Raw genomic sequence first — 57671 nt, forward strand, 5'->3', positions numbered from 1 at the left:
GTGCCGCTAGCAGGTTCAAATTCCCAGACTCCGGCAACTAAATGTAGTTTACCCCAAACATAAGTTTCGCGTCTGCCGTGCGATCGCAATTCAGCATTACACCTAGCTTTGACAAACTCCGGCCCCCAAGCATCCGGGCCAAGCCCAGACATCTTTCTCAAAGCAGGCACAACAAACCGCCAACAGCAGACTAAAGCCGAAACCGGATTTCCCGGCAAACCAAAATAGAGACTATCCGAATTTTTTTCACCTCGTTTAAACTCAGCAACCGTTAAAGGTTTCCCCGGCTTAATAGCCACAGAACTAATGTGAACTTTTCCTCCCAAATCCGCCAAAATTTTCTCGACATAATCGTAGTCTCCTACCGAGACGCCCCCCGTAGAAAGCACCACATCCGCCTTAGCAATAGCCCCGGATATCGCCTTGTTTAATGCATCTTCATTATCAGGAACAATGCCCAATCGAATCGGTTCAAATCCCATTTGTGCCAACAAAACTGTCAAAGCATACTGATTCGAGTCTACCAGTTTCCCCGGTGCCAAAGGTTCGTCAGGCGATACCAATTCGTCACCAGTAGAAAAAATTGCCACCCGCAGCCGCCGATAAACTGGAACTTGAATGCACTGGGCAGTTGCTAACACTGCCATTTCTGGGGCATTGATAACTGTACCGGGAGTTAGCAAAGTTGTTCCTGCTTGATAAAAAGCGCCTTTGTGCCTAACAAATGCTTGCGGTTTTTCAGGAGAAACTAAGATAAAAATGCGATCGCCCTCACGCCTTGTTTCTTCCTGCATTACCACCGTATCAGCACCCGCAGGCATCACGCCACCCGTAAAAATTCGCGCCGCTTGCCCCGATTTTACGGTATTTTGAGGCTGATATCCGGCTGGAATCTCTTCAACTACTTCGAGTACCACTGGTTTTTCGGCGCTACAGTTTTCCACATCAGCAAACCGCACCGCGTACCCATCCATTGCTGAATTATCCCAATAAGGAAAATCAAGGGAACCAGTGACGGCAGCAGCCAAAATGCGCCCCGATGCTGCCAGCAAGTCTACAGTTTCTACATCCCGCTGACTGTCGAGGGGTTGCACCAAATTTAGAACGATCGATTCTGCTTCTTTCACTGACAGCATGACTGTCTCCTTGTTTTGATAACACTCATGATTAAGTTTAGCAAAATATCCAGAGATATTGGTGATATAATTTTTTTTGATTTGGGCAGTAAACCTAATTTTTGGTGTTAATTGCTTATGACTATTTCTCGTTTGGTTGTTAGACTCAATTGTTTATCCTTATTTGTGGTGGCGATACTGATATTTTTCACTCAACTTTCCGGGTTAAAAGTCAGCGATTTATTCTTGCCGCCTTATTCTTATCCCCATCCCAATGTCGCTTTGTTAACTCGGACTTTTCAAGTTTTATGTTCTGTACCCGTCATTATTTGTACTTTCACCTATAAATTAGCTCAAAGTATTCAACCGCGCACTTCAGAAAATCGATTTATTCTGTTTTCGGCTTTGTTAACAGGTGGATTTTTACTAAATGAAATTTACAGAATTCATATATATATGGTAGCAGGGGGAATTCCTAAGCTCGGAGTAAGTCTTTTATACGCCGTGGTTTTGTCCTCCTACGGATGGTTTTTTCGGCGAGAACTACAGTTAACTCCCTACCAAATATTGTTAGCGGGTGTAGGCTTGTTGTTTTTTGCGATCGGCGTCGATGCCCTGCATATAAAAAACAAAATATTCTCCAGTTTACTAGAGGGACTACCTAAACTGTTTAGCGAAATCAACATTGCATTTTATTATTGGTATGTCTGTAAGTGTTTCCTCCAAAAAGCGTTTGATAAAACTATTAATAGCTAGTTATAAGGATGTGATATAATGAGCAAAAGTGCATAAAAAGATATCCATTAAATCCTCTTAACCCTTAATAATATTTACAGCATCTGCATCGCTCGGCATTGAGCCGCATTCATATACATAATCTGGCTTAAAAGTCCCAACGCATCCTGATAAAATACCATGATAGCAGTTACCATTAACTTCAACTCGATCGCCAAAATAACCGACGACCAATTTTATCAACTGTGTCGCGAAAACCCCGATGTCAAATTTGAACGCAACGCCGAAGGAGAAATAATCGTTATGCCACCCACAGGAGGAGAAACCGGAAATTACAATTCAGAAATTAATGCGGATTTTGTGATTTGGAACCGACAAACTAAACTGGGAATTTGTTTCGATTCTTCAACTTGCTTCAAACTGCCAAGCGGTGCCAACCGTTCTCCCGATGTCTCTTGGATTGAAAAATCAAGATGGGATGCACTCACTCCCGAACAAAAACAAAAATTCCCTCCCATTGCCCCGGATTTTGTCTTAGAGTTAATGTCGCCGACAGACAGCCTCAAAGATACTCAAGACAAAATGCAAGAATACATGAATAACCAAGTCAAATTAGGCTGGTTAATCAACCGCAAAACCCGGAGAGTCGAAATCTATCGCCAAGGACAAGAAATAGAAGTTTTGGAATGTCCAACAGAACTTTCAGGAGAAGATGTTTTGCCCGGTTTCGTGCTAAACTTGAAAACACTGTGGCAATAACTAGAGCTCCTGCATCTATCAGCGTTTATTTGCGTTCATCTGCGGTTAAAAAAAAATTAATGGAAACCAATACAGAAACTACTGCAACCACTGGCTTAACAGCCCAACAACACAAACAGAAAATGCAGCGCCGCCAAGAAGTGCAATCACAGCGAATCGCTAACTCTTCCAAAGAAAAAGGTTTAATTATAGTCAATACGGGTAACGGTAAAGGCAAAACTACGGCGGCTTTGGGCATGGTTGTGCGATCGCTCGGTCACGGATACCGCGTCGCCATAGTACAATTTATCAAAGGAGCTTGGGAACCCGCAGAAAAAGCCGTTTTTCAACTCTGGGAAAAACAGCTAGAATTTCACGCAATGGGAGAAGGCTTTACTTGGGACACGCAAGACCGCGATCGAGATATCGAAACAGCTCAAAAAGCCTGGGAAAAATCCCTAACTTTTATCTGCAATCCCGAATTTAAATTAGTTCTTCTAGATGAAGTTAATATAGCATTAAAACTAGGTTATTTGCAAGTAGAGCAAGTGCTTTCTGGGTTAGACCAAAAACCCGAAGAAACCCACATTATTTTAACAGGCAGAGGCGCCCCGCCCGCGCTAATCGAACGGGCCGACTTGGTGACAGAAATGACTTTAGTTAAGCATCCATTCCGAGAACAAGGGATTAAAGCTCAAGCAGGTATTGAGTATTAATGTTGTTGGTCTTCAAAAGTTTAGTCCTAATTAGCTAAAAGCTGATTGGGAGTGGACTGATATTATGTCCGGTCGATTACCCCCAATACGGTAGGGGATCCCCTCACGAAAAATATCTGCCAATAATTGACAATCTCAAAAACCCGCCCTTTTAATCGCGGTAACTCGATCGGACATGATATGAAGCCCTGACTACAAACCGTATTTATGTTGTTTCTAGTCAGGACTTTTTACCAAATCTAAAATCTAAAATCTAAAATCTAAAATCGAGCTATGCTGGCAACATCAGAGTAAAAGTTGACCCCTTGCCAAACTCGCTAGTCACAGTAATTTCTCCCCCCAGCATCTGAGAGTATTTCTGCGCTATTGCCAAACCCAAACCCGTTCCTCCGTACTTGCGGGTAGTCGAAGCATCCGCTTGCGTAAAAGGTTGAAATAACTTTTGTAGCTGTTCAGGAGTAATCCCAATCCCCGTATCAGTACAGTTAAAAATCAACTGTTCCGAATCCCAACTATTCTCGTCATTTTTAATTCTTTCAACGCTGAGTGTAACTGTTCCTTTATGAGTAAACTTAGCTGCATTACTGAGCAAATTAAACAAAATTTGAGTAAACTTAATTTGATCGGAATACAATTTGCCAATATTATTAGGACACTCCACATTCAGGCGATTAGTGTTTCGCAAAAATAGCGGTGCAACAGTTTTGGCTACATCTTGAACTGCCTCCGACACGTCAAAAGTTTCTAATTCAATTTCGGCGTGACCAGCTTCAATCTTCGACAAGTCCAGAATATCATTAATTAAGGAAAGTAAAAGCTGGCCTGAATTGTGAATTCTCTCCAAATCCGACACAAAATTTTCTTCGCCTAAATCAACAGCCTCTTCTTGCAGGATCTCGCTGTAACCGATAATCGCATTCAGAGGAGTTCGCAGTTCGTGGCTCATGTTAGCCAAAAACTGACTTTTAGCCAAATTAGCTGCTTCTGCTGCTTCCTTTGCCTTGTAGAGTTCTGCCTCGGCTTGCAAGCGGTCGGTCACATCGTGAGCCAGCACTAATTCAGCATTTCTGCTATCAAATACCAGAGCATAAGAAGTAATTTCTACATCAATAATTGTTCCGTCTTTTTTCTGGTGCTGCCACACACCTGCAAACTCAATACCGGCATCTACTTGGGATATATTTTCTAGCAATTTCGGCAGATATTGGGGGGGACGAATGTCCGCAACGGTCATGTTGAGAAATTCGTCGCGAGTGTAGCCGTAGTGTTGGATAGCAGCCTGATTGACGGCTATAAATTCCTGAGTTTCTAAATCGTAAACCCACATCGGATGGGGGTTATTTTTAAACAAAAGTCTGTAGCGTTCTTCCGAGGCTCGTAGTTCGGCTTCGGCTTGCTTACGCTCGGTAATGTCACGGACAACCGTGCAAATAATCTCGCGGCCACCGTAGGAAATCACGCTCCCGCTCACTTCTACATCCACGCAGGAACCGTCTCGGCGGCGGTAGAGAACTTCGCCAATTCTGAATTGTTTGTCCGTCAGCAGTAACTCGATATTGTTGTCAATTAGGTCTTTAGAGTAAGCGATGATATCGTAAATAGTTAGTTGCGAAATCGCATCAAGATTGTAATCTAGCAGGTCTCTAAACGCTGTATTGGCTTCCAAAAGGCGTTTGGTTTGAGCGTCCCACAGGAATATACAATCTGTAGCTTGCTCGACTACGGCTCGGTAGCGGGCTTTTTCCTCAAGTTGTTCGCTGTCGGCGATCGCGATCGCACTCAACATTCCGTTGATAGTATGGGCAAGGTCGGACAACTCGTCTTCCCCCGTCACCGGTAGTCGCACCGAGAGGTCTTGACTGCTGCTGACGCGGTTGACTGCTTTCGCTAAACCGCTCAACCGAGACAGCACCAGACGCTCTAGCAGTAGCAGAGTGCAGCCGATCAACCCAATTCCCACTAACGCTACAGACACCAGCAGGTACAGCAAACTAATTTGACCTTGCCGATATATTTCTCTGGGAATATCCACCCGCAATAGCAGCGCAGGTTGGTTGTAAATATCGCGGATCAGGGCGTAACCTGCGATCGAATCTTCGCTTAAAGGACGCACCAAAATCGGTTTTTTTTCCGACAGTTTCTCCCGCACTTGCTCAAAGTCTGCAGGCAACCTAGCCTCATTCACGCTGTGTACGATTAGCGGCAAGCGAGTAATTTTAGAAACCTTCGCAATGCCTGCAGCATCCAAATTGCGCCCGAAGATCAGCGTACCTCGGATCGGGCCGGTGCTTTTAGTCGTGAGAATAGGCCGAGAAGTAATCAGTATTGGCCCTGACGGTAGCAGCATGATACCAGCGAGGCTGCTTTTGGCGTTGGGGTGCTGCAACAGCGGGTCGCTTAGAGAAATACGCTGTTTTAATGCTTCTGGAACAGGAGTTAATTTCAGCTTTTCGCTGTCTAAACCTGTACCGTAAACTATTTTGCCAGAAGTATTGACAAATACGGCTATATTAACTCTTATATTAGCCAGCCCTTCTGGAATTAAATTGGAGTCAATGAATTCTGAGTTGCGGTTTTGGATAAAATCGTAGGTGTCGTCCCACGCAGACCAGTCGGCAAAGCGCGAGTTGAAGTCGTCGGCAGTTTGCCCGAACACGCTGAGCACTCCCTTGACAACCTGTGTGGCTTCTTGTTCCTCTGCTTTGATCAGGCTGCCCAAGAGGATACTTGAGGAGGCGACATACAGAATCCCAGTCAATCCAGCGATGGTAATGCCAATTATCGATAGTGTTTTCCGACGCAGTTTCATTTTGCCATGTGTGTGGTGTCCGTCCGAAGAAATTCTCAACTCAGGAGCAATTTTACTACTGTTTCCTGAAGCCTGACCGAAAGCAATTTGGTCCGGGCGCCCCCGATGTATCAGTGGGGTTGCTTTCTTCAAATCTCAAATCTCAAATCTCAAATCTCAAATCAAGAGCAATTTTACTACTGTTTCCTGAACCCTGACCGAAAGCAACTTGGTTCGGGGGCGCCCGATTTATCAGTGAGGTTGCTTTCTTCAATTCTAAAATCTCAAATCTCAAATCTAAAATCTAAAATCTAAAATCTAAAATCGATTGACTGGTGGCGCAGCGCGTGTTTCCTACTTTTCCCACACCTGCTCTTTGTGAGCTTCCGTGCAAAGACCCAAGATGCGATGATCGTTCTCGCTGATGGTAGAAATTGGGTAATACTGTTCCAGATTTACCGAGTAGGGAGAGCGACTGCCGTCGTAAGTGTCCACTACTGTTAAATTTAACTGAGTTCGATCGCCCGTGCCGTAAAAACAGTAAAAAGCAGACCGAGGTAGGTAAAAAGCGCCGACCACCTTACTCTGTCGCATTTCAAATACAAAATATTCTTGTTTAAGTTCCTCTGGCTTGCTCGACTGACCGTAGAGGTAAATGCCATCTGCTAAACCTGTGCTAGCTGTATCTGGGGGAGGGTTTGGGGGAGATTGCGAGCTTAAAACGCCGGATTTGATCTCCGAGTTGTGCGATCGGCCTGCGGGTAATGCGATGCTCAAGTTACCGGGCAACAGAGCAAGCACGATCGCGATCGCTTCTAAACTTCCTGTCAATATCAAATAAGTCAAAACCACTCCAGACCCCAAAATTTAAAATAACTGGTTCCAAGCGCCTCTTGTACCAGTTTCACCAAGATTGTAGAGAAACCGGGTACTTGGCTTAATGTTGGCTATTAACTTGAATGAACGATCGCCCGCCCGGTTCCTGAACTTAAATCTAAGATTAGTTTGGACAAATTTTGCCTCCGCCCCGATCGGGCGATCGACCCGTCAATCGATTGCGCGATTTTAGATTTTAGATTTTAGATTTTAGAATTGAACCATTGACTTGCGCGAGATAAATACGTTCGGCAAGTTTCTCGGATACAGGTTTTTTATTTCTGGACGGATGAATCACGTGGCGGGTATCCTGGATGCGGGAATTGTCAAATGATACCATTTTAGATTTGAGATTTTATATTAAAGAATTGAATAATTTGGCGTGACCTATTCCATAAGGGTTTGGAGCACCGGCCTACAGTCCATTCTTTTTTAACTGGTATAAAATTATCCTTCCCAGCAGGGCCAACACGAAAAAAAAAGTTGAGATTTTGAGAAATCTCAACTTTTTTAGTGACTAACTAGCCAAGTATTCTCGGACTTGAGATTGGCGGCGGCGCAGGTGGGCAAGGGCTTGATGTTCTAGCTGCCTCACCCGTTCCCGGCTGAGATTTAACCGTTCTCCGACTTTCGCCAGTGACATTTCAGTGCCGTCTTCCAAACCGAAGCGCAGAATTATTACATCTCGCTGCTGGGGGGTAAGTTCTGATATCAAAGTATCGAGGTCTTGCCGCAGCAATTCCGAGGTAATGTAGTTGTCTGGAGATGCAGTTTCGTCTTCTAAGAGTTCTTGCAGTTCGGTATCTTGGTTGTCTCCTACCCGCAAGTCCAAAGAAACTGGATGTCTTGCCATCAGCAGATATTCCCGAATTTGGGAAGGGTGCAGTTCCAAGGCCGCGGCAATTTCCCCAGGGGAGGGAGACCGGCCCAACTGCTGGGTGAGTTCCCGCTGCACTTTTTTGATTTTGTTGAGTTTTTCGGTGATGTGAATTGGCAATCGAATTGTGCGGGCGTGTTGGGCGATCGCGCGAGTAATTGCTTGCCGAATCCACCAGTAGGCGTATGTGGAAAATTTGTATCCCCGCATCGGGTCAAATTTTTCGACTCCTCGTTCTAAACCAAGGGTGCCTTCTTGAATTAAATCCAAGAATTCCATATTGCGTTTCTGGTATTTTTTGGCGATCGCCACTACTAGCCGCAAATTCGCTTCAATCATCTTTTGCTTGGCCCGCCGCCCTATGTGTAAGATGCGGCTAAGTTCAGGTTCGGTCAACTCCATTTCGGCGGCCCACTCTTGATCTGTCAGATCCCGCTGCCATTCTTTAGCAAGTGCTTGTTTTGCTTCGATTAATTTCATCATTTGCTGCACCTGCTTCCCGAAAACAATTTCTTCTTCTCGGGTTAGCAGGGGTACGCGACCGATCTCGTGCAGATAGGTACGAACCGTATCCGTTGAGGAGTATGGCCGGCTGCCCATGCGATCGGCTTTCACTGTTTTGTTTTTGGGGGTTGTGGTGGACATGGGTGAGTATTGCACTCCTTGTAACAACAGATAAAAAGTTGGTGATACCCTGTCCCACTTTTGCAAGTGGGATAAAGACTGCGACAAAGGGGATGTTTCCCCTCTTGTTTATCGGTGACGATCGGTAGAAGCTTTTTGTTTGGGATTGCTTTTGTGCTTGATTTCCAGTAATCGCCGTCGATTTTCGGTAGTTCGCTAGCTTTAACGGCTAGTTCAAGGCGAAGTGGAGCAAGAGTTTAGTTTTCTCAATATTATTCCCAATTTTGAGGATCGTAAAGAGTAAAAACCTCTGTCTTAAGGTCAAGATTCTACATTTTTCCTTAAGGTTTTGAATTCCCTGTTAGTTTTAACTGCAACTCAACTTAACAATACTCATGCAAACAGACTCATGCTATTCGAGGGCTTTGTTTTGCTCTCTGTTCCATCATCGCTTGAAATTTTCTCGCTGCCTAGATGGTGGGATGCGAGATAACCGAACTCGATCGCCGTATTAGATGCCAGTAACTGTTTAAAATATTTATTGACATTTTGATTTAAATATGCTAAGCAAATTCTGCTACGAGTAACGACAAGGTGTATAAAGGCTGGCTGTTGCCCTGTTTGACTTTCATTGTGCCCCTAGGCTCCATCATCTCCATCATGTTTAAGCTTAAGCAAATTTTGGGCCGTTAGGGATGAGGGGTAAGGGGGTGAAAGGGGAAAAGCTTCTGACTCAAAGCTGGGGCCTAATTTTTTGGACGTTCGATCGCAATTTCTAGTTTATAACTGAGGCAAAAATCAGATATTTCTGTCATTGCCAGCGATCGCCAATTGTTCGCAAAGACTAATTTACAGTAACATTTGCCTAAGTTCTGTAAGGAATCTAGCAGTTGTCAATCTAAAATCCTAAATCCATTTTAGCAGATTCTGCCTCGGCAAATACTTGTTCATCGGGCATTTCTTGCCAGTCAATATCCCCAATTTCTCTGTAGAATTGCTCGTCGTAAGGACGAGTTTGCACGACTACGGGCATCGGTACGGCGTGGCCCAAAACTAATGCTTGCTGTTTGGAGTCGAGTTTTGCCAAAACCGATCGCAAACTCTGCCCTCCCGAAACGCCGGTAAAAATAGCATCGATGTCTTTATCATCGTTTAGCAAGGCTGTGATGCGTGTTCCGACTTGCGACATGACTTCCGCGTCGATTCCTGACGGGCGCTGGTCTACAATCAGCAGGGTGACGAAGTATTTTCGCATTTCTCTGGCAATTGTACCGAAAATAGTCGATCGCACGATCGCCGGATCGAGAAAGCGGTGAGCTTCCTCAATGGTAATCACCAAGGGCTGCGGGCGATCGCACGGATTTTTACTCTGCAAAAACTTCTCAGCTTTGCGTACATAAGCTTCGTGAATGCGGCGAGTAATCACATTTGCCGCTAACATATAGGACAGCAAATCCGAGTGCGAACCGAACTCAATTACTACATTCTTCCCACCATCTAAACACTGCAAAACTTCAGTTACATAATTTTTGGGACAGCGTTTCCGAATGTATTTCAAATCGTTTAAACGCTCTAATTTCCGCTGCAAAGCCATAATCGAAGACTTATTTCCCCGCTTTTCTTCGCAAAACCTTGAAATATCTTCATTGCTCATTTCCAGCAACTTGTTGATCCAACCGCTACCCAACTCGTTTCGCAAAATGATCGCATTTTCGATACTAGCTTCCGACAAATTCAACTCTCTCTGTACGAGGGAGATATCTTCCACTTCAATTTGATCGAAACTCAAAAACAACTCTTGAGCGTCGCGGACTCCCCGGCGTTTTGTCGATTCTGGATCGAGGGTATAAATCTGCATTTTATCGGGAAATAACTGCCGCAAACCTTTAACAGTGCTGAACTGTTTCCCTTCCGAAACAGCTTCCCACCCGTACTCCGAGTGCATATCAAAAATTAAATTAACAGCAGCTTGCTTGCGAATAATTCCCGACAATAGCAAGCGCGTCAGAAAAGATTTTCCCGTTCCCGACTTCCCAAAAACGCCGTTGCTGCGTTCCACAAATCGATCTAAATCCAAGCACACAGCAACGTCCATGTCAATCGGTTTGCCGATCGCAAAATTGCGGCGATACGGGTCATCTTCCCAGCCAAAAACTGCCCGAAAATCACTTTCTTTGGCATCAAACACCTGCGAAAAGTGGCTGGGAATAGTTTTGACCGGCAGCAACTCAATATCCGCGCCCGTTTGTGACTCAAAAGAAGCCAAATTTCCTAACGCCAGCTTATTCTCGCGAACTGGGCCGTTTTTCGTCGGGTCGAAAATTGCCTGCTGTTTTTCTCTCTCAGCAGTCAACATCAACATCGGCGACAGTTCGATCGTACCGTAGGTGCTGCTACCTGCTAGCACTGCGAGCAGAAAATCGTCGTCGGGATTGGGAGGATTCGATAAAATGCGGGCGCTAGAAGTTCCCAGAGATACGTCGGTGAGCATACAGAAAAAGTGCGATCGCACCCCCCGCACAACTAGAAATTTCCCCACCCTCATATCTTCCACCGAAACATCGGCGTGCAGTCGCACTTCTAATCCCTTGCTCAGGGAACCTTGAATAACAGAGCCTAACGGTCGATCCATTTTAGATTTTAGATTTTAGATTTTCGATTGTTAATAATCGAGCAATTTTCGCGGGGCGAGTTTTGATTGTAGATTTTTGATTGTTAACAGTCAACTAATTACCATTCCGATTCTAGTGGCAATTCAAAAAAACTCGGACTCAGATCTAGATCTGTCAAATCCGTTTCGCTCAAATAAGCGTCGGTCAAAAATACCCCTTTTAAACTTGCGCCTTTGAGGTTAGTACCTTTCAGGTTAGCACCTCTGAGATTAACTCGGAATAAATGAGCATCGCTCAAGTCGGCCTCAGTTAAATCTGCTCCCTCCAAATTTACTCTCATCAAATCTGCTTTTCGGAGATCGGCTTCGTTTAACTTAGCGCCACTGAGGTCAGCTTTTGTCAAATCTACACCTCTTAAGTCTGCCCCGCTCAAGTTCGCGAACAGCAAAGTAGCTCCGGTGAAATCTGTCTCCCTCAAATCGGCATCCCTTAAATTAGCGCCACTGAGGTCAGCCCTTGTTAAGTCTACACCCCGGAGGTCAGCAGAACTCAAGTTTACTTGGTGTAAAATTGCGCCGCTTAAATCGGCTCCTCTTAAATCAGTTCCCTCCAAGTTTGCACCTTTGAGGTAAGCTTTTTTTAAGCTAGCTCTGCTGAGGTCTACATTTTTGAGATTGACCGAAGTTAAGTTAGAAGCGCTCAAATTAGCTCCGCTTAAATCTGACCCGTTTAAGTCGGCTCCGGTTAAATTTACCCCTTGCAGCGATACATTGGGAGCAATTAAATAAGCTCCGCCCAGACTGGGGTCGATACCTTCTGAAAACAAAGTCTGGTTGCTGTAAACAGCTTTCTCCAAAATCGTGCCGCTCAAACTAGCTTCCCTCAAGTCCGCTCCGCTGAGGTTGGCTCCTGCTAAGTTTGCCCGATCGAGTTTTGCACCAAATAAAATAGCTTTGTATAAGTTTGTCCGCCGCAAATCGGCTCCTTTTAAATCCGCTTCGGTCAAATCTACCATAGCCAGATTTAAGCCAGGGAGCGAAGCATTGGGAGCTAGCAAAAATGCTCCCATTGCACCCGGATCAATATCATCGGGAAAGATAGTCCGGTTGTTGTATACGGCCTTGTCTAAAATGGCGCCGCTCAACTGAGAACCGCGTAAATCCGCCCCACTGAGGTTGGCTCTGGTTAAGTTGGCTTCGTGGAGATTTGCTCCTACTAAATTAGCCTTGATCAAACTTGCTTGTTTGAGGTTGGCGCCCGTGAATTCGGCTCCTACGAGATTAGCTTCTCGGAGGACAGCACCAGTCAAATCAGCTCTAGTGAGGTTAGCTAAATTAAGAAATGATTCAGATAAATCCGCCCCGCTGAGATTAGCGCCTGTGAGATCGGCTTCAATCAGGTCTGCATACCTGAGCATAGCGCCGCTGAGGTTAGTTTCTCGGAGATCCGTGCCTCGGAGGTTGGCTCCCCGGAGTTCCGCACCGCCAAGGTTGGTGCCTTTAAGTGCTTGTCCCCTGAGATCGAGTCGGTGCAAAAAGTCACCAACGTTCATTTCCATGTCAAATTCACCCTCTCTATTCCGATACTTTTTTCCTAACCTTTGAAATTAAGTTAGATATTCTGAAAGTACCTTTGCTGAGTTCTGGTCAAAACCATTGTAATCATCAATAGCCACAACTGGTGCATCTGGCGGATAGTGTTCTGGAATATTGTCAATGGCTACCCAAGGTGAGTTTTGTGCTTGGTTTTCTCGAAGATACTCAAGAACTTCCTGGTGTCGTAAATATTTGTGTTGGTGAATATTTTTGGGGTTGAGAAAAGGGGTGAATCCGATAATACGGATAGCGATATCTGGTGAAAATAATGGAGGTATTACCTCGAAGGGGAATATTTCACGCCCGGATGATGAAATTACTACTCGCGCATGATAGATAGGAACGAAGGACATTCTCAAAGTGATTAAGGCAATCTGAATTGAATTTCATTCTGTCTGTTGGCAAGCTCGATGTTTCATGTCTTCTGTCAGGAATAAGTACACCATTAATGTCTGAAAAATGTAACATTAACTAAAAGTTAAGTTGAATAATTTATTAATTATTAATACTGCTTAATAATATAAATTTCCATCGACGATGCTCTCTCAAGTGCTCGCTGCATCGACTTGTTATATCATGTCCGATCGCTTGACCATAATATCTCGGTCGGGCGGGTTTTTGAGATGGTCAATTATGGGCCGATATTGGCAGGTTTACCCGCCCCTACCTGATTTCTGGTAATCGACCGGACATAATATTAGACGGCAATCAACATTGACCATAATATCTCGGCCGGGCGGGTTTTTGAGATGGTCAATTATGGGCCGATATTGGCAGGTTTACCCGCCCCTACCTGATTTCTGGTAATCGACCGGACATAATATTAGACGGCAATCAACATTGTTATTCACTGTTTTTATTGGTGGCTGCTTTCTGACGAAAGGAAGATGCTGATATCAACAAGTATTGTTCTGAAATTGACAGTTTTTCTTGGCTTCAGCCTTCCCCCCTGCTGGGGTAGGGGCAAGGCTGTTTCGGGGCAACCACGGGGAGTAGGGGTCGGATTGCCCCTACGGAAAATCAGGCTTTTGTAGGGGCGGTGCCAAGAGTGCCCGCCCCACCATAGACGAGCGGGTCGGGGTTTCAGATATCGGGGCAACCACAGGGGGATTGCCCCTACAAGAGAATGAAACTGCCCTGGGTAGGGGGGGGTTGGCTTCTACCTTCTGCCTTCAGGGAAGAGGAGCAAAACTGTAGATTTTTTGAGGTTCGAGCCGATCGCAAATTCCGGTTAATTCCGGCAAAACGAATGTCTCGCGATCGAGCTGGACTTGCAGGGTTTTGAGCGGATCTGCACCGGAGGAAACCATGAATTCTAATGTTTGCAAATTCGGCTCATTGCTGATTTCACCCAGAATTTGGCCGATCGCCTTGACGTAAGGATGGTTTACCTCCGAGTACCAGTCGGGGGCTGCGAGTCCGGCTTGATCGAAGCCCAGGTGAACGATGAGAGAGCCTTCTCCGAACAGGGCTATGCCCACCGGCCGCGCTTCTTCTTGCAGCAGCAAGTGCTGGTTAGCCGCCAAATGCCGCAGTTTTTCGAGGTGTTCGTACCGATTTTGAATGGCAGAATCTTCCTCTTTTCCTTCTGCTTTTTCGTTCCACTGAATCGCCACTGTTACTAAATAAGTTTGCAGTAGCATATGACCGAGTTTTTCGGCTTTTGTTGCCAGATAGATCGAGTTGTAATCTGTGGCTTCAATTAGTAAGGGGACGCGATCGGCTACTTCAATCCCGTAACCTTTCAACCCTGCAATTTTGCGCGGGTTGTTGGTAATCAAGCGAATTTTTTGAACTCCCAAATCGTTGAGCATTTGTGCTCCGACGCCGTAGTTCCGCAAGTCGGCGGGAAATCCTAACCGTTCGTTGGCTTCGACTGTATCGAATCCCAAATCTTGCAGCGAGTAAGCTTTTAGTTTATTTACCAATCCAATGCCCCTACCTTCTTGGCGCAAGTAAACTATGACGCCAGAACCGACATTTTCGATCATTTTCAGTGCCGCTTGCAGTTGCATCCGGCAGTCGCAGCGCAGGGAACCCAAAGCATCGCCGGTCAGGCATTCGGAATGCACCCGCACCATCACGGGTTTGTCTTTAAATTCTGCCGGGTCGCCCTTGACAATAGCAACGTGTTCTGAGTTGTCTTGGGTGTCGCGGTAGGCGTAAATCATAAACTCGCCGAATTGAGTGGGCAATTTGGCGACGGTTTCGCGGCGGACGAATCGATCGTGCTTGAGTCGGTAGCTAATTAAGTCAGCAATACTGATTATTTTAAGGTTGTGGGTTTTGGCGTACTCGATTAATTCGGGCAATCTCGCCATCGAACCGTCGGGGTTTTGAATTTCGCAGATGACGCCGCTGGGATACAAGCCAGCGAGTCTGGCGAGGTCAACCGAGGCCTCGGTGTGACCGGCGCGTTTGAGGACGCCACCGTCGATCGCCCGCAGGGGGAAAATGTGACCGGGACGGCGCAAGTCTTGAGGTTTGGTGTCCGGGTGGATGGCGACTTGGATGGTGCGTGCCCGGTCTTCGGCGGAGATACCGGTACTGACGCCGTTGACTGCATCGATGCTGACGGTGAAGGCAGTTTGGTTGTTGTCAGTGTTTTTGCTGACCATGAGGGGCAGTTCCAGGCGATCGAGCCTTTCGCCGCTCAATGCCAGACAAATCAAACCCCGCGCGTTCACGGCCATAAAATTGATGTTGTCGGGGGTGGCGAATTGGGCGGCACATATCACATCGCCTTCGTTTTCGCGATTTTCGTCATCGACTACTACCAGGGGGCGACCTGCTTTGAGGTCTACGAGGGCGCTGTCAATTGAGTCAAATTGAAAGGATTGAGTTGAGGTGTTGTTATTTGTCACTGAGCAGTTCAATCTATAAACAGTAATGTTATGGAAATAGAATCTATTTGTGATTGTAACCTTTTGTATCCGGCAGGGCGATCGGCCAATCCAGATGAGTTTGACAATATTTCTCAAGTCACTTACTATAATTATTGCATCTTGTCAACAAAATCTCTCCCCAATATTTCATGAGCTTGACTGAGATCGCGAATATTTTAGGTAAACCGTACTTCCAAGCTCCTAATTGCCTAATTTATCTGATTCAAAAAGTTGTCTGGAACTAAGGCGCGGGAGTTGCGGGCTGCAAGTTCTTTTCACCCCGCAATGAAAAGTTTCTCTGGTATGTGAAAAATCAAGACAAGTATACATTTAATTTGGATGAAGTGCGCGACCCAAATGTGAAATATCCGAATCAGAAAAAGAACGGCAAGATTAAAGTAAACTTAAAAGGCAAAAATCCGACGGATGTTTGGCAGTTCCCAAAAGTTACGTCGGGGAAAAACCGAGCTTCAAAAGAACGTACGCCTCACCCCGCTAAATTTCCTGTTGCTGTTGTCGATCGCATCATCAAGTCGGCATCGAATTTAAACGACATTGTTTTAGATCCGTTTATGGGTTCCGAGACTACAGCAATTGTGGATCGGGGTTTGCAGCGACAAGTTATTGGATTTGAAATTAGGGCTGATTACTGTCAGATTGTCGCTAGTAGAATAGATGATTTTTTGATGGACAAGGAACTCAGAGAAGCACAGTTATCTTTATTCTAAAGTTGGTAAATTGCAGCAACTTAATTTAAATAGTCCCAGATCGGGCGATCGGTCTCAAGCGATCGGCGCTTAAGATCGCACAGCCCAGAACGATCGGCGCAATGGGACAATATTGATATCCCGTCAAATTATCCCAACCATGAATAATTGGCCGAAATTCCTCCCCGATCCTAGATCGTGCGCCAGAGGGTTTGCCTTAAGCATTAGCTTTTGGCTGATTGTTTCTTTACTGTGGCCCAATGCTTACTACTATTCCTACGGATTTAGCAGGACGTACTGGTACACCATCAGGAACTCTGACTGGGAATTCCCGATCATACTTGCTTGGTTTTGCCAAATCTGGTTATTTGCTTTCTATCACTGGGGGTTAACCAAGCTTGCAGAGTGGGTGGAAATTCGCCGACACAATCAGCAACCGCCGACTGTATCAGCTTGGCACCACTGGAGGGAAGGTATTATCGCATTTCTGACGCTACCTGCTGCGATTTTGATGGGAATTCCGCCGACTGCCTTTTTTATGCTGCCGATCAGAAGCTTTTCGGGCGCCCTCGTTGCTGTAATTCTAGGAAGTGCGATCGCCTCTGCTTACCTGTATCACTTCCGCTTTGCAAAACTGCTTAAAATTATTCTTAAATTCTTAGGGATTTTCTATGCATACCTTCTAAAGATACTTGAACTTTTTTTAGTTCCAGTATTAACTGGTACTCCGTTTTTTCTGCTAACTGTTGCGACGGCAGAAATCGTGCCAATACAGCTACTGCCGCTGACAACCTTTCTGTTAGTTATTTGCGTACTGCTAAGCGGGATAGTGGGATATGCAGCTTTGCAGTATTGGTCAGCGCATCTAGTTAATTGGGCCGCGACTTGGTGGCCCGCTGACTCTCCTGGTTACAGTCGCCTTCAATCCCGAAAAGCCTGGAAACACAACAAAACAGCAACCAGCCAATCTTTTGTTCGGCACACAACCAGTTGGCACTTAGCAGCTAACGACACTACCAACCTAATTTACCTAAACCTCATAGCGATCGTACTCGGTGCGATCGGTTTTCTGCTGTTTGGAGAGTCGAAAGAATGGTCAGAAACACAAGAAGATATTTTAGGATCTGCCGTGGCGCTAGTGTGGGTGGCGGTGTGGCATTTCTGGGGGTGGCCGCGCGAAGTAGAAATTGCTAGAGGTAAGCCGGAAGCTAAGAAAAAGCGATCGCCCAATTCTAACTCAGCGCCTCCCAATCCGGTAGAACAAGAGCTAAATCAGCTCAAAACCACAACTGGAATGAATCGGATGAAGTCAGTAAGACGATCGACCCAGCCAACTCCTGAAGTTGCTCAATGGTACGTCTTTCGCAGCGGTGAAGCCAAAGGGCCCTATACCAAATTGCAATTATGGGAAGTTCAGGAAATCACAGCCCGAACCAAAGTGCGGCGCGGGGAAGCCGAGTGGCAGCGCGCCGGTGAAATTCCAGAATTAGCGTCGTACCTCACTCAAAAATAAGACAGTACAAGTCACCGCACGTCGATCGGCGCTTAAGACGATCGCACTGCCCAGAAAGTAGCGCTATATCCCTTGATAATCTGGAAATAATCTGATAGTATATTAGCAAGTGGGGGTGGAACTACCTCACTATAAAAAGCCTTTGAAACAAAGGAAAAAGAAGCCTGCGGTCTAAATGTACTCAATTGACCGTCAGGTTTTTTCACTAACCGAATATTCAAGTCAATGTCTAAAGTAGTCGATGAACTTTGTCAGTTATAACTGAATCTCAGGCGCTGTTCTCAATCAGACCCAATCAACCTGGTAACAGGGACTAAAAATCTCAGATATCAGGTCGATCGCGCAGCAAGAAACCAAGTGGATGAGGCCAAGAGTGTAAGATGTCAGTTATCACGAATACTTTCTGTTGGCGATTGCCCGACGGCACCCAAAATTGAAAATTATGCCAGCCAATTGCTGATTCTGCTGGCTTCATGTTATAGTGGTTTTCCAAGAATTAAATTCGGTTGCGTAGTTTGTTGGTGTTTATTTACAAGCGTCTCTCCGAATCTAAGTCTCTGCACCCTAATGATTCTGGAGATTTTATGTCGATTTACGTGGGTAATCTTTCATATGAGGTAACATCAGACGACCTCAACGAAGTATTTGCCGAGTACGGTACTGTAAGCCGCGTCCAAGTGCCAGTGGACCGGGAAACAGGCAGGATGCGGGGTTTTGCTTTTGTGGAAATGGCAAGCGAGGCAGAAGAAGCAGCAGCCATCGCAGCTTTAGACGGTGCTGAGTGGATGGGCCGCGACTTGAAAGTCAACAAAGCCAAACCTCGCGAGAACAACAACAACAGACGCCCTTCGGGCGGCGGCGGCTGGGGCGACAACGATCGCCCTGCACGCGGACGCTACTAAACTTTGACAAGGAAAATTTGAGTTTTGGTAGTTGACGGCAGGTGCGAATGCTGCTTTTTTTTCGGGTTGTTCGATCGACCCATCGAATAAAACTCCCAAACCTCTGGCATCAGTTTTGCCCCCTCCTTCGAGGGGGCTTTGTTTTTGGCGAAAAATCCCGCGAGGTACGTCGGCGGTGCGGTTCCCAGTCTAGTTCGTGATTCGTACCCTCTTAAGGAGCGCGAATTAAATAACTTACAATTTTAACTGTTATTGTGGGATGGGCGTCCCGCCCGTCATGAGTGGACGGGCGGGACGCCCATCCCACAAACTTGTGGAAGTTATTTAATTCTCATTCCTAACTGCTTTTTTTAAGAGGCTGTCGGGATTTCGCGGCTCGACTCCTGTAAACTCTCACACTAGAATTAAGCAGCAAGAAAAGTTAGAATAACGGCAAAACTGAATATTGCCCAGAACAGCCAAACTATCTTTACCGAAGATTAGTCGAGAAAACCAGCCGAATATCAGCCAATATCTTGATTTTGCCTCAATAAAGATGTCCAAGGTCTACAGCACGGCGGAACTCATTAAAATCCTCGAAGAAGAGCGCCAAGCCTGCTTGTATGGGCGGCGTCTCAACTTGACTGAAACTCCTGCTACAGGCAACCCCGTGATTGACCGCTTTCTCAAGTCTGAGGGTGTTCAGAAGTTCACTGCTTATCAAAATTTTAAGGCGGCTGTGCACGAATACCAGCGGGAACATCAAGTTTCTGGGATTGTCTGGCGGGAAATGGCGGTTAAAGGCAATACTCTACGCTATCCGGCAGTGGATGACGAATTAATAGCTCTACCGGTTGATTTGATTACGTTGAAGGCAGCTAAGATTGCTATGTTGGAATTCTGGCAGCAGGTAACTGCGGGGATGGATTTGTATTTAAGCATTAACAGCGGGAAGGATTTTCGATCGATCGAGCCGGTTGATGTAGAAGCTATAGCCCAGCGCACAGAATGGGCCAATCTCTCCAAGTGGGAAAAGTTGGATTTTCTAGAAATTTTGTTGCAGTTGGGCTGGGGGAAGCCGGAGGAAGCTTATTATAAGCGGGGATGGCCAACCTCGGGCAGTGAGTACATTCACGCCGTCAAACCCGGACAGCGGCCGATTTGTTAATTGGTAATTAGTAATTGCTAAGGATCGCGAATTAAATAACTTACAATTTTAATTGTTATTGTGGAAGTTATTTAATTCTCATTCCTAAGAGGATATCCTGAATTCAGAACCATCGACAACACAGAAATTGAGGAGACGGCAGTGCCGTGTCCCTACCCCAAAACGTCGTAGCACGGGCGAGAACCCGACGCCATCGCCCGATTTGCAGGGACAGGGCAGTGCCGTGTCCTGACTGTGCGTAATATCTGAAGAACTCATTTATTAACATCAGAAATTTGACAAAGCATCAAGCCAAACCACTGATTTGGATCTGTCCAAACTTGCACCGGCATTAAACCACGCTGCGACAGTTCTTTTTTTACAGTAGTGAGATTGAACTTGCGCGATATTTCGCTGCGGATAGTTTCTCCCGCTGCAAATTCAACCGTTAAATTGAGAGAACGCAAGTGCACTGTTTGCGCTTTTTTACTTTTCAAGTGCATTTCAATTTGACATTCCTCTTGATTGTAAAAAGCCCAATGCTCGAACTGTGCTAAATCAAAATTTCCCTGATATTTTCGATTTAAATGTCGCAGCATATTCAAGTTAAATGCTGCCGTTACTCCTTGACTGTCATCGTAGGCAGGCTCTAAAATATCCTTAGATTTGTCCAAGTCAATTCCCAGCAAAAAATACTCTCCCGGCTGCAATGCACCGACAATTTGCGAGAAGAACAAATCGCATTCTTGAGCGTTGAGATTGCCGAGGGTACTGCCGAGAAAGCAAATCATTCGGGTTGGCAACGGCGACGGTGCAATTTTAGCTAAGGCTAATTCGTAAGTGCTGACAAGTCCGTGAATCTGGAGCGACGGATAATCTGCCAACAGTTGACAAGCGCTGCTTTCTAGGATAGTAGGACTGATGTCGATCGGCAAATAGTGCAGGGGATATTCCAGTTGACTGTAAGCATCGAGGAGAATCCGAGTTTTGGTTGAACTGCCGCTGCCGAGTTCGACGATTTCGCAGGGGCCAGTTAAATTTGCGATCGCCCCCGCGCATCCCTGCAAAATTGCCGTCTCAGTGCGTGTCAGGTAGTATTCCGGCAACTGGCAAATCAACTCAAACAGCTTCGATCCGCGATCGTCGTAGAAATACTTTGGAGGCAGGGATTTGGGGGTTTGAGTCAACCCGCTAACTGCATCGCTGCCAGCATTGATTTCTGCGGGTGTCGGTGCCGCAGCGCTCACCAGTCGCTCTAAGTGCAGCCGGTTTTCTTTTGTTGAGGCTGAGTTGGTTGTGTCGGACAGTCTTGGGGATTTCATAAAGTAATTTTTAGATGCACACATGGGTATAGCACGCAGTCGCGTTGCCAAATATCGCGATCAAGTCAGATTTTTCAGGTGACTCTCCGTTCTGTATTGTCTCACCCGATGGATCTCGCATCCACAATTAAAACTTAAAATTTATCCACAAAAATTATTGAATACTTAACCAAACTTGTTTTATTTGAGCTTGTCACATGGAAAAATGTTGGGAATTTTGCAAACAAATTTTGTCCCCAATTCCCTCTCCAGCCCTTTATCTGATGTTCGTCAAATAAGCTTTCTAAGGCAAGTATTAAGGAATTTGTTGATTTGAAAAATCCGCTGACTAAATTCCTTAATACGAACAAACTTGATGGTAATTATAATTACCTAGCAAACTACTTAGCGCAGCGAAAACCAGCAATAATTTGCCGCACGCCCGGATAATACCAATTCCGAAAGGTCGATCGCAGAGCCTGCGGAAAAGTCGCCCAACTCCCCCCTTTCAAAACCCGGTGTTCTCCATCAAAATAAACTTGAGAATATCCCCTATAAGGATAACTTTCAAATCCCGGATAGGCGTCAAAGGTTGAAGCAGTCCACTCCCAAACATTGCCCAACATATCATAGCAGCCTGCCGCACTTGCTCCTTTGGGAAAGGCATCAACTGGCGAAGTATTGGCAATATTATTGCCGTGATTGCACAGGCTGCCGTTTGGCGGTTCTTCTCCCCAAGGATAGATGCGATATGTTTGATTTGTGGCGTCCCAACTCGCAGCTTTTTCCCATTCGGCTTCCGATGGTAAACGCTTGCCGATAAAGTTGCAGTAAGCTTCGGCTTCGTACCAACTCACGCCGCAGACTGGATGGTTGTTGAAAGCAGGATTTTCTGACCAGTAAAGCGGTTGAGAGACGGCTTCGCCTTGCAGCCATTTCCAGCCGTCCGCTGACCACCAATCAGGGTTTTGATAGCCGCCGGATTCCATGAAATCTCGGTATTCACGGCAAGTGACGGGGTAGCGATCGATCGAGTATGCTTCTAGATAACACAGGTGGCGCGATCGCTCGTTATCCAAAGCCTCAGCAGCATCGCTTCCCATGTAAAATTCTCCGCGCGGAATTTCAATCACCGGGGAATCGGTAATTGGGAATCGGGAATTGGGCATTGGGAATTGAGCATTGGGCATTGGGCATTGGGCATTGGGCATTGGGAATTTCTGCTGCTTTATTCCTCTCTGTTGGATAGAATTAATCCGTGTATCCGTGTCCAAATCCGTGTGGTGCCTTCCTTCCTTCTTCCCGTGCATTTGCAACACGAAAGCAACAGTTTCACAGTGCTGGCTTTCGTGCTGAATAATAAACCGCCAGAGACGTTCTTGCTCGTCGATCGGCGCTACTTCCAAATAATCTAACACCTTTTTTCTCACCGCGTTCAGATATAATTCGACTTCAGGTAACGTCGGCAGAAAAACCCGTTGTTTTTTCGGCAAAATATCAGCAGCAAACAGTTGGTGATACTGAGGAAAGACCGGTTCCAAGCCAGCACATCGCTGCAACAGCCACAAATCCTCAGTATAAGCAATGTGACCTAAGTGCCAGCCAACTGGACTGAAATCAGGATGAGCTTGGCGGCAGAAAGTATCATAATCGATGTCTGTAAATAGCTTGAAAGTGCCTCGGCGACACTGCTGCAAATCGCGATAAATTGCCTCTCTACAAGATTGGATAGATTTCGATATCACGCTCTACTCCGGTACTGATAATGCTCTGGACTGGACACTCGTGCCAATTGCCAGCAAATAAAGCTTCAGAAGCAATGATGACAGAATCCGGGAAATTTAAATCGTCTCGCAGCCAATAGAGGGAAGGAGGGGCTTTTTGGGAAGCAAAGCGAGAGGCAACGAGCTGGTGTCCGTCGCTGATAATTATATTAGCTGAAAATTCTACTTGGTGAAAGTTTGCTAGCTCTGCCAAAATTTTCAGCGACTTTTGCAAAGCTGCTTGTACGGTCAGATTTCCGGCTGTCAATTCATTGACAAACAAGCCGAAGATATGCTCAGAATCTGTAGTACCGTTAATTGATTGATACAGCGTATCGCTGAGCCGATCGCGAATTGGTCTGTAAAGAGTTTGCCGAAAATTCTTCACGAAGCCGTTGTGTACGAACAGCAGGCGATCGTTCTGAAACGGCTGACAGTTGCTCAAATCTACAGCTTGTCCTGAAGTTGCACTGCGAACATATCCGATCGCGCATCCAGATTCAACGAATCGACTGATACTCGGAAGGTTAATGTCGCTCCAAATTGGCTGTACATTTTTATAAGTAAACGGGTCAGTATCTAGGTGCGGGTGATACCAACCAATACCAAAACCGTCAGCATTGAGTAGGCCAGAAGTCATTTCGCGGGGATCGTAACTCTGCACAATTAGGGAATGTTCCGGCTTGTACAGAATAGCATCGAGTAAAATCGGCTCCCCGAGGTAGCCAAGCAAACGGCACATAAAATTTTTGCAGCAATTTGATTAGCATTGTAAGTCATTAGCCGAAAAATTGCCCGTTAGCGAAGCCCGCCCCTACGGGGGCTACGCCAACGAAGAGGATCGCCCATCTTCAGCGCTGACAACAAGGTTTTTGGTAGCCTGCTGCCAGCATCGCAGTACAAACGATACAGTTAAGGTAGAACCCCTGCAACACAAGGAGACTCTTGAATGTTCATCGACGAACTCATCCCAATGGCGAAAGAATTGATCGAACAGCCGATCGCCTTCGCGGGCGGATTTTTATCTGGCCTGCTTCGACTCAACCTTCACGAAGATCCCGTTAAAAGCTGGATCGACGAGCAAGCTGGTTCAACTTCCTACACTACTCCCCCAGCCGAACCCACCAACGGTAAAAGCAGCGGGCCTCAGTCAATCTCGATCGACTAAGGAAAAGCAGTAACATCCTCCCAACGCCAAACTGATTACAGTTATGGCGTGGGCTTCCAAACTTCACACTTTGGCTTTTCGCGTTTTTCCCTGACGGGATTTCCACACTTGGCTAGATTGAATTGCTCACTTCCCGCTAGTAAGTCTGCACAGACACAAGCGATTCCCGTATAACCTTTTTCAGATAGATGAAGTACAATAACACCAGTGTGTAAACCAGTTCCAAATATCTTGCTGAGAAAGTTGACGAAATGCAAACTCGATCGCATTTCCTAATTATTGATATTTTTTTTGTTAATCAAACTGAAAATATTTTTAAATTTTGATCCTAATTTTTCAGGTTTATGATAAATCAGGCGAAGGGGGCGACAAGTATATTACTTTCGCCCTTTTTATTGATTACTTTATTTAATTATTTTGTGTGTTTCTATGATTATTCTCCATCACTCCCAAAGCATTTTTCCATAATCTCGGTAAGTTACCTGAGCATAAAATCCTCAAATATAATTGTATCATTTTCCTTATTAAATTAACTTATAAGCTGTCGCGCATTTAAATTCTATATTAGGGGCGGGCTAGAAGCCCAACCCTAATCCCCACAAAAGTTTGATTGTTTTTTGACATATAATTTAAAGGCCGCAACAGCTTATAGCGATTCTAAGTGAATTGTGTAATTGTTGTAGGGGCAAAACTCACGCCCGGTTGCCCCAATCCGTGGGGGGTAGGCACAGGGCACTAGCCCTACATATTTGTACAACTGATGCGAGGATTGCTATAAGCTGTGGAGCATTTAAAGCAGTAACGAGGCTTGTATGGTGCGTCAATCGATTTGAGATTTGAGATTTTAGATTAAAGAATTGACTCCCCGGATAAATGCTCTTTCTTGAGGATTTTCGATTTGAGATGCTTTCAATTGATTCCACAGATAAATCACGTGGCGGGTACCACCTTTGAAATTCGTGGTCAGGAGTTAACACTTACGCGCTTATGCGGGAAACATTTCTGTAATGACGCACCCTACTATCGTCTTTTAAATACCGAACAGCTTACTCATCAATTCATTACTACTTTTTTTAACAGGTAAAACCTCAAATGTAAACTTTTAATAGGTAATTCATCTACCTGATAGAAGCTATAATATACAAGATATGTCCATAATTGCAGCGAGGATAACTGTAGTAGAAGTAAGCAGAAATAGTATGTTTAGAAAAATGAATTTACAAACCAGACTAATCAGTGCCTTTCTGACGATGGGACTTTTAGTATTTTTAGTAGCCTGGGTAGGATGGAGTTCAACATCCAATCTCAGTCAACACATAGAGACTATCGGTAAAAATAAATTACCGAGTATTGAAGCATTATTGAAAATTAACGAGGGACAAACCCAAATTGAGTCATCCGAAAGAGCGCTAATTCATCCCGCACTCAGTCAAGCAGAAAGGCAAGATGCTTTAAACAGAATGGACAAGGCTTGGCAGCAGATTCAAAATGGGTTTAAAGCATACGAAGTGCTTCCTCGTACCTCAGATGAAGACGCACTATATCAACAAATGCTTAAGTATTGGGAGGAGTGGCAGCAGGAAGCTCAAGAACTCCTGCTAATTAATAAAGAATTTGAAACACTGGGAATTTTCAATCCTTTGGCTTTGCAGATTGAACTACTTAAGCAGGGTAAAAGTAATTCGCCGGAAATGGCAAGAGCAAACACAGCTACTAACCTTTTGAATAAACTTAGTCAGCAAGCTAAGGTGATTCGTGTTAGATTTATCAAATCTGAACAAGCCACTTTAGCAGTAGCTGAATCCAACCGAAAGGAAGCAGACGAAGCTTATAAAAGCGCAGAAAACGATCGTAAAAAAACTCAAATAGCTGTAGTATTGGGCATGACATTGGGGCCGCTAATAGCGATTATTTTAGGCATATCTTTAAGCATAGCGATCGCCAAACCTTTAGATCGAGCGCTCAAAGGTATTATTAATATGATTGTCAGTTCTTCTACCGAGATAGCGGCTACAATTGAGCAACAGGAACGTATTGCTGTACAACAAGCTGCTTCTGTTAATCAAACAACCACCACAATGGATGAATTGGGCGCATCATCGAGGCAATCAGCTATGCAAGCCGAATCAGCCCTTGAAAATGCCAGTAATGTCTTAAATATGGCTGCCGAAGGCAGTAAAGTGGTGCATAAAACCCAGCAGGGAATGTTGAGTTTGACGGAAAAAGTCGGAGCAATTGCCGCTCAAGTTTTAAACTTGAGCCAGCAAACCAATCAGATTGCTAATATTACCAATTTAGTCAGCGATTTGGCTAGTCAAACTAATATGCTGGCGATTAACGCTACAGTGGAAGCAGTACGCACGGGAGAACAAGGAAAGGGGTTTGGGGTGGTGGCGACGGAAATTCGCAGACTGGCAGATCAAAGCAAAAAATCGTCGGATCAGATTAGTGATTTGATAAACGGTATTAAGAATTCCATTAATAAAACAGTGATGGTAACAGATGAGGGCAAGAAAACTTTAGATAATAGCCTGAAATTGACTGAAGGTGCGGCGGATAATTTTAACAATGTTGCTAATGCTATTAACAGTGTTGTTGTCAGCAGTCAGCAAATTTATCTTAATACCAAACAGCAGGCGATCGCTATTGAGCAAGTGGTAGATGCGATGAATGTTCTGAATAAAGGAGCAGCGGAAACAGCCAGCGGTATTACCCAAAGTCGAATTGGCACTCAAACACTTAACAAAGCGGCTTTAAATCTCAAATCCTTAGTTTAATTGAGAAAAGAAAGTAATATCCTAAACTGGGGATGAAGGAGATGGACAGAAAATTTGTCGCATTCCTCATTTCCACTTGGCAATTCCAAATTTTGCCCAAGGATTGAAGGTGACATCTCCCCGTTTAGGAAAGGGCTGTCTAGATGCGTATAGTAATTCTCAAGTGAATGAGGTATAGATTTGAATTTTAGATTAAAGAATGGCAGAAGTGGGGAATTGGTAATTAATTGCCAAGTACCTCACGAAAGTTGACAACCGCTATATCAACGCTCGTGGCCCAGAGCAACCTAATATATTATACCTTGTTAGTCGCTATGTTTCCGAAGATGCTTGGTGATTCGTCGCCCACCCATCAGTGATCTGATTAAAATCAAGTATTGTTCAGGGGTAGGATTCCTCGTCGCCACAAAACTCATATCCTCACTCATTCGCAGGGCGAGTGAGGATATGAGTTTTGATTAAGCTAACTATTGCAGCCAGTACCAAGGGTTGGTCAATCGATTTTAGATTTTAGATTTTAGATTTTAGAATTGAAGCATTGACTTGCGCGAGATAAATACGTTCGGCAAGTTTCTCGGATACAGGTTTTTTATTTATCCACGCATAAATCAGGGGGCTTGTATCCTGGATGCTTTCGGTGAGTGCGGCAAACCCTTTTAGTTAGAGTCGATCGCCCAGTTGTATGCTAGATAGCACTTGACAGTTAAATTAACAGGTTATTATGTATAGCACAACAAGTTCAGTTCGATCGACATGACTATCTACATTGGAAATCTGTCTTACCGCGCCACCGAAGAAGACCTGAAAGCAGTATTTGCAGAATACGGCACAGTCAAGCGAGTTGTCTTGCCTACCGACAGGGAAACCGGTCGGATGCGCGGTTTTGCATTTGTTGAGATGATGGAGGATGCCCAAGAAGACGCTGCAATTGCCGAATTAGACGGTGCAGAGTGGATGGGCCGCCCCTTGCGAGTGAACAAAGCTAAACCGAAAGAAGAGGGAAATCGAGGCGCAGGTATCAATAGAAACGACGGATATTAGTCGGCGGTGCGGCGGTTGACATCCTCTCGGAACCCACCTGATGCACCAGTGCGCCAGTAGGGCGGAATTGCAAGCAGCAGTTGATTTTGGGGATGAAATGTCAAATCCGCTGCACAAAAATATCGATTCTTTGTGGGCTGCACTTGATTCATAACTTTTTGAGCAAGACAGAATTTAGGCACGCTAGTCTAGAAACCCGATTTCTTGGGCGATACCGGGCTGCTAAAAGCAAAATTTGTCAGGAGAAACCGGGTTGATGAGCGTTAATCTTAAAAAGAGTAAACTCGCCCTTTTTCATCAATATAAACTGACCGGTCTTGCCTAGTGCGGCCGTCTGCTCTGGTGATGCGAATCGTCAAAATGTTTGTCTGCGAGTCAACGTTATAGTCGTATTTCAAAGTTGTGGTTGCTGTTGTGGCATTAATCGGAATATTGGCAATGTCGCCGGTACGATTGCTGATGCGAACACTGATGTTTCTGCTGGCTCCGACGGGCAAGGATGACAAGCGGCCACCTGATTCACCGTATTCTAGGTTCAATCCCGTTTCATTTAACAGTCTGAGGGTAATGTTGCGAGTATTGTCAACCTGCGCTTGAGGTTGCCAGAATCCGGGTTTTGTCCCGCCGTCAGTTGCAGGTTGAGATAATGCTGGATGGGGATGCAGAAAGCCGAGAGCGGCAAGTATTGCTGCGGTTGCAATAATTTTTGATTTCACTGTTTGTACCTCCGGGTCATTCGATTTTAGATTTTAGATTTTAGATTTTGGATTGACTTGCGCGAGATAAATGCGGGGGCTTGAGGATTTTCGATTTTCGATTTGGGATTGATTCCACGGATAAATCACGTGGCGGGTACCACCTTTGAAATTCGTGGTCAAGAATTGGTTATATTTCTATCCTAGCTTTAAAATCCGATGTTAGTGGAAGGAAGAGGGAATAAGGAAGAGGGAAGAGGGAAGAGGGAAGAAGCAATAAAAGGAATAAAAGCCAGGGTTTGAGAAATTAAGAATTTCCTAACCGTCGGGCGCGGTTGCTATATCTACTCAGAAACCGGGCTTCTGTAGTTGTTAATAGTCCTGGACGCACGGGTTGTCTAGAAAGCCGATGGCTGAGCGGGTGGCTGCTTGCCAAAGCTATGATTTAGAGTAGAAACCGGATTTCTGAGGTAAAGTGGGTGCGGGAGTGGTTAATTGTTAATTATCGATCGAGCGGCTTCTAGCAGCAGGCGCTGTTCGGCGCGGACGATCGCCCTGCTAGTTTGTTCTACGGCATCGACATTGACCGAAATAGACGAAATTCCCCACCGCACGAAGGATTCAACTGTATCGGGATACAATGCGGGAGCGTCGCCACAGATCGAGCAAGGAATGCCGGCGGCCCTGGCTTGTTTGATTAATTGTTCGATCGCCCTCATCACTGCTCGCTCGCGCCCGTTAAATGCACCTGCTACCTGGTCGGAGTTGCGGTGAATGCCTAACAGAAATTGGGTTAAATCGTTGGTGCCGATGGAAATTCCTTGAACCCCGGCTTTTACGTAATCTGGTAATAAAAATAACACCGAAGGAACTTCCGCCATAATCCACAGTTGAAATTCGGGCGAGCGGTTTTTCCAAACAGTTTCTAAGCGCTGGCGGCAGTAGATAAACTCCTCAACCGATCGCACGAAAGGCAAAATTAAATTAACATTTGTATGACCTGACTCGCAGACTTTTTGAAGTACGCAGAGTTCCCAATCAAATAATTCCGGTTCAAAGGTATAACTGAAACTGCCGTGGTCGCCTGACTCGCGTAAATCGAGAGAGCGATAAAATATTGGCTGCGGGGAAACGGCAGCAGCAAATAAGCTGAGGCAATCCGCCATGCGATCGACAAATTCCGATTGGCGGCCGTCTTGTAGCCAAACTTTGGGGTTTTGACAGTCCAAAGCTTCTAATGCCATTAATTCCGATCGCAGCAATCCGATGCCGTCTATTGGCAGATTTTTGAGGCGGTCAATCGAACTTGTTTGGCTGACATTAACTAGCAGTTGAGTTGCCGTTGGTGGGCCCCAAACATATTGAGTAGACTCAGATTGTCGAGATTTAGGATCGGAATTGGACGATCGATCGGAGGTAGAAGATTGGTGCTTGGCTATTGACATTTTGGCTGCTGTACTGTATATATCTGCCTTTTTTGCTGTGTCCAGAAGTCGGCGGCTGTCTGCTATCTCGATGGCATCGGGTTGGGCGAGGGCAAAAACTTCTCCGGTATCGCCGTCTACCAAAACCGAATCGCCCGAGGCGATCGCCCGCGTGGCCCCGGTCACTCCCACAACGGCGGGAATCCCCAATTCTCTTGCTAAAATGGCGCCGTGGCCTGTCATACCTCCTTGTTCGGCAACCACCCCAGCAGCAACCTTCAGCCAAGGTAGCCAATTCGGCTCGATTGTCCGGGCTACTAAAATGCCTCCGGCTAGGAATTCCGCGTTTTCTGGGTGGGAATTAGTCATAACTTGGGCAATTGCTTCGGCTTTTCCTGATGCTGCTGCCACACCTCTGAGTATGGCAGGAGTTCGGGCTCTTGCGATCGAGTTTGGCTGCCGGAGGTATCTCGGATTTTCCTCTACCGGCGCGACTTTTTCCGCTTTGACAAGACGAACTTGAGTGAAATAAAACTGCAGTTCGCCGCTGTTTTCTGTCTGGTTTAGCGTCCACTCCAAAATTAAATCTGAGTCAAATTCGGCGATCGCTTTTTTACTCAATTCAATGATTTCTTGCAGTTGCGATTCCTCTAAAACGTATTGTGTTTGTGCTTCTTCTCCCAGCGCTAAAACTTGCACGCAACAGTCAGCAAAATCAGAAAGTATAAAGGGAGAATCGGGAATTGGGAAAGCAGCAAACTTGCCCAGTAGCAGTTTTTTTTTCGGTTCACTATCGCCGACTTTGAGATTGTAGGCTAATGTTTTGTAACCGATCCGCTGGAATTTAACCGCGCTTGTTTCCGGCTGCACTTGATAGTAATCGGGGATGGTTTCTCCCCTAGCCAGGGACAATCCCAAACCGCTGGTGGCTTGGATTTCCCACTGTGCGCCCGCCTTTGTTTTCACCTCGCCCGCGGCGATGGCTTCTTGAAGTGGCTGCACCAAAACTGCGGGATTGATTTGCTGTACCCGCAGCCCGCACCGCTGCCAGTAAAATAGACTTCGGGCTCTGAACATTTCTGCCCAAGCTCGTTTGAGTCCGGCCCCAATGGCTTCGGGTTCTGCCCGTACTGCCTGAGATTCCAAAATGCCGACTGTTTTCGGGTTCCAGGAAGTCAGGGAAGGGCGAAAAATTAAGGCTGTGGAGTTTAAGTTTGACTGTGAGTTGAGTTGAGAAACAGCAGACTCTAGGGTGGAGAGCAGTGAATCGGGCAGTTTGCCGGTGAGGATTTGGTGGCGGATGCTGCGGGCGATCGATTGCAGTTGTCTGGGTTCATCGACATTCAAGTGCAGGGAAGAGTGTGGCCAGTCAGCAAACAGCGGTTCTAGGCAGTCGATCGACTCTAAAAACTGCCAGAATGTAGTAGCCGGCACGACAAAACCCGGTACAACGGGATGATTTTTCTGGAGCAAACAGCTCAAGTAAAATGCTTTTTCTCCCACTGCATCTCTGTCTGAAGGTTGAATTTTGTCTAACCAGTAGAGGTTTTTCACGCTGCGAGCCTGTCCGTGGAAACAGATTGAATTTGATAGTTTTTCCCATTAATCACTTACGACAATTTTAGGATGAACAAGCGACAATGGACGGGATTAGTCAAATCTTTTCTCAATCTATTTCTTAAGTCTAACTGTCCTCTTTGTCAGCGACCGGCCGCCGGAGAGTTTTGTCCCTACTGTGACAAGCAGCTTCAGCAATGTCAATTAAGCGATCCGGGTCGATTTTGGCATTCACAGCAGCGTGTTTTTGTGTGGGGTGAGTATGGCGGGGCTCTCAAACGGGCGATCGCAGCTTTGAAATATGACGGCAATCCGCAATTAGCCAAACCTCTCGGCGGCTGGCTGGCGGAAGCTTGGCTGAGTTTTCCCGAATTAGCTATAGACAATTTAACTGTTGTACCGATTCCCCTGCACAAAGAAAAGCTCAAGCAGCGCGGTTTTAACCAGGCGGAACTTTTGGCTGAAAGTTTTTGCGATCTGACTGGTTTGCCTTTGCAGCGGCACGGTTTGGAACGGGTGAAAAATACTCAGGCTTTATTCGCTCTGACGCCGCAGCAGCGCCAAGCGGAAATGAAAAATGCTTTAGGTTTGGGGAAAGATTTCCGTCGTCGCCTCCCGCGCGATCGAGTGCTGTTAGTTGATGATATTTACACTAGCGGTACTACGGTTAAGTCGGCAATTAAAATTTTGGAACAATCGGGAATTTCGGTTTATGGAACTGTGGCACTTGCAACTCCGAATAAGATTAATAGGTAAGCTGTGACGGCATTTAAATTTCAACAGATTTGTAGTGAGGACTAAAGTCATCAAATTTGTTGACTCACTTGTGACCTCAGAAACCCGATTTCTACGAATAGTTCTCGTTCATCGAGGTAAAAGTCGTATAAACCGGGTTTCTCGCCCCTCGCGAGTCAGCCATGAAACTGTCCGAAGTGTTGATTAATGATGATTTACTAACAAGATTTTTTGGGAAAAAGGAACCGCGAAGACGCTATTGACGCAAAGAAAGAGAAGGGAGAGAGTTTAGGCGGAAAGCGGGAATTGATTGCTGATGTTCCACCGGCTGCCGTCGTGAAGCAGTAAAGTTAACGCCGAAGCGGTAAACTCAAAGTGGAGCGATCGCCCTGCAAATTCCAACCAAGCTGTTTGAAAATTCTCCTTAGTTAAATCGCGAAATGCTACTGTCATGTGCGGTACAAATGGGCGACTTTGAGAAACTCGATCGACAATTCCCAAATTTGCCTCCAAATAACTCATCAAAGATGAGTGAATCTCCAGCAATTCGGGCGATTTGAAAACATCAGCGTAAATGACGCGGGGCGTGAAAGCAGCAAAACCGGATAGAGTAACGGGAATGGGCCGCCGATTTGCAGAAAACTGGTTCAAACTTTCCTCTAATTTGGCAACATCCTCCGCTAACGAGTGAAAAGGAGGTTGCAGCGTGATGTGCGGCGGGGAATTCAAAGCACCGCGGCTGTTGTAATGTTCCGCAAAATATAGTTTAATCTCAGTAATGTGTTGTTCAATATCGGGAGGCGGCACTAGGGCAATAAAAAATCGCTGTTTTGACGGGTTCATGGGATAACATCGCAGTGAGGAAGAAATGGCGGAGTATGGAAAATCGAGTATTTACTCAAGGCTTGTACCAAAAACTCCATTCCCAATCTACAATCCAAAATCCAAAATCTAAAATCTAAAATTTAAAATGCCTTGGTTTGTCAAAATTGAGCAAGGAATTGTCGAAAAGCCTGTCTTTGACCAATACGTGCCAGCTCACAGAGCTTATGTCCGAGAGTTGATTTCTAAAGGACACCGAGCGAAAACTGGCTACTGGGGGCGGCGGGGCGGCGGTATGTTGCTGTTTGAGGCGGGTTCGATGGATGAGGCGAGGGCGATCGTCGCTGAAGACCCGCTGGTGAAGAACGGTTGCGTTATTTATGAAATTTATCACTGGTGTGTGGTTGAAGAATAAATAACTGTGTTATACTCATAAATGAACTGGACCCACGCGATTCCAACGCCCAAATCTTGTCAGGACCGGAAGGTAGCAGCAACACGGGATGCTTGTAATAGGCGTGGTCTCCGGTTCACCCAGTTTTTTGAGGTGTAGCTCCTATGCCTGGTTTCGGAGATATTTTACAGAAAGCAGTTTACCTTGGTGTCGGGCTAGCTTCCTACGCTGGTGAAAAAGCTGGCAGCAAGTTAACTGAATTACGCACTGAAGCCCAAAAGCTGGCAGACGAATTGGTGAAGCGGGGCGAGATGTCCACGGAAGAAGCTCGCCGCTTTGTTGACGATATGGTACAACAGGCTCAGCAGCAGCCTCCCGTAGCCTCGGCTGGGAACGAAAAACCCGCTGAACCTCGGCGGATTGAAATTGTTTCTGAGGAAGAAGATGTCTCGGCAAAAGATGCTAAAGAGACAGGCGGCGTAGACAAGCTCCGCGAACAAGTGCAGAATTTACAAGAGGAATTGCGGCGGCTGAAGCGGGATTAAGCAGGAAAAAGCTCGCTCAGCAAAGCAGGAAGGGAACTCAGGATAATAATCTTGAGTTCCCTTTTTGAATATTTCCCCTGTCAGATGTGGACGGATATCAGGCAATAGGTAATAGAATTGAAAGTAGGTGCGATCGCTTCGCATGAGGCTGGCTCCACCTGTCTGTAAAATATTTTGTAATAGCCAACTGTCAAATTCATGGAAGATTGGTCTAAAGATTTTTTTGGAGTAATGGAAAATGCTGTTTCTGAAGTAGAGCATTTTTTCAGCGAAATGGGCGAAGAGTTTGTCGAAATGCTGGACGTTTTGGCAAAAATGTCGGAAGAGTTTACAGAAGAAGTACAAAATAATCTGATTAACGACATTGACGGTTATTTCAATGAATTTGACGGTTTATTTAATGAATTTATCGAACCGATAATTGAAATTTGCCGCGACTTCGACCCGCAATTTGATGAGATAGATTTGTCGATGGTGACTTATGTAGACCCTTCGCCGACGCAGCAGCCGGCTTGTCGCGGTTGTCGCAACTATCACGGTCAAGTTTACGGGGGAAATTTGTTGGTTTGTGCGATGCACCCTACTGGTGTGGAATCGGAGAGTTGTGCTGATTGGGAAACTGACAGCGATATGAATCCTTTTTAAGACGGCAGTTGAGTTGTTGAGGGGTTAATTGCTTATGGTAACGTCAATTCAGTCTCCGTCAAAGATTTCTTTGGAAGAGTTTCTGCTATTGCCAGAGACTAAGCCGGCTAGCGAGTATGTTGACGGTCAAATTTATCAAAAAGCTATGCCCCAAGGAAAACACAGCACGTTACAAACTCGTTTTGGAAATAGAATTAATCAGGTGGGAGAACCGCAAAAGTTAGCTTTTGCTTTTTCAGAATTGCGTTGCACTTTTGGGGGACGTTCTATTGTTCCAGATATAGCAGTGTTTGAGTGGTCGCGCATTCTTCTCAATACTAAGGGAGAAGTAGAAAACAGGTTTGAAATTGTGCCGGATTGGACAATTGAGATTTTATCGCCGGATCAAAATCCAACTCGGGTCATTAATAATATTTTGTTTTGCTTAAATCACAATGCTAAACTGGGTTGGTTGATTGACCCGGCAGAAAAATTAGTTCTTGTTTTTAAACCGCAGCAGCAACCAGAGGCGAAAGAGAATCAGGATATTTTACCTGTGCTCGATGTGCTGTCGGATTTGCAACTGTCGGCCGATGATTTGTTTGCGCTGTTAAGTTTCGATCGCCCGTGAGTTACAGTTGAGTCAGGGTAATTTTGCATCTAACGGCATTTAAAGGTGAATCGCTCAACGGCTAATAATTCGCAATTTGGATTTCCGAAGATGCCGCCATCGCTGCAATTGCGACAGTATCAGCGAGTGGCGGTGGCTAATTGGTTTGCGAATCAGGGACGCGGTACGCTGAAGATGGCGACGGGTAGTGGCAAGACGATTACTGCGCTGGCGATCGCCACTGAATTATACAATAAAATTAACCTGCAAGTTCTGCTCGTAATTTGCCCTTACTGCCACCTGGTGAATCAGTGGGCGCGCGAATCGGAGAAATTTGGTTTAAAACCTATTTTGGCTTTTGATAGCGCCCGTAGTTGGCAGAATAAGCTGGCTGCGGGTTTGTATGAAGTGCGATCTGGCGATCGGCTATTTCTCACAATCATCACTACTAATGCTACCTTAATGGGAGATAGTTTGCGATCGCAACTGCGCTATTTTCCAGAAAAAACCCTGATTATTGGAGACGAAGTTCACAACTTAGGCGCGCCCCGTTTAGGAGAAAGTTTGCCGCGCAATATTGGACTGCGACTCGCCCTTTCCGCTACCCCAGAAAGGCATTTCGACGAACAAGGAACTGAAGCTATTTTAGATTATTTCGGCCCGGTTTTGCAGCCGGAACTTACCTTAGCCGACGCCATCCGCCAAAAAGCCTTAGTACATTATTTATACTATCCAATTTTAGTAGAATTGACCGAAGCCGAAACCCGCAAATATTCCCGCTTAACTCAAAAGATTGGCTGGGCGCTTTGGGGCGATGAAAAAGTAGAAGAAAACGATGCTTTAACAACTTTATTAATGCAGCGAGCTCGGTTAATTGGGGCTGCGGCTAATAAATTAGTAGCGTTGCGAGAATTAATGATTCACCGTCTCGACACCGCCCACACTTTATTTTACTGTGGCGACGGTGCGATCGAAGGAGGGGCGCGCCGAAATAACAACCGCCAACTAACAGAAACCGCGAAGTTATTGGGTTCAGAATTAGGCTACCGAGTTAACACTTATACTGCGGCAACTCCTTTAGCAGAAAGAGAACGATTGCGCCGACAATTTGAGAGTGGAGAATTGCAAGGTTTGGTAGCGATTCGCTGTTTGGATGAAGGCGTTGATATTCCAGCAATTCGCAATGCTGTAATTTTAGCAAGCAGTAGCAATCCGCGCCAGTTTATTCAGCGCCGGGGACGCATTTTGCGGCCGCATCCGGGGAAGGAAAGGGCAACTTTATTTGACATGATAGTTTTGCCTCCCGATTTGGGTCGGGAAACCTTAGAAGTCGAGCGCAATTTGCTACGAAAAGAGTTGAAACGGTTCTTGGAATTTGCCGATTTAGCTGACAATGCTGGGGAAGCTAGAGTGAAATTGCTTCAAATTCAGAGGCGTTACGGGCTATTAGACATTTGACATTTATTAAGGTTCGGTTTATGTTTTAGAATAGAGAATTATTCGATCGTAGTTTGAGTTGCTAGTTTAGTTCGCGATCGCACGCATAGTTCAGAAACCCGGTTTCTTTGTAGATTTCTCGTGAGTGTTCGCAAAACTCGTAGAAACCGGGTTTCTCGCCCATGAGCCTAGGCCCTGTATATTTTAATATTTGCAAAAAAAATATGACGGAAAATCTGAATGAAAATCTGATTATGGCATTTAGATATGAAGATAGTGCGATCGCAGCCGTACCGACAAGCATTTTAGCAGAAAAGCGTTCTTCTTATCAAACTCATCAGGAATTCAGCGACGTACAGCAACCAATTACTAGCGCGCCACCGGAAGTTAGACAAATTATTGAGCGGGTATTGGAAATTGAAAAAGATAAACTGTACATGAGAGCTCCTCGCCACATTAACGATGACATTTTAAAAATCATTAAGGAAGCAATTGTATGAAGTTAATCTCAATTACTCTATGCAACTTTCGTCAATTTTACGGCAAAACTCCCGAAATTAAACTAGCTTGGGGCGGGCAAAATATTACAGTAATTCACGGGAATAATGGCGCGGGAAAAACTGCCTTAATGAATGCCTTTACGTGGGTACTTTACGGAAGATTTAGCGCGGCTTTTGCGGCAGAAGAACAATTAGTAAACAAGCGCGCTTTGGCTGAGGCGGAAATGGGAAAAGCCGTAGGTTGTTGGGCGGAAATTGTGTTTGAACATGACAGCACGCGCTACCAAGCAAGACGCATTTGTCGTGCTTATAAAAGTGAAAATACTGTAGAACATGGTAAGGCTGAATTGTTTCTGAATGTAGCAAAAGATAACGGTCTGTGGCTGAAGCCGGATCAGCATCCAGATGATATTATCGGGCGGATTTTGCCGGAAAGTTTACATAAATATTTCTTTTTTGATGGGGAGCGAATCGAGCAAATTGTCCGCTATGACAAGAAGGCAGAAATTGCGGAAGCTACTAAGGAGTTGCTGGGAGTTGAAGTGTTGAATAGATCGCTCCGGCATTTACTAGAAGCAAAAAAATCTCTAGAGACAGATTTAAATATAATTGGGAATGCTGAAACGAAGAAACTTTTAAAAGACAAGCAAAAAATTGAGCAAGAAGCTGAGCAACTTTCGAGCAGACAAGTAGAAATCGAGCAGGAATTGGTCAACCAAGGGGAGTTAAAAAAAGCAGTTAATGGTAACTTATTGGAACTTAGCGGTGCTGCGGATTTACAAAAGTTGCGAGACGAATTGGAAATGCAGAAAAGTTTATTGAAGCAACAAATTGTACAGGCTACAGATGCTCTCAAACGCTCAATCTCTATGCGGGGTTATGGGGTATTTCTGTCAGAGGCTGCGGCTGAATTTAAAGTAATTGTTGAAGGTTTGCGGGAAGGCGGCTCGTTGCTTTCGGGGATTCAGCGGCCGTTTTTGGAAGAGTTATTAGCGCAGCAGCGGTGTATCTGCGGTGCGGAATTAGTGGAGGGTTCTGAGTCTCGCCAACAGGTTAGCGGTTGGATGGATAAGGCGGGTGTGGGCGATGTGGAAGAAACAACTATTCGGATTAGCGATCGGGTAAATGAAATTGATAAACAAGTGGCTGATTTTTGGGAGGAAATTGACCGACACCAAGGCAATATCAGCCGCGACAGAACCGAACTTTCTCGGGTGGAAAATCAGTTAGACGATATTCACAACAAGCTGCGAAATTTTCCTGACGAGGATGTCAGCCGCTTGCAAAAGCGCTTGGATGAAATTGAGGCAAAAATTGGCGATTTGCACCGGGAAACAGGCTCTAATCAGCAGCAGATTGAGAGTTTGAATGTGCAGGTGTCGGCTTTGGACAAGCAAATCGACAAGCAGCAACTGAATGAGCAAAGGCAAGTATTAGCCCAGCGCCGGATTGCTGCGACTCAGGATGCGATCGATCGCCTAACTGAAGTGCGAGATCGCTTAGAAAAACAGTTTTGTTCTCAGTTAGAAAAGCGAGTGCAAGATATTTTCAGTCAAATTTCTTTTACTCCTTATATCCCCAAGTTGAGCGATAAATACGAACTGACGCTAGTAGAAAATACGTCGGGAAAAGAATCTTTGGTTGCCGCTTCTACAGGAGAAAATCAAATTCTCAGTTTATCGTTTATCGGCGGGATTATTGAGGGCGTGCGGGAGTGGAGTCAAAAGAATACTTTGATGGGCCCGGATAGCAGTACGTTTCCAATTGTGATGGATTCTCCCTTTGGCAGTTTGGACGAGATTTATCGCAAGCAAATCGCGAATAAGCTGCCGAAGTTGGCGAATCAATTGGTAGTTTTGGTAACAAAAACTCAGTGGCGCGGAGAAGTTGCTCAAGAAATGGAAAGTTGCACCGGCAGGGAATACGTGCTGGTGTACAATTCTCCGAAAGCTGATTGTGAAGAAGATGCGATCGAACTTGGCGGGACGCGCTATCCTTTAGTTAGGCGCAGTCCGAATGAATTTGAATATACGGAAATTGTAGAGGTGGATTATGGCTTCTAATTCGGCAATTACGCAGGTTTTGGAAACGGATATTTGGGTGAAGGCGACGTGGGAAGAGTTTCTAAATTTTGCTGAGGATTCAGCATGGGAAAAGGGCAAGTTTTATTACTATCAAGAACACATGAGGGTAGAAATGTCACCAGTAGGGCCATTGCACGGGCGTCAAAATTCAATTATGGCCTGTGTAGTTATTCTGTTTGCAACATTGAGAAATATCCGAGTAGTTCAGTTTACTAACACCAGTTTTCGCAAAGCAGGTATCGGCGAGTTTCAACCTGATTTAGCTTACTACATTGGTTCAGATTTAAGAGTGCCTCCTGATGATAGCAATTCTGCTGTTGATTTAAATCTATACGATCCGCCTAATTTGATAATAGAAATTGGTGCATCTTCTTTTAACGATGATTTAGGCAGTAAGCGGTTGCTTTACGAAAATGCAGGAATTAGTGAATATTGGGTTGAACGTGCAAACACGCGGGAGGTTTTTGCGTTTGCGATTAATGGCGGAGGTAGCGGGAGAATTCAAGAGTCGCGGGTTTTACCGGGGCTGGAAATCCGGTTAGTTGAGGAAGCTTTGAATCGCAGTCAAACGCAAGATGATGGGGAAATTAATCGCTGGTTGATTCAAACTTTTAGTCAAGGTTGAAGGGAGTTTGACGTGAAAAAGCAGTATCATAAGTTGGTGCGCGATCGCATTCCTGAAATTATTCGCCAAAGCGGGAATGAATGCGAGGTTGTAATTTTGTCGGAGGCAGAATACCGTCAAGCTTTGCTGCAGAAATTGATTGAAGAAGCGGGGGAAGCCGCAGAAGCCCAGGAGGAAAATTTGGTGGCGGAATTGGCGGATTTGTATGAGGTGATAGATGCGGTGATGGCGAGTTTTGGCATTTCGGGCGATCGACTTTTGGCGGAACAAATGAAGCGGCGGGAAGCAAGAGGAGGTTTTGCACAAAAAATTATGTTGTTGCGGACATTGTGAAGTGGCCCTGCGCCCAGTGTTGGATATTGGCGAGATTTATAATAGTTAGAAACTAGATATTATGGCAATGGCTGCTAACAAAATTAGAATTGCTAAAGATAAAGCCGAGTTAGTCAAATCATTAACTTTATCGGATAACCACACTGGCCCTTTCCAGACTTATGCCGATGTCATCGCCTTCGCCGCATCCTTGGGAAAACAGCGGAAAAAACGATCGCCTTTGGGGGAAATTTCTAAACGAGAACCAGGGGCGATAGATGTTGATATTTTTGTATCCAGGGGTTACGATATGGCGATTAAGTTAATTGCGATCGCCGAAACCAAAAATCCTCAAATTCTCTCCCATCTCGACGAACAATTGGAAGCAGAACGCTTGCAAATTTTTGAAGAATATGCTAATGGCGGACTGGAAATTTTGCGAGAAGAGTTGCGGGGTGCGGCGGATTATACCGATCGCCTGTTGTTGGTTTTGATTTCTGAAAGAGACAACCAACATCGGTCAAATGAAGAATTCGATTTAAGCAAGTTCTTATTTTAATAGGTGCCCAATGAAGTATGTACTAGCAGAGATCGTAAAGAAAGGGCTTAAGGAATCTGCCAAATTTTTCGCTTACGGCTACTCAGTATTCATGATCTGCTATTTCATTCTCAAACTAATCCTTTGGGATAGAATAGGAGTTATTGCCTTAATTACCACTTTTATTCCCTTAATTTTATTCCCAACTTTCCTGCTTCCCATCATCGGATTGTCAATCATCAAAAAAAGATGGTTCACTATTATTTCGGCGATCGCCTGCATTATCCTAATAAGTTGGCTGCACATTAAATACTTTTCTCCCACACCAATAAACATCACAGATTCGCACCCCAGCATCAAAATTTTATCCCATAACGTCCATTGGTATAAAACTCAGTCGCCAAGTTTAGCTAAACTGATTCAGAATCAAAAACCCGATATTATATTTTTACAAGAAATCGTTAGTAAACATACCGAAAGAGCTTTCACCTGGTTAAAAGCAGACTACCCCTATCAAATTGGCAATCCCCCTGTAGGAATTCTCAGTAAATATCCGATTGTCTCCAGCGAAATACTGCACTTAGCCGGCCATCCAGAAACGCAGCAGCGGGCAATTATTAAATTTAACGAACAAGAAGTAGTGATTTATAATATGCAAGCTACCGGGCCGTGGTTGACCAGAGCTAGAAAATTGCGTTTTTTCAAACTTCCTGTTTACATATATGGCAAACGATCGCCTGAAATTCAAGAATTAGTGCAGCGAGTTGAGCGAGAAACTCTGCCAGTCATCGTCGCGGGCGATTTTAATATGACAGACGAAACTCAAGACTATTACAGGGTAAAGAAAGTCTTGCAAGATTCTTTCCGAAAATCTGGATTTGGGTTTGGTTTTACCTGGCCTCACGGTTGGGAACTTAACTTATTGGTAAAAAGGTTAAATTGGAGATTGAATTATCCCGTTTGCCGGATTGATTATATTTGGTATTCAAAGCATTGGGGCGCTAAATCTAGTTCGGTTTTGGAGGCAACGGAGTCAGATCATTTGCCTGTAGGAGCCGAACTTATTTTGTTAAATGAAGCCAGATTGTGAGAAGTTTTTTAGTCAATACCAGTCTGCGATTGCGAGTTCCGAAACTCTAGAAAATTCCTTGACATTGTGGGTTACGAGAGTCGCTTGCAGGGCTACGGCTGTCCCTGCAATCAAAACATCGATCGGGCCGATGGGAGTACCTTGTTGCTCCAACTGGGCGCGAATTGTAGCAGCCGCAAGAGCTGCATCGCGATCGAAAGGAATAACGTTAACTCTGCTCAAAAATTGCTGAAGTTGTTGGGTGCGTTTTGCGGGCGAATTGGATTTAGCAATGCCGACTTGCAACTCAAAAAGGACGCTCGTAGAAACGACTATTTCCAGGGGAGAAACATTCGCAAGATTTTGAGCAACTTGTCCTTGACCTTTGAAATAGTAGATCAAGGTGTTGGTATCCAAAACGTACATTTACAGACTCTCCCGCAGGATGTCTTGTCCGGATTCAGCACGAATATCTTCTAGGGATGGAAAATCTTTTGCCCAAGTTCCAGCAAGGGAAAAAACAAGTTCATTCCAAGGAATCAGAGAGTCTACGGTGTCTGTTGGTTGGTTTGCGCTCAGGTGCTTGGCACAAACGAATTCAGCGAAAGTGAGAATTTCGCTGGCTTGGTCTTTGGGAAGGGTTTTGACGATTGCGTAAATCTGTTCAGCGATGGTCATAATGTGGTTCTAGGTAACGTGCAGATTCAATTATACAAAACCAATTTGTTTCCTACTTTATCAGTCTTCGTCGCTGTGGGCTTTGCCCAATAAAAACTTAGCTAAGCACTGGTGGCAATCCTACCTCTTGCGGCTGCACAAATCGGCCGTTAAAACTAACAGCTTTATCCTCAAAAGTCCTCGCTTCCGCTACCGCTTGCCGCAAATGAGCTCGCTCCATATCGTCCTGAATTCCCCCCACCAAATATACAATTAACTTCGTCGCTAAATCCTTTCCAGAAACTAGCATTCGCTTTTTGTTCGGATCGTACAAAATCCCGTACCACGCAGACTCTGGATTGTCCATGTGGCTAAATCCTTCATCGACATCGTACCTGCGGAGTTTGTCGAAAATAGATTTCAGGGAAAGTTTCTTTCTAAATACTAGAATTCCCAAAGCATTAGCTAAAGCAACTTGACCGACGGGACGGAACAAAATATTTCCCTCGCCCCCTGGCTTTTCAAAACTAAATCGGCGCAATTCTGTCGTTTCTTCGCCGCTTTCAATTCTTTGATAGCTGGGTAAAGTTGCTAAATGATCGAACAATTTTTTAAACTCTTCAATTCCCTCTTTTAGTTCTTCATCTTCGGGACGCATGGGAATTAAACCTTTTCGTTCCGGCTTCCAATGGGGGAATTTGTATTCTAAATACCGTTCGGACATATCTTGCAGCGCTTGCAATGTGGTTAACACAGTTGATTTTGCTGCGACTGTGGCGCTGTCCCAATTGACGCGGGGGTTTCTGTCATCTTGTTCTTTTAATAAGGGATGGGTGACGGCAATTTTGCGGGCGCAAATCGCAAATCCGTTGTCCTCGTTTAATAATGCTAGCTGGCCCTGACTCAGCGTTACGGCCATTAGGTTAACGTGCACAAAGATCGATCGCACGCGCCGTTGTGCTTGCTGTCGCGTTTCCCCCGCTACCGCCGCCGGGATAAACTCAATTCCGATTTTTTCGTGAGCTAATTTATACACTGTTTCGGGGTCGATTTGATACTCTTCTGCTAAATCTTCCAGAGTAATTGCAGCGCCGACAGGTTTTTTATTTTTGTTGTATCTTTGCAGGATTCCGGTTTTAATTAAACTCATTAAACCTTGAACTCCCATCAGCCGATGCTGGCCGTCTAAGGCAAAAATAGAGACTTTTTGAGAGACATTCAAAAGCCCTAAGTTCTCGTTTTTATCAAAGGATGTAAATTCAGTCGCGGATTTGGTTGCTACGCCATTTTTATCCCATTCCTCGGCTAGAGGATTATCTACCCACGGGGGACTGACGACTACTAAAACTGCGGGGAATTTGTGCGATTTTCGGGCTGCTAAATATTGAGTGAGGGTGGCTTGGCGCGACCAATCTAAGGGACGCTGGATTATTTCGTCAATGGTTTCGTCGTCGCGGACGATGTTGTTGGTTTGGAGGTCGAATTTTTGGCGGAAAAGCGGCATCTGGGAGGCGAAACGGACGCGAGAGTCTAACCATTCTAGGGTGACTGAACCGATGTATGCTTCGCTGTTTCCCATCTGGGTTTTTTGGACGAAAATGCGATCGTCCTTTCCTAAATAATTATCTAATAAAAGTGCGATTTCCTGTCTGTCGCTATTTTCTTTTTCTAAAATTTTTATAGCGAGGTCATCCGCTGGGTTGGTTGTCATGGGCGGTTTTTATATAATTAGGTTATTTTTTCAAAAATATCATGGGTTAAATTTTATGTCAACTCTTGTTTTTTAAAAATTTTTGTGAAATACTTAAAACACTAAGTAAATTCAACCTTATATATCATTTAATGTTTTATTTGTCAATAGCTTAGGGGCGATCGGGCTTGATGCAGATGCGTCTGGGTCTCACGCGCCACCGTCTGAGTCCGCCAGGGGTTGAAAACCCGCCACCATCGGGGCCCGCCAGGGGTTGAAACCCCGCCACCATCGGGGCCCGCCAGGGGTTGAAACCCCTGTCTCATAGCGAAAGTCCTCTGAAGAGGACTGAATATGGATCAATTTCGAGGTTTATGTTTAGTCGGTTTTAACCGACTTTCGCTATGAGACGGGGGTTTCAACCCCCGGCGGAATATCGGGGAAGCGAGTGAATTGACGATGGCACTTGCCCCTGATTTCTTCATACTTCGCACCTGCAACAACAAAAACATATGTCTACTCCTTCCTTTGAATACATTTTGCCGGTAATTCGGGGAATTCAAGCGGGCCGCGAATATTACGTGTCGATGTGTCCGGTGCGTTTTTTGCCGAAATTGTTTCCCTTTGAATCAGAAGATTTGCCGCCGTCTATGCGGGCGAAACGCGCGCTTAACAAAGCTAGGATTCCCGAAATAGCTGAGTATTTTGTTAAGAATCCTACAAATTATACTTGTGGGGCTATTGCTGCTTCGATTGATGCGGATATTACTTTTGAAGCAGTGGGAAATGAGGCAGAAGAACGGAAAATCGGTCGCTTGCGAGTGCCGATGGATGCTAAGTTTACTATTAATGACGGACAGCATCGGCGGGCGGCTTTTGAGATGGCTTTGAGGGAAAATCCGCAGTTGGGATATGAGACGGTGGCGCTGATTTTGTTTCTCGATATTGGGTTGGAAAAATCGCAGCAGATGTTTGCTGATTTGAACAATTTTCAAGTTCCTTTGGAGTCGTCGCTAAGTCTACTTTACAACCACCGGGACGATCGCGCTTTTGTGGTGAAGGCGGTTGTTAAGCAGGTTGAGGTTTTCCGGTGTTTGACTGAGATGGAGAGGGGGAGTTTGAACGGGCGATCGCACAAATTGTTTACGCTGAGTGCGATCGATCGTGCTATCATGGCTTTGCTGTCTAATATTCACGGCAGCGAACAGGCAAAACCCTCTGGTTCTCGCACCAAAAAAGAACAGAAAGAGGAAGAACTTGCTCAAAAAATACAACGGGCGGTTAGTTATTGGAATGCGGTTTGCAGTTTTATTCCAGATTGGCAATTAGTTCTGCACAAGCAAGTTGCGGCGGGGGAAATGCGCCGGGATTGCGTGCACTGTCACAGTGTTGTGCTTGAGAGTTTGGGGGAAGTTGGGGCGGCTTTGCTGTCGGTTTTTCCTGAGAGTTGGGAGGAACGTTTGAGCCTTTTGCAGCAGGTTGATTGGTCGATTTATAATCCTGATTGGGAGAATGGGATTTTGTTTAAAGGGGGGATTTCTAAGTCGAGGGCGAGTGTTAGTTGGATGACGGATTATTTGAAAAATCGGTTGGGTTTGGAAACCGCAGATGCAGCACAGGCGGGACGCCCGTGCCACAATGAAGGTGGATAATATGAGTTAAATCCATTCTAGGTGGGCTTTTACTTGATTTACTGCCATTTTTACAGCATTAACACTAGCTGTTATTCTATAGTTACGAACTAGATTATTTGGACTATTGTCCGACAAAACCACATTTCCTTCCCAAAGGTGGCTTTTTCTTGACCAATCAAGTTGAGCAAGTTCTGATACTTGTTCTTGATCGAAGCAATAGCTATCAGCATCATAAGTGCAGTAGAGTAACTTTCCTAATATTTCTATTCCCACACTCCTCCCCAATAAACAACTTTCTTTAAAGTTATCAATTTCATTGACTGTCAAATCATCCGCATCTGTCTCATAAATGTATTGAGTTAGACTGCATTCTGTAAAAAATTGATTGAGGCAACTAATTATAGCTGCCGAACATTCTGATAAATCATAATCTTTGAGTTCGTTATTCGGATCGTTAGCAAAAGCGCAACTAACAGCCTTTGCTACATAATTCATTGTATATATTCGCTTTTCTTTAGATGATGGAGAACCTTTAACTTTCTCTGTCTTGCCCTTGAAAATTGGCACTTGTTCAATTAACTGTTTGCAAATACCTATTCGACCTTCCATTTCGCCAAAGGACAAGAGTAAAGATTTATCCAGCGCTTTTGTTTGCGCCATATCTCTAAAGTCTCTTTGACACTGATTAAAGTTGCCTTCTAAAACTAGCGTAATTGGGAAATCATTATTTCCAATTAACTCGCCGTTAGCACTCTCAATCAATTCGTGAATCGCTCGCTTGCGGTGCTGTCCGTCGGTAATATCTAACTTAACGCCACGAGGGATAACTACTAAACAAATTCCCCGACTTAGTTCGATAATTTGAATCTTCTCTGGATCGACATTGGCAGTGAGTGTACCCACAATCCAGGGTTGGTCTTTTCTAACGCGCTTGAGAATGTACTCCTTGACTTCCTCAGCATGGCCCTTAATCTCTGGACGGTTTTTACCAGACTCAGGCTCGTTATTGGTAGAAGGTCTTGCTTGGAGAAGAGTAGGCAAGTCATCAGCAGGCACGTTGAATTGTACCATTTTTCGCTTTCCATGCTCAAAAATTAAGCCCGGATAGCACTTCTGACGGTGGTATCTGGCGAAGTACGGCTCAAGAAATTCATCTAGTCGCTGGTTGAGTTCTGGCTGAGTCGAGCTGTCATTAGCCATAGCTTGTAAATTAATTTAAAGGTTAATATTTAATTGTAAATCATCACGGGTTATAGTAGTTAGGCAGACTATTACGTTGAAAGCTCAACGATCAAGGGCAAACAATTATGTTGCGTCACAGCGGGGAATTCACAGCACAAGTGTTGCTGCTTGGCAAGGGGAGATTGGTAAAATGACACAAGCTCAGCAGATGCCACTATTCCCACCGCGCAGCGTTAAGCAATTAGTGGATGATGTAGAAAAGTTAACTCAAGAAATTCAGGATTTGTATTGTAGCGATGAAATTCCCTGGATTTTAGGTGTATCTTTTGGAAAAGATTCGAGCGCAGTATTGCAGTTAATATGGTATGCGATCGCAGCACTTCCACTGGAAAAGCGCACAAAAACAATTCATTTAATTACAACAGATACGCTGGTTGAAAATCCGATAATTTCTACCTGGGTTCGCAATTGCATTAAACAGGTTAAGCTAGCAGCTAACCAGCAAAAAATGCCAGTTGAACCTCATCTGCTTCATCCTTCCGTTCAAGAAACATTCTGGGTATGCTTAATGGGAAAAGGCTATCCAGCACCTCGAAATGGATTTCGCTGGTGTACCGATCGCATGAAAATTCAACCTGTCAATCATTTTATTCGTGAAATGGTTAGATCTCACGGTGAAACTATTGTTGTTTTAGGTACTCGAAAGGCTGAAAGCAGCAAACGCGCTGCAACAATGAAAAGGCATGAAGCAGGTAGAGTGCGCGAGCGCTTAAGTCCTAATTCTCGTTTAATTAACTCTCTAATTTACACTCCTGTGGAAGACTGGCGGGATGATGAAGTTTGGCTTTATTTAATGCAGTATCCTAACCCTTGGGGAGGTGACAATAAAGACTTGTTTACCATGTATCGCGGTGCGACAGCAGATAACGAATGCCCTCTAGTCGTTGATACTTCTACGCCTAGCTGTGGAGATTCTCGCTTTGGCTGCTGGGTTTGTACAATGGTAGACCAAGATAAATCTATGCAGGCAATGATTTTAAACGATGAGGAAAAAGAATGGATGCAGCCTCTCCTCGATATTCGCAACGAATTAGACATAAAAGACGATCGCCCAAAAAGAGACTTCCGCCGCATCTACGGTAGAGTAGAACTGTTTGAACGCAACATGGGCGACGACACAACCTCCGTCGAACCCATCCCAGGGCCCTACACCAAATTCTGGCGAGAACACTGGCTGAGACGAGTCTTGGAAGCACAAACCCAAATCCGCAAAACCGCACCCCTAGAAATGCGCGACATCACCTTAATTACCCCAGAAGAACTTAGCGAAATCCGCCGCATTTGGCTGGAAGAAAAGCATGAATTTGACGACTCTTTGCCCCGGATTTACGAAGAAGTCACGGGCGAACCTTTTGAAGATTCCCGTCCCGCCGCCGAAAGAAAACTCCTCGGTAGCGATGAATGGACTGCGATCGAAGAGATTTGCAGCGAGGACAAAATGCACCTCGAATTGATGGCAAAACTCCTTGATACAGAACGCCAATACTACACCAAGCCCCGCCGTACAGGCATTTACGCCGATTTGGACAAATGCTTTGAAACCAGTTCGCGATCGAAGGAAGAAGCGATTGGCAACGCCCACTATCAACGCAATTTAAAAAAAGCGGTGGAAGATATTAAAGCAAATCCGACGGAAAAAATTCAGCAATTCAAAGATGCGATCGCCCAAACCAACAGTTCCGCCAAAAACGAGACGGTTGATATTGCCAAACTTAAAGAAGAACTCGAAAGCAACAGCAATCAAAGCAGACAGCTATCTTGGGCGGATATTAAATTTTCACCGCCCAATTCAGGAGAGGAAAATAGCAAAGATTAGGTCAATAATGTCGATCGGGCGATCGGGCTTTGGGGCGATCGGGCTTTGGGGCGATCGGGCTTTGGGGCGATCGGGCTTTGGGGCGATCGGGCTTTGGGGCGATCGGGCTTACCCACAAGTCCGCCGGGGATTGAAATCCCCGTCTAATAGCGAAAGTCGGTTAAAACCGACTGAAGAACCAAATCAAACGATCGCCGATTTCAGTCCTTTTGATCGCACTTTGGGGCGATCGGGCTTACCCACAAGCCCGCCGGGGATTGAAATCCCCGTCTAATAGCAAAAGTCGGTTAAAACCGACTGAAGAACCAAATCAAACGATCGCCGATTTCAGTCCTCTTTAAGAGGACTTTCGCTATGAGACAGGGATTTCAATCCCTGTCGGACTGTCGGATCGTGGGAATGGCTGATCGACCGCGATCGCACTCTCGACCCCGATTGTCCTCTGCAAGTCGATCGGGCTTACCCACAAGCCCGCCGGGGATTGAAATCCCCGTCTCATAGCAAAAGTCGGTTAAAACCGACTGAAGAACCAAATCAAACGATCGCCGATTTCAGTCCTCTTTAAGAGGACTTCAGCTATGAGACAGGGATTTCAATCCCTGTCGTACTGGGGGACTCGCACTCTCGACCCCGATCGCACTCTCGACCCCGATTGTCCTCTGCAAGATTGGGCTTACCCACAAGCCCGCCGGGGATTGAAATCCCCGTCTCATAGCAAAAGTCGGTTAAAACCGACTGAAGAACCAAATCAAACGATCGCCCATTTCAGTCCTCTTCAAGAGGACTTCAGCTATGAGACAGGGATTTCAATCCCTGTCGTACTGGGGGACTCTCGGATCGTCGGACTCGCCGATCGACCCCGATCGCACTCTCGGATTTGGTCACAAAATGATAAATTAACCTAAACAATTAGGAGGAAAAATCTTTATGGCAATGTGGCGGCTGTACTATCATTTAGTTTGGGCAACAAAAGAGCGACAGCCTCTCATATCTCCCGCAAAAGAAACCGAACTTTACTCTTATATCATCGGCAAAGCAGACACCCTCAATTGCATCCTTCATGCGATCGGCGGCACAGAAAATCACATCCACTTAATAGTTTCCATTCCTCCGACACAATCGATCGCTGAATTCGTTAAAAATATTAAAGGTAGCAGCAGCCGTTATCTCAATCAAACTTTGCAAAATCCCAATAAATTTTCATGGCAAGAAGGATACGGAGTATTTTCTTTAGGACAAAAACAACTAGACTCAGCAGTCGCTTATGTGATAAATCAAAAGGAACATCACTTGCAAAAAACCACCAATTCCCATTTAGAACAAATCACGGATCAAGACCATCCACCCACTCGGTGGCACCCGAATTCGGCAGAGAATTAATTGAAAAACATTGGCCGACTCTCAGACTCGCGGACTATGCAGCTATTCGGACTTTGGGGGCGATCGGGCTTACCCAAAGATCCTAGGAGTGATTGAAATCCCCGTCGAGAGAGCGAAAGTCGGTTAAAACCGACTAAAAACCCAGATTCAACAGTCACAAACTTCAGTCCTCTTCAGAGGACTTCAGCTATGAGACAGGGATTTCAATCCCTGTCGGACTGGGGACTCACAGATCGACCCCGATCGACCAATCGAGTCGATCGGGCTTACCCACAAGCCCGCCGGGGATTGAAATCCCCGTCGAGAGAGCGAAAGTCGGTTAAAACCGACTGTGGATGCCAAATCAAACGAGCCCGGACTTCAGTCCTCTTCAGAGGACTTCAGCTATGAGACAGGGATTTCAATCCCTGTCGTACTGGGGGACTCACAGATCGACCCCGAACTCTCGGACACGCCGATCGCACCCACCAACTTTCATCCCATCTCAACAACATCTACAATGCAATTCCTCGAACTCGTCCTCAAAAACTTCGGCCCCTATGCAGGCACCCAAACCATCAATCTCCGCCCCGAAAAAGACGGAAATCCCTGCCCAGTCATTTTATTTGGCGGCATGAATGGCGGCGGCAAAACCACCCTCATGGACGGCATTCGCCTCGCCCTCTACGGTGGCCGCGCCCAATGTTCCACCAGAGGCAATTTAAGCTACAGCGACTTTCTCAATCAATGCGTCAACCGCCACACTCCCCCATTAGAAGATACCCGCGTCGAACTAACATTTGAACAAGTCCAAGATGACAAATTAGCTCAATTTAAAATAGTTAGATACTGGAAAAAATTAGATATCAAAGACAACCTAAGCATTCTCATTTACAGCGAGATTGTCAGCGATTGGTGGTCGGACAAAGCAATTACTAACACCTGGGACGAATACATCGAAACCCTTTTGCCCGTCGGAATATCCAACCTATTTCTGTTTGACGGCGAACAAGTAAAAGAACTCGCCGAACTCGAAACACCGCCAGATTTTGTCGTCGGGGCGATTAAATCTCTTTTAGGTTTAGAATTAGCAGAACGCCTCGCCGTCGATTTAGAAATATTAGCCGGCCGCAAGCGGAAAGAAATTGCTGGCAAAAAAGACTTGGCTGCTTTAGAGAAAATCGAACAAACTTTTAAGGAAATTACCGATGAAATAGACTTAGCTAAGCAAGAACAAGCTAGCTTTAAAAACGAATTAGATAAAGCTCAAAAAAATCAGAAACAAGCATCAGACAAATTTATTTATCAAGGCGGGAAAATTGCCGCCGATCGCAGTCAGCTAGACAGCAAGCTAAATGACTACCGAAATAAGGCCGAAAAAACCCGTCAAACCATGATGGAATTGGCATCAAATACGCTACCACTAGCCCTAATTTCGCCCTTGCTAAGCGAAGCAAAAACTCAAGCCGAAACAGAAGCCAGCCAGCAGCAAGCAAAGATTGCCCAAAATCTTATCAAACAAAGAAGCGATCGCCTTCTAAACTATATCGCGGAAATCTCGTTAAATCCCCAACAGTTAGATAAAATTCAAGACTTCATCCGCCAAGAAAACCAAGAACTCGAACAGCAAGCCGGAACAGATGCCCCGCCCTGGATGAACGCCGACAACAACAGCATCCAGCAACTAGAAAATCTCCTTAGCTACCAAATCAAAGCCCAGCAAATTCTAGCCCGCGACCAAATAGAAGAAATCAAAAACATCGAATCAGAAATCGACTTCACAGACAGAGAACTCGCAGCCGCAGCTTCCCCCGAAGCCTACGAAAAACTAGAAGAAGAAGTCAGGAAAGCCCAAAAAGCAGTCGCTATCGCATCCGCCGCCTTGGAATCAGCCAACCGCCGCGTCGATGAATTAGAGAGAGAATTAGCCAAAAACCAAAAAGAACTAGAAAACTACAGCAGCGAATTCATCACCATCAGAAACAGCCAACACGTCATCGCTTCGATCGCCAAAGCCCAAGCCACCCTGAAACTCTTTAAAGAAAAACTTACCCTCAAAAAACTCAACAAACTCGAAATAGAAATTACCGACTGTTTCCGCTACCTGTTGCACAAAACTGACCTCGTGCACAGAGTTGCGATCGACACTCAAACATTTAGCCTCTCCATTTACGATCCAGAAGGCAAACCGGTACCCAAACACCGACTTTCTGCCGGGGAAAAACAATTGCTGGCGATCGCCTTTTTGTGGGGATTGGCTAGAGTATCCGGGAGACAATTGCCAGTGGCGATCGACACACCCTTGGGCCGCCTCGACTCCTCCCACAGAAACAACCTAGTGGAACGCTATTTTCCCTCAGCCAGCCACCAAGTCATCCTGCTTTCTACCGACACGGAAATTAGAAAAGTAGAATACGAAAAACTCCAAGAATTAGAGGCGATCGCCCACAGCTACCTCCTCAAATACGACTCCGCCAAACACCAAACCACCGTCGAAACTGGTTACTTCTGGGACTAAAAATTCGCGCAAAAAAATAGCCGCAACCCCCTTGACTTTGCTGGGGAGTTGCGGTAGTATATATATCATAATGGGATGGTTGCGAAAATTTTATTTTTGCCACCATCCCATTATTAAGGATAAATCCTACTAAAATAAGAATACCAAAAAAAACCGATTTAATCAAGTCGCGCCGTGTAAAAAAATGTTAATTATTTCGGGTTATCTAGAGGCTTTGCTTCCCCAACATTAACACTGTTTACAATATACCAAAAAATCTCAAACTCATGGAACCACCAGTCGATCGCATCCGCCTCTCCCAAACAGGCAAAGACCAACTATCAAAACTGAAACGATCGACAAAAATCGATCAGTGGAATATTCTATGCAGGTGGGGATTTTGCCGATCGCTCGCCGAACCCAGCATCCCATCCCCAGTACCAATTCCCAGCGACAGCAACGTCGAATTAAGCTGGGATGTCTTCGGCGGCGACATGGCTGATATCCTGATAATGGCCCTCAAGCAGCGGTGTCACCAAGACAATTTAGGCACAGAAAAAGAAACTCTAGCGAAACAGTTTCGCCTGCACTTGCACCGAGGGATTGGTTATTTGGCCGGCGATCCGAATATTAAGAAAATTGAAGACTTGGTGGCGATCGCTCTTTCGCCTGAAAAATTAAGAAATTAACTGATTTTTGACTGTTGGCGGTTCACTCATGTTATTGGTTATATCAATTCCGGTTGGATCGGAATGATTTAACCGCAGAGTACGCAGAGAACACAGAGGAAGAGAAGAGAGAGAGGAATAATTTCGATGAATCGTGGATTTGATATTATTAGCAGACTCCAACAAGTAACAAATAACTTATTACTTCTGTAACAGGGGGAAAAAATGACCTACTGGGCCTTGGCCTTCCCCAATATCCAAAGCATATTTGAGAGCAGTAGTAACATAATTCTTAGCTAATGTCACCGCTGTAAACAAATCTTTCCCCAAAGCCAAATTAGCAGCGATCGCAGCACTCAAAGTACAACCAGTCCCGTGAGTATTCCCAGTATCAACATTCTCAGTCTTCAACACATCCAAGCGCGTACCATCAAACCAAACATCAATCCCCCGCAAATCTCCCGCCATCCCGCCGCCTTTCACCAAAACAGCTTTCGCACCCAAACGATAAATCTGCTGCGCCGCCGATCGCATATCGTCTAGAGAAACAATCTGCAAACCGCTCAAAATCTGAGCCTCAAACCGGTTGGGAGTCACGACAGCAGCCATTGGGATCAAAACATCGCGCAAAAATGCGATCGCCCCGTCATCAATCAATCGATCGCCCGATCGTGAAACCATCACCGGATCGACAACCAAATTCCCTATTCGCAAAGCTTCCACCTGTGAAGCCACCGCCACCATAATTTCCCGATTCAGCAGCATCCCAGTTTTCACAGCCTGCACCCCAATATCCCCAACCACCGCCTCAATTTGAGCGGCCACAGCCTCCGCAGACAAAGCATCAACTCGCATCACCCCCAAAGTATTTTGAGCCGTCACGCAAGTCAAAGCACTTGTACCGTGCACACAGTGAAACGCAAAAGTCCGCAAATCCGCCTGAATCCCCGCCCCGCCGCCACTATCAGAACCCGCCACAGTCAAAGCCACAGGAATCTTCGATTTAATCATCTTTTTTCAACCGCCGATAAACACAGACACATCCCAATAATATCTGGGTTCCCCGTGGCACGGGCGTCCCGCCTGTGCTTCCGAAGGGCTTAAAATTCCCAAACAAAATTAGCTATGATTAAACCAATTGTAAAGAATTATTGCAAACAACCGTGAAAATCACCCGAATCGACCTCAACTCTTGGATATTCCACATCGCCGGTCAAACCATCCTCGTAGATCCCTGGCTGGTCGATCCCCTCGTATTTTACGGTCAACCCTGGCTGTTCACCGCCTACCACAACACCCCCGTCGCCTTCACTCCCAGCAGCTTACCGCCGATCGACCTCATCCTAATTTCCCAAGGATTAGACGACCACTGTCACAAACAAACACTCCAACAACTCGATCGCACAATTCCCGCGATCGCCTCACCCACCGCCGCCAAAGTCCTCAGCAGTTTAGGCTACACTAATATCACATCTTTAGCAAATTGGCAAGAGTTAAATTTTAAAGAAAAGTTACAAATTACTGCCGTACCCGGAGCCGAAATCGGGCCCGGACAAGAAGAAAACGGCTATTTGCTCAAAGATTTAAGCAGCGGCGAGACACTTTATTACGAACCGCACCTGCCGCCATTAGACAAAGTTAAACAGAAAATAGACACAGTAGACGTAGCGATCGCCCCAGTCATCGGTCAAATCTTCCCATTCCTCGGACAAGTCATCATCGGGCCTTCGGAAGCCCTCAAGCTCGCCCAAACTCTCAAACCTCGGTTTTTTCTGCCTACAGCGACGGGAGACATCCGAGCCACAGGCATTTTACCAATGTTAGTGCGATCGATCGGCAGCATCCCCGAATTTCGCGATTTACTAGCAAAATCCGGCCTCTCCACCCAACTCCTCGAACCCGAACCAGGCCAAACCCTGGAAATTTTAGATTTTAGATTTTAGATTTTAGATTTTTTAGATTTTAGATTTTAGATGCTCGATATTTTCGATTTTTTAGATGGGAGATTGGAGATTCAATATTGCCAAATCCCCAATCGCCAAATCCCCAATCGCCAAATCCCCAATCGCCAAATCCCCAATCTAAAATCTAAAATCTAAAATCTAAAATCATCTTGGCGGACGACGGTTACGCAAAAACTCAGGAATATCCAATCCCAAATCCTGCGGCGGTTTCGCTTTCGGATCGGGCGTCTGTTGAGCAGGAGTCACCGGAACAGTTGCAGCCCGCCAAGGAGCATTAACATTTTGCGTGCGCCCCGGAGGCGGAGGCGACGCAACTTCCCCCGAAAAACCAGTAGCGATCACAGTAATCTTAATTTCGCCCTGAAGCCGCTCGTCAATCACCGCTCCAAAAATAATATTGGCATTCGGATCGACAACCTCGTAAATCGTCTCAGCCGCCGCATTCACCTCGTGCAGCGTCATGTCAGTACCGCCAGTGATGTTAAACACCACACCTCTAGCGCCCTCAATAGACGAAGCTTCCAGCAGAGGCGAAGAAATAGCCTGCATCGCCGCCTCCCTAGCCCGCGACTTGCCAGAACCCACGCCAATGCCCATCAAAGCCGAACCCGCATCCGCCATTACTGCCCGCACGTCAGCAAAGTCAACATTCACCAAACCGGGAATAGTAATAATGTCAGAAATACCCTGAACCCCTTGGCGCAGGATATCGTCAGCAACTCGAAAAGCCTCTTGTACCGGCATTTGTTCCGAAATCACAGACAGCAGCTTGTCGTTAGGAATTACGATCAGCGTATCCACCCGAGTTTGCAAAGCCGCGATTCCTTCCTCAGCTTGGCTGGTGCGCCGCCGTCCCTCAAACGTAAAAGGCCGCGTTACTATGCCCACAGTTAAGGCGCCCATTTCCTTAGCGACCTCAGCCACGATCGGAGCCGCGCCCGTGCCCGTACCACCGCCCATACCGGCCGTGATAAATACCAAATCCGCATGATTCAGAGCATTAGCAACTTCATCGCGGGATTCCTCCGCAGCCTTTTGACCGATCGCCGGATTGCCCCCCGCGCCCAAACCGCGCGTCAACTTCTGTCCGACTTGCAAGCGTTTCGGAGCATTTGAGAGAACCAGAGCTTGGGAATCTGTATTCACGCACCAAAACTCGACACCAGAAACCTCGCTAGCAATCATCCGGTTAACGGCGTTGCCCCCACCACCGCCGACGCCAATTACTTTGATTTTGGCGGCACTGCTGGGCATTATGTCTTTGGGATTGACCATAGGATCGATATCAATACTATCTACATTTACATAACCAGACTTGCGTCTAAAGGGATTGGCGGAATCTGCTGCCACCGGAAAATTTTTTACTTCTTCCGAAGGGGGACTGTCTTGGTCAGACCCCTGTCTATTATTAAGCTTCATTAGAGTCGGGGATGGTAGATTAGAGCTTGTTAACTAAACGCCAATTCACAATCAACTATAGGCTAAGTTGCGCGAAAAACTAACACAGATCGATGCTTAATGTTAGCAATCTCGGATTTGGCCGACCTCGCTAGCCTAGACCTCGCTTGACGCCATCAAGGTACTTGACCGGATTAAGGCAATTGTAAGCTGCGTCAGAAGGAAAAAAAATGGATACTAGGCCCAGACGCGGGGCGCTATCCAAAAACTGTGCTGATTTCAAGCCCTATCGATCCTGATGGGCAAAAATTCTGCCTATCGATCGATACCTTCTACCTTCTGTTGACAGAGGATCAATTCTGGGCGCGAGTGGGTGCGCGAGTGGAACTCTGCTTTGTCAAACTTACCCAAACTTTGCTAAAGCCACCTTTAGCCGCAATTCGGAGTTGACTTCCTGCGCTGTTGGGTGGTCGGCCATCCCAAGATAAGCAGGCTATCCCCCAATAGCCTTGGGTTCCCAATTTAAAATATTTAAACTGGCATTGAGATCGCGATCTATTGAGGAGCCACAAGCAGGACAATCATAAGTCCGAACGCTTAGTGGCATATCTTTTTTATGCCCGCAATTCGCACAAGTCTTAGAACTGGGGAACCATCGATCTACCAGCACTAAATTAGCTCCATACATTTTGCACTTATAATTTAGCTGCCGCCTGAATTCGTAAAACCCTAAGTCGGATATTGCCCCAGCCAACTTGTGATTTGCCATTATTCCGCTTACGTTCAAGTCTTCTATATTGATTGACTTGAAAGTTTTAGCTAAATAAGTCGTTAACTTTTGAAGGAAATCTTTGCGAATGCAAGCTATTCGTGCGTGAAGTCTGCCGAGCTTGTTGTAAGTTTTGCGCTGATTGTT

Annotated in this window: 54 protein-coding genes, 1 other RNA gene and 1 pseudogene (2 of these 56 running past the window's edge); 33 read left to right on the forward strand and 23 right to left on the reverse strand. The window is 45.5% G+C overall.

Features of this window, described 5'->3' with window-relative positions; all coding sequences use genetic code 11:
* Positions 1–1136: the 5' portion of a molybdopterin-binding protein gene (locus QUA88_RS00915; protein ID WP_333261829.1), read on the reverse strand. The gene continues 118 nt to the left of window position 1, outside the view; only the first 1136 of its 1254 coding nucleotides appear in the window; it begins with the start codon at positions 1134–1136; the stop codon falls past the left edge of the window.
* Positions 1137–1253: 117 nt separating this feature from the next.
* Here QUA88_RS00915 and QUA88_RS00920 point away from each other — a divergent pair, with 117 nt between their 5' ends.
* The 3 genes from QUA88_RS00920 to cobO all read left to right on the forward strand — a co-directional run bounded on the left by QUA88_RS00920 (position 1254) and on the right by cobO (position 3304).
* Positions 1254–1871, forward strand: coding sequence for a hypothetical protein (locus QUA88_RS00920; protein ID WP_333269757.1), 618 nt, complete (start codon positions 1254–1256; stop codon positions 1869–1871).
* A 159-nt stretch (positions 1872–2030) separates the two neighbouring features.
* On the forward strand, positions 2031–2609 hold the full coding sequence (locus tag QUA88_RS00925; protein WP_333261835.1) for a Uma2 family endonuclease: 579 nt from the start codon (positions 2031–2033) through the stop codon (positions 2607–2609).
* A gap of 59 nt (positions 2610–2668) precedes the next feature.
* Positions 2669–3304: a cob(I)yrinic acid a,c-diamide adenosyltransferase gene (gene cobO, locus QUA88_RS00930; protein ID WP_333103560.1), complete on the forward strand. Its 636-nt coding sequence runs from the start codon at positions 2669–2671 to the stop codon at positions 3302–3304.
* Between the two features lie 271 nt (positions 3305–3575).
* On the opposite strand, the gene QUA88_RS00935 is transcribed toward cobO, so the two are convergent.
* The 7 genes from QUA88_RS00935 to ribBA form a co-directional block, all read right to left on the reverse strand.
* Positions 3576–6113 carry a CHASE4 domain-containing protein gene (locus QUA88_RS00935; RefSeq protein ID WP_333056171.1) on the reverse strand — a complete coding sequence of 846 codons (2538 nt, stop codon included), beginning with the start codon at positions 6111–6113 and terminating at the stop codon, positions 3576–3578.
* 333 nt (positions 6114–6446) lie between these two features.
* Positions 6447–6944 (reverse strand): hypothetical protein, encoded by a 498-nt coding sequence (locus QUA88_RS00940; RefSeq protein WP_333056170.1) that lies wholly within the window; start codon positions 6942–6944, stop codon positions 6447–6449.
* A gap of 541 nt (positions 6945–7485) precedes the next feature.
* Positions 7486–8490: an RNA polymerase sigma factor, RpoD/SigA family gene (locus QUA88_RS00945; RefSeq protein ID WP_333056169.1), complete on the reverse strand. Its 1005-nt coding sequence runs from the start codon at positions 8488–8490 to the stop codon at positions 7486–7488.
* A gap of 877 nt (positions 8491–9367) precedes the next feature.
* A complete protein-coding gene (locus QUA88_RS00950) occupies positions 9368–11101 on the reverse strand; it encodes an ATP-binding protein (protein ID WP_333056166.1) in 1734 nt (577 codons plus the stop codon).
* Between the two features lie 98 nt (positions 11102–11199).
* Positions 11200–12639, reverse strand: a complete 1440-nt coding sequence (locus QUA88_RS00955) for a pentapeptide repeat-containing protein (protein ID WP_333056164.1) — start codon at positions 12637–12639, stop codon at positions 11200–11202.
* Positions 12640–12687: 48 nt separating this feature from the next.
* Positions 12688–13029 (reverse strand): HAD domain-containing protein, encoded by a 342-nt coding sequence (locus tag QUA88_RS00960; protein ID WP_333056163.1) that lies wholly within the window; start codon positions 13027–13029, stop codon positions 12688–12690.
* 819 nt (positions 13030–13848) lie between these two features.
* Positions 13849–15540, reverse strand: coding sequence for a bifunctional 3,4-dihydroxy-2-butanone-4-phosphate synthase/GTP cyclohydrolase II (gene ribBA, locus QUA88_RS00965; protein ID WP_333208471.1), 1692 nt, complete (start codon positions 15538–15540; stop codon positions 13849–13851).
* Positions 15541–15836: 296 nt separating this feature from the next.
* Here ribBA and QUA88_RS00970 point away from each other — a divergent pair.
* A pseudogene (locus tag QUA88_RS00970) lies at positions 15837–16289 on the forward strand (site-specific DNA-methyltransferase); the annotation flags it as partial.
* A 139-nt stretch (positions 16290–16428) separates the two neighbouring features.
* Positions 16429–17781: a DUF4339 domain-containing protein gene (locus QUA88_RS00975; protein ID WP_333269762.1), complete on the forward strand. Its 1353-nt coding sequence runs from the start codon at positions 16429–16431 to the stop codon at positions 17779–17781.
* Positions 17782–18103: 322 nt separating this feature from the next.
* Here QUA88_RS00975 and QUA88_RS00980 read toward each other — a convergent pair whose 3' ends face one another.
* Positions 18104–18256, reverse strand: coding sequence for a hypothetical protein (locus tag QUA88_RS00980; protein WP_333056160.1), 153 nt, complete (start codon positions 18254–18256; stop codon positions 18104–18106).
* A gap of 109 nt (positions 18257–18365) precedes the next feature.
* On the opposite strand from QUA88_RS00980, the gene QUA88_RS00985 reads away from it, so the two are divergent.
* Positions 18366–18683, forward strand: coding sequence for an RNA-binding protein (locus QUA88_RS00985; RefSeq protein ID WP_333208470.1), 318 nt, complete (start codon positions 18366–18368; stop codon positions 18681–18683).
* A 535-nt stretch (positions 18684–19218) separates the two neighbouring features.
* Positions 19219–19830 carry a hypothetical protein gene (locus tag QUA88_RS00990; RefSeq protein WP_333232612.1) on the forward strand — a complete coding sequence of 204 codons (612 nt, stop codon included), beginning with the start codon at positions 19219–19221 and terminating at the stop codon, positions 19828–19830.
* Between the two features lie 254 nt (positions 19831–20084).
* Here QUA88_RS00990 and egtD read toward each other — a convergent pair whose 3' ends face one another.
* From egtD to egtC, 3 genes are all read right to left on the reverse strand, one after another.
* Entirely contained in the window at positions 20085–21131 is a 1047-nt protein-coding gene (gene egtD, locus QUA88_RS00995) for an L-histidine N(alpha)-methyltransferase (RefSeq protein ID WP_333269765.1), read from the reverse strand.
* A gap of 380 nt (positions 21132–21511) precedes the next feature.
* A complete protein-coding gene (locus QUA88_RS01000) occupies positions 21512–22855 on the reverse strand; it encodes an ergothioneine biosynthesis protein EgtB (protein WP_333269768.1) in 1344 nt (447 codons plus the stop codon).
* Positions 22827–23615: an ergothioneine biosynthesis protein EgtC gene (gene egtC / locus QUA88_RS01005; RefSeq protein ID WP_333269770.1), complete on the reverse strand. Its 789-nt coding sequence runs from the start codon at positions 23613–23615 to the stop codon at positions 22827–22829. Before egtC ends, QUA88_RS01000 begins: the two co-directional genes overlap by 29 nt.
* Positions 23616–23822: 207 nt before the next feature.
* Here egtC and QUA88_RS01010 point away from each other — a divergent pair, with 207 nt between their 5' ends.
* From QUA88_RS01010 to QUA88_RS01020, 3 genes are all read left to right on the forward strand, one after another.
* A complete protein-coding gene (locus tag QUA88_RS01010; RefSeq protein WP_333056154.1) occupies positions 23823–24041 on the forward strand; it encodes a hypothetical protein in 219 nt (72 codons plus the stop codon).
* 1211 nt (positions 24042–25252) lie between these two features.
* Positions 25253–26818, forward strand: coding sequence for a methyl-accepting chemotaxis protein (locus QUA88_RS01015; RefSeq protein WP_333269773.1), 1566 nt, complete (start codon positions 25253–25255; stop codon positions 26816–26818).
* Between the two features lie 753 nt (positions 26819–27571).
* A complete protein-coding gene (locus QUA88_RS01020) occupies positions 27572–27859 on the forward strand; it encodes an RNA-binding protein (RefSeq protein WP_333056152.1) in 288 nt (95 codons plus the stop codon).
* On the opposite strand, the gene QUA88_RS01025 is transcribed toward QUA88_RS01020, so the two are convergent.
* From QUA88_RS01025 to QUA88_RS01035, 3 genes are all read right to left on the reverse strand, one after another.
* Positions 27856–28011: a hypothetical protein gene (locus QUA88_RS01025; RefSeq protein WP_333056151.1), complete on the reverse strand. Its 156-nt coding sequence runs from the start codon at positions 28009–28011 to the stop codon at positions 27856–27858. The genes QUA88_RS01020 and QUA88_RS01025 overlap by 4 nt on opposite strands.
* A 117-nt stretch (positions 28012–28128) precedes the next feature.
* On the reverse strand, positions 28129–28575 hold the full coding sequence (locus tag QUA88_RS01030) for a hypothetical protein (protein WP_333056150.1): 447 nt from the start codon (positions 28573–28575) through the stop codon (positions 28129–28131).
* 470 nt (positions 28576–29045) lie between these two features.
* Complete coding sequence (locus QUA88_RS01035; RefSeq protein ID WP_333269776.1) at positions 29046–31532, reverse strand: putative PEP-binding protein; 2487 nt, start codon at positions 31530–31532, stop codon at positions 29046–29048.
* A 72-nt stretch (positions 31533–31604) separates the two neighbouring features.
* Here QUA88_RS01035 and QUA88_RS01040 point away from each other — a divergent pair, with 72 nt between their 5' ends.
* On the forward strand, positions 31605–32291 hold the full coding sequence (locus tag QUA88_RS01040; protein WP_333056147.1) for a ComF family protein: 687 nt from the start codon (positions 31605–31607) through the stop codon (positions 32289–32291).
* Between the two features lie 267 nt (positions 32292–32558).
* Here the strand turns inward: QUA88_RS01040 and QUA88_RS01045 are convergent, their stop codons facing one another.
* Positions 32559–33113 carry a 2'-5' RNA ligase family protein gene (locus tag QUA88_RS01045; protein WP_333056146.1) on the reverse strand — a complete coding sequence of 185 codons (555 nt, stop codon included), beginning with the start codon at positions 33111–33113 and terminating at the stop codon, positions 32559–32561.
* Between the two features lie 127 nt (positions 33114–33240).
* Here QUA88_RS01045 and QUA88_RS01050 point away from each other — a divergent pair, with 127 nt between their 5' ends.
* The 12 genes from QUA88_RS01050 to QUA88_RS01105 all read left to right on the forward strand — a co-directional run bounded on the left by QUA88_RS01050 (position 33241) and on the right by QUA88_RS01105 (position 41851).
* On the forward strand, positions 33241–33507 hold the full coding sequence (locus tag QUA88_RS01050) for a YciI family protein (RefSeq protein ID WP_333056144.1): 267 nt from the start codon (positions 33241–33243) through the stop codon (positions 33505–33507).
* A gap of 23 nt (positions 33508–33530) precedes the next feature.
* An RNA gene (gene ffs, locus QUA88_RS01055) (signal recognition particle sRNA small type) lies at positions 33531–33627 on the forward strand.
* 23 nt (positions 33628–33650) lie between these two features.
* Positions 33651–34031 (forward strand): phasin-related domain-containing protein, encoded by a 381-nt coding sequence (locus QUA88_RS01060; RefSeq protein WP_333056143.1) that lies wholly within the window; start codon positions 33651–33653, stop codon positions 34029–34031.
* A 198-nt stretch (positions 34032–34229) separates the two neighbouring features.
* Entirely contained in the window at positions 34230–34676 is a 447-nt protein-coding gene (locus QUA88_RS01065) for a hypothetical protein (protein WP_333261851.1), read from the forward strand.
* Positions 34677–34710: 34 nt separating this feature from the next.
* Entirely contained in the window at positions 34711–35286 is a 576-nt protein-coding gene (locus QUA88_RS01070) for a Uma2 family endonuclease (protein WP_333261853.1), read from the forward strand.
* A gap of 90 nt (positions 35287–35376) precedes the next feature.
* Positions 35377–36723, forward strand: a complete 1347-nt coding sequence (locus QUA88_RS01075) for a DNA phosphorothioation system restriction enzyme (protein ID WP_333232642.1) — start codon at positions 35377–35379, stop codon at positions 36721–36723.
* A gap of 203 nt (positions 36724–36926) precedes the next feature.
* Positions 36927–37202: a hypothetical protein gene (locus QUA88_RS01080; protein ID WP_190660639.1), complete on the forward strand. Its 276-nt coding sequence runs from the start codon at positions 36927–36929 to the stop codon at positions 37200–37202.
* The gene (locus QUA88_RS01085) at positions 37199–39265 is read left to right on the forward strand and encodes an AAA family ATPase (protein ID WP_333208462.1); all 2067 of its coding nucleotides are present in this window, start codon (positions 37199–37201) and stop codon (positions 39263–39265) included. The genes QUA88_RS01080 and QUA88_RS01085 overlap by 4 nt, the downstream gene beginning before the upstream one ends.
* Positions 39255–39911, forward strand: a complete 657-nt coding sequence (locus QUA88_RS01090; RefSeq protein ID WP_333056138.1) for a Uma2 family endonuclease — start codon at positions 39255–39257, stop codon at positions 39909–39911. The genes QUA88_RS01085 and QUA88_RS01090 overlap by 11 nt, the downstream gene beginning before the upstream one ends.
* Before the next feature lie 12 nt (positions 39912–39923).
* Positions 39924–40244, forward strand: coding sequence for a nucleoside triphosphate pyrophosphohydrolase (locus QUA88_RS01095; RefSeq protein ID WP_333269781.1), 321 nt, complete (start codon positions 39924–39926; stop codon positions 40242–40244).
* 67 nt (positions 40245–40311) lie between these two features.
* Positions 40312–40782 carry a DNA phosphorothioation-associated protein 4 gene (locus QUA88_RS01100; RefSeq protein WP_333105229.1) on the forward strand — a complete coding sequence of 157 codons (471 nt, stop codon included), beginning with the start codon at positions 40312–40314 and terminating at the stop codon, positions 40780–40782.
* A 10-nt stretch (positions 40783–40792) separates the two neighbouring features.
* Positions 40793–41851 carry an endonuclease/exonuclease/phosphatase family protein gene (locus QUA88_RS01105; RefSeq protein WP_333232620.1) on the forward strand — a complete coding sequence of 353 codons (1059 nt, stop codon included), beginning with the start codon at positions 40793–40795 and terminating at the stop codon, positions 41849–41851.
* A 12-nt stretch (positions 41852–41863) separates the two neighbouring features.
* On the opposite strand, the gene QUA88_RS01110 is transcribed toward QUA88_RS01105, so the two are convergent.
* From QUA88_RS01110 to QUA88_RS01120, 3 genes are all read right to left on the reverse strand, one after another.
* Positions 41864–42256 (reverse strand): type II toxin-antitoxin system VapC family toxin, encoded by a 393-nt coding sequence (locus QUA88_RS01110; RefSeq protein WP_333208460.1) that lies wholly within the window; start codon positions 42254–42256, stop codon positions 41864–41866.
* Positions 42257–42508, reverse strand: coding sequence for a DUF2281 domain-containing protein (locus QUA88_RS01115; protein WP_333056133.1), 252 nt, complete (start codon positions 42506–42508; stop codon positions 42257–42259).
* Positions 42509–42605: 97 nt separating this feature from the next.
* A complete protein-coding gene (locus tag QUA88_RS01120) occupies positions 42606–44198 on the reverse strand; it encodes a DGQHR domain-containing protein (RefSeq protein WP_333232622.1) in 1593 nt (530 codons plus the stop codon).
* Between the two features lie 491 nt (positions 44199–44689).
* Here QUA88_RS01120 and dndB point away from each other — a divergent pair, with 491 nt between their 5' ends.
* The gene (gene dndB / locus QUA88_RS01125) at positions 44690–45829 is read left to right on the forward strand and encodes a DNA sulfur modification protein DndB (protein WP_333269785.1); all 1140 of its coding nucleotides are present in this window, start codon (positions 44690–44692) and stop codon (positions 45827–45829) included.
* A 6-nt stretch (positions 45830–45835) separates the two neighbouring features.
* Here the strand turns inward: dndB and QUA88_RS01130 are convergent, their stop codons facing one another.
* Entirely contained in the window at positions 45836–47011 is a 1176-nt protein-coding gene (locus QUA88_RS01130; RefSeq protein WP_333056128.1) for a DNA sulfur modification protein DndB, read from the reverse strand.
* Positions 47012–47183: 172 nt separating this feature from the next.
* Here QUA88_RS01130 and dndC point away from each other — a divergent pair, with 172 nt between their 5' ends.
* The 8 genes from dndC to dndE all read left to right on the forward strand — a co-directional run bounded on the left by dndC (position 47184) and on the right by dndE (position 53414).
* The gene (dndC, locus tag QUA88_RS01135; protein WP_333056198.1) at positions 47184–48869 is read left to right on the forward strand and encodes a DNA phosphorothioation system sulfurtransferase DndC; all 1686 of its coding nucleotides are present in this window, start codon (positions 47184–47186) and stop codon (positions 48867–48869) included.
* A gap of 7 nt (positions 48870–48876) precedes the next feature.
* Entirely contained in the window at positions 48877–49143 is a 267-nt protein-coding gene (locus QUA88_RS01140; RefSeq protein WP_333269788.1) for a hypothetical protein, read from the forward strand.
* 80 nt (positions 49144–49223) lie between these two features.
* A complete protein-coding gene (locus QUA88_RS01145) occupies positions 49224–49370 on the forward strand; it encodes a hypothetical protein (RefSeq protein WP_333269791.1) in 147 nt (48 codons plus the stop codon).
* 77 nt (positions 49371–49447) lie between these two features.
* Complete coding sequence (locus QUA88_RS01150) at positions 49448–49774, forward strand: hypothetical protein (RefSeq protein WP_333056126.1); 327 nt, start codon at positions 49448–49450, stop codon at positions 49772–49774.
* Between the two features lie 22 nt (positions 49775–49796).
* Positions 49797–50249 (forward strand): IS200/IS605 family transposase, encoded by a 453-nt coding sequence (gene tnpA, locus QUA88_RS01155; RefSeq protein WP_333056125.1) that lies wholly within the window; start codon positions 49797–49799, stop codon positions 50247–50249.
* A gap of 189 nt (positions 50250–50438) precedes the next feature.
* Positions 50439–50639 (forward strand): hypothetical protein, encoded by a 201-nt coding sequence (locus QUA88_RS01160; RefSeq protein ID WP_333269794.1) that lies wholly within the window; start codon positions 50439–50441, stop codon positions 50637–50639.
* 109 nt (positions 50640–50748) lie between these two features.
* Positions 50749–52746, forward strand: coding sequence for a DNA sulfur modification protein DndD (gene dndD / locus QUA88_RS01165; protein ID WP_333269797.1), 1998 nt, complete (start codon positions 50749–50751; stop codon positions 52744–52746).
* 266 nt (positions 52747–53012) lie between these two features.
* Positions 53013–53414 (forward strand): DNA sulfur modification protein DndE, encoded by a 402-nt coding sequence (gene dndE / locus QUA88_RS01170; RefSeq protein WP_015179042.1) that lies wholly within the window; start codon positions 53013–53015, stop codon positions 53412–53414.
* Positions 53415–53594: 180 nt separating this feature from the next.
* Here dndE and thiD read toward each other — a convergent pair whose 3' ends face one another.
* Complete coding sequence (gene thiD / locus QUA88_RS01175) at positions 53595–54404, reverse strand: bifunctional hydroxymethylpyrimidine kinase/phosphomethylpyrimidine kinase (RefSeq protein ID WP_333056124.1); 810 nt, start codon at positions 54402–54404, stop codon at positions 53595–53597.
* Positions 54405–54556: 152 nt separating this feature from the next.
* Between thiD and QUA88_RS01180 the strand changes: the two genes are divergently transcribed.
* On the forward strand, positions 54557–55336 hold the full coding sequence (locus tag QUA88_RS01180) for an MBL fold metallo-hydrolase (protein WP_333056123.1): 780 nt from the start codon (positions 54557–54559) through the stop codon (positions 55334–55336).
* 165 nt (positions 55337–55501) lie between these two features.
* Here QUA88_RS01180 and ftsZ read toward each other — a convergent pair whose 3' ends face one another.
* Together ftsZ and QUA88_RS01190 are read right to left on the reverse strand one after the other, a co-directional pair.
* Positions 55502–56776 carry a cell division protein FtsZ gene (gene ftsZ / locus QUA88_RS01185; RefSeq protein WP_333056121.1) on the reverse strand — a complete coding sequence of 425 codons (1275 nt, stop codon included), beginning with the start codon at positions 56774–56776 and terminating at the stop codon, positions 55502–55504.
* A 472-nt stretch (positions 56777–57248) separates the two neighbouring features.
* Positions 57249–57671, reverse strand: the end of a protein-coding gene (locus QUA88_RS01190) for a transposase (protein WP_333243777.1). The gene runs 678 nt beyond the window's last position; the window shows 423 of its 1101 coding nt (coding positions 679–1101); its start codon lies beyond the right edge, outside the window; it ends in the stop codon at positions 57249–57251.

Origin of the sequence: Microcoleus sp. D3_18_C2 (assembly GCF_036702395.1) — a bacterium.
In the GTDB taxonomy this organism is placed as follows: domain Bacteria; phylum Cyanobacteriota; class Cyanobacteriia; order Cyanobacteriales; family Microcoleaceae; genus Microcoleus.

What these genes read in the sequence shown, in the direction of transcription:
- QUA88_RS00920 (WP_333269757.1), top strand. Translation starts at nt 1,254, where the DNA reads ATGACTATTTCTCGTTTGGTTGTTAGACTCAATTGTTTATCCTTATTT.
- QUA88_RS00925 (WP_333261835.1), top strand. Translation starts at nt 2,031, where the DNA reads ATGATAGCAGTTACCATTAACTTCAACTCGATCGCCAAAATAACCGAC.
- cobO (WP_333103560.1), top strand. Translation starts at nt 2,669, where the DNA reads ATGGAAACCAATACAGAAACTACTGCAACCACTGGCTTAACAGCCCAA.
- QUA88_RS00935 (WP_333056171.1), bottom strand. Translation starts at nt 6,113, where the DNA reads ATGAAACTGCGTCGGAAAACACTATCGATAATTGGCATTACCATCGCT.
- QUA88_RS00945 (WP_333056169.1), bottom strand. Translation starts at nt 8,490, where the DNA reads ATGTCCACCACAACCCCCAAAAACAAAACAGTGAAAGCCGATCGCATG.
- QUA88_RS00950 (WP_333056166.1), bottom strand. Translation starts at nt 11,101, where the DNA reads ATGGATCGACCGTTAGGCTCTGTTATTCAAGGTTCCCTGAGCAAGGGA.
- QUA88_RS00955 (WP_333056164.1), bottom strand. Translation starts at nt 12,639, where the DNA reads ATGGAAATGAACGTTGGTGACTTTTTGCACCGACTCGATCTCAGGGGA.
- QUA88_RS00960 (WP_333056163.1), bottom strand. Translation starts at nt 13,029, where the DNA reads ATGTCCTTCGTTCCTATCTATCATGCGCGAGTAGTAATTTCATCATCC.
- QUA88_RS00975 (WP_333269762.1), top strand. Translation starts at nt 16,429, where the DNA reads ATGAATAATTGGCCGAAATTCCTCCCCGATCCTAGATCGTGCGCCAGA.
- QUA88_RS00980 (WP_333056160.1), bottom strand. Translation starts at nt 18,256, where the DNA reads ATGAAGCCAGCAGAATCAGCAATTGGCTGGCATAATTTTCAATTTTGG.
- QUA88_RS00985 (WP_333208470.1), top strand. Translation starts at nt 18,366, where the DNA reads ATGTCGATTTACGTGGGTAATCTTTCATATGAGGTAACATCAGACGAC.
- QUA88_RS00990 (WP_333232612.1), top strand. Translation starts at nt 19,219, where the DNA reads ATGTCCAAGGTCTACAGCACGGCGGAACTCATTAAAATCCTCGAAGAA.
- egtD (WP_333269765.1), bottom strand. Translation starts at nt 21,131, where the DNA reads ATGAAATCCCCAAGACTGTCCGACACAACCAACTCAGCCTCAACAAAA.
- egtC (WP_333269770.1), bottom strand. Translation starts at nt 23,615, where the DNA reads ATGTGCCGTTTGCTTGGCTACCTCGGGGAGCCGATTTTACTCGATGCT.
- QUA88_RS01010 (WP_333056154.1), top strand. Translation starts at nt 23,823, where the DNA reads ATGTTCATCGACGAACTCATCCCAATGGCGAAAGAATTGATCGAACAG.
- QUA88_RS01015 (WP_333269773.1), top strand. Translation starts at nt 25,253, where the DNA reads ATGAATTTACAAACCAGACTAATCAGTGCCTTTCTGACGATGGGACTT.
- QUA88_RS01020 (WP_333056152.1), top strand. Translation starts at nt 27,572, where the DNA reads ATGACTATCTACATTGGAAATCTGTCTTACCGCGCCACCGAAGAAGAC.
- QUA88_RS01025 (WP_333056151.1), bottom strand. Translation starts at nt 28,011, where the DNA reads ATGAATCAAGTGCAGCCCACAAAGAATCGATATTTTTGTGCAGCGGAT.
- QUA88_RS01040 (WP_333056147.1), top strand. Translation starts at nt 31,605, where the DNA reads ATGAACAAGCGACAATGGACGGGATTAGTCAAATCTTTTCTCAATCTA.
- QUA88_RS01045 (WP_333056146.1), bottom strand. Translation starts at nt 33,113, where the DNA reads ATGAACCCGTCAAAACAGCGATTTTTTATTGCCCTAGTGCCGCCTCCC.
- QUA88_RS01050 (WP_333056144.1), top strand. Translation starts at nt 33,241, where the DNA reads ATGCCTTGGTTTGTCAAAATTGAGCAAGGAATTGTCGAAAAGCCTGTC.
- QUA88_RS01060 (WP_333056143.1), top strand. Translation starts at nt 33,651, where the DNA reads ATGCCTGGTTTCGGAGATATTTTACAGAAAGCAGTTTACCTTGGTGTC.
- QUA88_RS01065 (WP_333261851.1), top strand. Translation starts at nt 34,230, where the DNA reads ATGGAAGATTGGTCTAAAGATTTTTTTGGAGTAATGGAAAATGCTGTT.
- QUA88_RS01070 (WP_333261853.1), top strand. Translation starts at nt 34,711, where the DNA reads ATGGTAACGTCAATTCAGTCTCCGTCAAAGATTTCTTTGGAAGAGTTT.
- QUA88_RS01075 (WP_333232642.1), top strand. Translation starts at nt 35,377, where the DNA reads ATGCCGCCATCGCTGCAATTGCGACAGTATCAGCGAGTGGCGGTGGCT.
- QUA88_RS01080 (WP_190660639.1), top strand. Translation starts at nt 36,927, where the DNA reads ATGACGGAAAATCTGAATGAAAATCTGATTATGGCATTTAGATATGAA.
- QUA88_RS01085 (WP_333208462.1), top strand. Translation starts at nt 37,199, where the DNA reads ATGAAGTTAATCTCAATTACTCTATGCAACTTTCGTCAATTTTACGGC.
- QUA88_RS01090 (WP_333056138.1), top strand. Translation starts at nt 39,255, where the DNA reads ATGGCTTCTAATTCGGCAATTACGCAGGTTTTGGAAACGGATATTTGG.
- QUA88_RS01100 (WP_333105229.1), top strand. Translation starts at nt 40,312, where the DNA reads ATGGCTGCTAACAAAATTAGAATTGCTAAAGATAAAGCCGAGTTAGTC.
- QUA88_RS01105 (WP_333232620.1), top strand. Translation starts at nt 40,793, where the DNA reads ATGAAGTATGTACTAGCAGAGATCGTAAAGAAAGGGCTTAAGGAATCT.
- QUA88_RS01110 (WP_333208460.1), bottom strand. Translation starts at nt 42,256, where the DNA reads ATGTACGTTTTGGATACCAACACCTTGATCTACTATTTCAAAGGTCAA.
- QUA88_RS01115 (WP_333056133.1), bottom strand. Translation starts at nt 42,508, where the DNA reads ATGACCATCGCTGAACAGATTTACGCAATCGTCAAAACCCTTCCCAAA.
- QUA88_RS01120 (WP_333232622.1), bottom strand. Translation starts at nt 44,198, where the DNA reads ATGACAACCAACCCAGCGGATGACCTCGCTATAAAAATTTTAGAAAAA.
- dndB (WP_333269785.1), top strand. Translation starts at nt 44,690, where the DNA reads ATGTCTACTCCTTCCTTTGAATACATTTTGCCGGTAATTCGGGGAATT.
- QUA88_RS01130 (WP_333056128.1), bottom strand. Translation starts at nt 47,011, where the DNA reads ATGGCTAATGACAGCTCGACTCAGCCAGAACTCAACCAGCGACTAGAT.
- dndC (WP_333056198.1), top strand. Translation starts at nt 47,184, where the DNA reads ATGACACAAGCTCAGCAGATGCCACTATTCCCACCGCGCAGCGTTAAG.
- QUA88_RS01140 (WP_333269788.1), top strand. Translation starts at nt 48,877, where the DNA reads ATGTCGATCGGGCGATCGGGCTTTGGGGCGATCGGGCTTTGGGGCGAT.
- QUA88_RS01145 (WP_333269791.1), top strand. Translation starts at nt 49,224, where the DNA reads ATGAGACAGGGATTTCAATCCCTGTCGGACTGTCGGATCGTGGGAATG.
- QUA88_RS01150 (WP_333056126.1), top strand. Translation starts at nt 49,448, where the DNA reads ATGAGACAGGGATTTCAATCCCTGTCGTACTGGGGGACTCGCACTCTC.
- tnpA (WP_333056125.1), top strand. Translation starts at nt 49,797, where the DNA reads ATGGCAATGTGGCGGCTGTACTATCATTTAGTTTGGGCAACAAAAGAG.
- QUA88_RS01160 (WP_333269794.1), top strand. Translation starts at nt 50,439, where the DNA reads ATGAGACAGGGATTTCAATCCCTGTCGGACTGGGGACTCACAGATCGA.
- dndD (WP_333269797.1), top strand. Translation starts at nt 50,749, where the DNA reads ATGCAATTCCTCGAACTCGTCCTCAAAAACTTCGGCCCCTATGCAGGC.
- dndE (WP_015179042.1), top strand. Translation starts at nt 53,013, where the DNA reads ATGGAACCACCAGTCGATCGCATCCGCCTCTCCCAAACAGGCAAAGAC.
- thiD (WP_333056124.1), bottom strand. Translation starts at nt 54,404, where the DNA reads ATGATTAAATCGAAGATTCCTGTGGCTTTGACTGTGGCGGGTTCTGAT.
- ftsZ (WP_333056121.1), bottom strand. Translation starts at nt 56,776, where the DNA reads ATGAAGCTTAATAATAGACAGGGGTCTGACCAAGACAGTCCCCCTTCG.